Source organism: Staphylococcus sp. EZ-P03, assembly GCF_003344575.1.
Taxonomy (GTDB): domain Bacteria; phylum Bacillota; class Bacilli; order Staphylococcales; family Staphylococcaceae; genus Staphylococcus; species Staphylococcus simulans_B.
This window is the reverse complement of the sequence record NZ_QPMO01000009.1, coordinates 230685-288355: the sequence shown is the minus strand read 5'-3', so window position 1 is coordinate 288355 and position 57671 is coordinate 230685. Positions and strand designations below refer to the sequence as shown.

The window sequence follows — 57671 nt, the reverse complement described above, 5'->3', positions numbered from 1 at the left end:
AACACGTGATGATAACTATACAATCTTAACGGATATTCAAGGTATGGAAGATGCTTTAGGCGATATGGACTTCAAAGTTGCCGGTACTAAAGAAGGTATCACAGCAATCCAAATGGATATTAAAATCGATGGTTTAACAAGAGAAATTATCGAAGAAGCTTTAGAACAAGCACGTGTCGGCCGTTTAACAATCTTAGAACATATGCTTCAAACGATTGATCAGCCGCGTCCGGAATTAAGTGCTTATGCGCCTAAAGTTGAAACAATGACAATCAAACCTGAAAAAATCAGAGATGTCATTGGACCTGGCGGTAAGAAAATTAATGAAATCATTGATGAAACAGGCGTTAAATTGGATATTGAACAAGACGGTACAATCTTCATTGGTGCAGTAGACCAAGACATGATTAACCGTGCGCGTGAAATTATCGAAGAAATTACACGTGAAGCTGAAGTCGGCCAATTATACAATGCAAAAGTAAAACGTATTGAAAAATACGGTGCCTTTGTGGAATTATTCCCAGGTACAGATGCATTGCTGCACATCTCACAAATTGCGAACGAACGTATCAACAAAGTTGAAGATGTGTTGAACTTAGGCGACACAATCGAAGTTAAAGTAACTGAAATTGACGGTAAAGGCCGTGTTAATGCTTCTCACCGTGTCTTATTAAACAAAGAAAACAACTAATCAGAATTTCAAATGATTATGAAGAATGCTTGTGCGGCATGAATTTGCTGAGCGAGCATTCTTTTTTTACATAAGATCTAGAGACAATGCAGTCTCGCTACATGTTTAGTAGTGTACATTAAAAAGAATTTAACTTATAATATACAGTGAATACTTATATGGTCGGGGATTATAAATAGGAGGAGAAAAATTGAACTTAGTAAAGAAAAAGAATGAAAATATACGCATCATTCCGCTCGGCGGAGTGGGTGAAATTGCGAAAAATATGTATATCGTTGAAGTTGACGATGAAATGTTCATGTTGGATGCAGGCTTAATGTTCCCAGAAGATGAAATGCTGGGTGTAGACGTTGTTATTCCTGATATTCAATATGTTGTTGAAAATAAAGACAGATTGAAAGGGATTTTCTTATCGCACGGTCATGAACATGCGATCGGTGCAGTCAGCTATGTATTGGAACAAGTAGACGCTCCAGTGTATGGTTCAAAATTGACTTTAGCATTAGTTAAAGAATATATGAAAGAACGTAAAATCGATAAGAAAATCAGATATTATACAGTGAATAATGAATCAGTGATGCGTTTTAAAAATGTAAATGTATCATTCTTCAATACAACACACAGTATTCCTGACAGCTTAGGTGTAACAATTCATACTTCTTACGGTGCAATTGTTTACACTGGCGAATTCAAATTCGATCAAAGCTTGCAAGGCAACTATGCGCCTGATTTGAAGAAAATGACTGAAATCGGCGAAGAGGGTGTCTTTGCGTTGATCAGCGACTCGACTGAAGCTGAGAAACCAGGTTACAACACACCTGAAAATGTGATTGAATCACATATGCTGGATGCATTTACTAAAGTAAAAGGCCGTTTAATCGTGTCTTGCTACGCATCGAACTTTATCAGAATCCAGCAAGTGCTGAACATTGCTAAGAAGTTAAACCGCAAAGTTTCTTTCTTAGGACGTTCACTTGAATCTTCATTCAATATTGCACGTAAAATGGGATATTTCGATATTCCGAAAGACTTGCTGATTCCGATTAATGAAGTTAAAAATTATCCGAAGAACGAAGTCGTAATCATTGCGACAGGTATGCAAGGCGAACCTGTAGAAGCATTGAACCAAATGGCAAGACAAAAACATAAAATTATGAATATCGAAGAAGGCGACTCAGTCTTCTTAGCAATGACTGCTTCTGCAAATATGGAAGTAATTATCGGGGATACTTTAAATGAATTGGCACGTGCCGGTGCAGATATTATCCCTAACAGTAAAAAAATCCACGCTTCAAGTCATGGATGCATGGAAGAACTTAAAATGATGATCAACATCATGAAGCCGGAATACTTTATCCCTGTCCAAGGCGAGTTCAAAATGCAGATTGCACATGCGAAATTAGCAGCTGAAGCGGGTGTTGCGCCTGAACAGATTTTCTTAGCTGAAAAAGGCGATGTCTTAAACTTTGACGGCGAAACAATGATATTGAACGAGAAAGTAGAATCAGGCAACGTATTGATTGATGGTATCGGTGTCGGAGATGTAGGCAACATCGTACTGCGCGATCGTCATTTATTAGCTGAAGACGGTATCTTCATTGCGGTTGTTACACTTGATCCTAAGAATAGACAAATTGCGGCTGGACCGGAAATTCAATCTCGCGGATTTGTTTATGTCAGAGAAAGTGAAGCTTTATTGAAAGAAGCGGAAGAAAAAGTACGTGAAATTGTAGAACTTGGTCTGCAAGAACGTCGTATTGAATGGTCTGAAATCAAACAAAATATGCGTGATAAAATCAGCAAATTATTATTTGAAAACACTAAACGCCGTCCAATGATTATTCCGATTATTTCAGAAGTTTAAGGAACAGTATGCATGTTTAACATACAAGAATGCTATGGTGTGCTTTTATGCGTATCATAGCATTTCATCATATTATTTAAATTTTAACAATGTGATTTTGTTCCATGTTAAAATATAGAGATGGCAAGTTAGTCGGTAAGCCATGTTGAATCAAAACATCATTTGTTCAACATGCTTGCGATACATATTCACTTGAGCATATTTTATTGAAAAGAAGGTGTATGTTTTGGCACAAAGAAAGAAAAGAACAACCAATTCAAGAAGAAAAACTACAGCTAAAAAGAGAAACACAAAGAAAAAACAAAATGAAGCGCCATTGCGCTATATAGCAGCAATCATTACTGTAGTACTTGTTGTTCTAGGTGCCTTCCAATTAGGGATAATAGGAAGAGTGATTGATACATTTTTCAACTATTTATTCGGTTACAGCAGATATTTAACATATATTTTAGTCATTCTTGCTTCCGGCTTTTTAGCTTATAACGGCAGATTGCCTAAAACGAGAAGATTAACAGGATCGATTGTACTTCAATTTGCATTATTATTTGCGACACAATTGTATTTAGTGTTTTCAAAAGGTGCGGTTGGAGATAGAGAACCTGTGATTTCGTATGTATATCGTCAATATGATAAAACACATTTTCCTAACTTCGGCGGCGGTATTTTAGGCTATTACTTAGTACATTTTTCAATACCGCTCGTTTCTATTGTCGGAGTAGTTGTCTTTACAGTGATTCTGTTTATTTCAAGTTTTATTTTATTATCTAAACGCCGTCACAGAGATATGGCAAAAGTATTATTAGAGAAGTTGAAATCAGGCAGTGAACAAGCAGCAGTACATAGAAAAGAAAGAAAAGCACGCCAAGCTGAACGTAAAGAAGAAAAACGCCGCCAAAAAGAAGAACAAGCAGCAGAACGTGCAGCACAACAAGAAGAAGTTAAAGATGTCAGTGATTTCACAGAGGTGCCGATACCTGAAGAAGAAAAACAAGACAGTGCTATTCCGATCTTCGGAGATGAGCCGAAAGATAAGAAAACAAGCGCACCAAAAGCACAAAGCAATCATGAACCAGAACAAGCAGAGGCAGCACCAAGAAAACGACCTAAACGTCAATTGGTCGAACAAAGCAATGACAGTGCTGAATCAAAAGCATTATCTGATGCGATGGGTTCTATTTCAGATGCGGGCGAAGTTGAAAACTCAGATTATCAATTACCGCCGCTTTCTATTTTGAACACACCAACGAAACAAAAAACAACATCACGTGCTGAAGTTCAAAAGAAAGGCCGCTTGTTAGAAAATACATTGAAAAATTTCAATGTGAATGCGAAAGTCACACAAATTAAAATCGGTCCGGCTGTTACGCAATATGAAGTACAGCCTGCACAAGGTGTCAAAGTCAGCAAGATTGTCAATCTGCATAATGATATTGCGTTGGCTTTAGCAGCTAAAGATGTACGTATCGAAGCGCCGATTCCAGGCCGTTCGGCTGTAGGTATTGAAGTACCGAATGATAAAATCTCACTAGTATCGCTAAAAGAGGTTCTAGACGAGAAATTCCCTTCTAAGAATAAATTAGAAGTAGGTTTGGGTAGAGATATATCAGGCGAACCCATCAGTGTGGAATTAAACAAGATGCCGCACTTGCTTGTGGCAGGTTCTACAGGGAGTGGTAAATCCGTTTGTATCAACGGTATTATCACGAGTATTTTGCTGAATGCGAAGCCGCATGAAGTAAAACTCATGCTTATTGATCCAAAAATGGTAGAATTGAATGTATATAATGGTATTCCGCATTTATTAATACCTGTAGTTACTAACCCGCATAAGGCATCACAAGCATTAGAAAAAATTGTTTCAGAAATGGAACGCCGTTATGATTTATTCCAACACACAGGTACAAGAAACATCGAAGGTTACAATGACTATATGAAACGCCAAAATGAAGAACTGGATGAAAAGCAATCATTATTGCCGTATATTGTAGTGATTGTGGATGAGTTAGCAGACTTGATGATGGTTGCCGGAAAAGATGTGGAAAATGCAATACAGCGTATTACACAAATGGCACGTGCTGCCGGTATTCATTTAATCATCGCAACACAAAGACCTTCAGTCGATGTTATTACTGGTTTGATTAAAAACAACATTCCATCAAGAATTGCCTTTGCGGTCAGCTCGCAAACAGACTCGCGTACAATTATCGATAGAGGCGGCGCTGAGAAATTGCTTGGTAAAGGGGATATGTTGTACTTCGGCAACGGAGGTTCAATTCAAACACGTATTCAAGGTGCCTTCTTAAGCGACCAGGAAGTTCAAAATGTCGTTAACTTTGTCATTGATCAGCAAAAAGCTAATTACGTTAAGGAAATGGAACCTGGTACGACACCAGAAGGTACTGAGAAGAAAAGTGAAGACCCGCTTTATGATGAAGCGTATCTCTTTGTTGTGGAACAGCAAAAAGCGAGTACCTCTTTATTACAGCGTCAATTCAGAATCGGGTATAATAGAGCATCGCGTCTCATGGATGACTTAGAAAACAATCAAGTAATCGGACCGCAGCGCGGAAGCAAGCCGCGTCAAGTATTAGTAGATTTAGAAAATGGTGAGGTGTAATGATGACAAATACGAATTCAATATACAGAATTAAAGAATGGATTTTAAGTGAAATCGAGTCAGGCAGATTGAACCCGGGTGATCCTGTTCCAAGTACTTTATCTATCGCTAGAGAAGTGAATGCGAAAACAGATGATGTATATGATGCAGTGGATGAACTTATTACGGAGCAAGTCTTAACGCAGAGCTTTGAAGCACAAGCCAGCGTTAAGGAGCCTCAGCCGTTTTTCTATCCGTTGGACAAATTATTAAGCATCAGCAAAATGATTGAAAATGAAGGCTTTAAAGCGGGTACTATTTTTATGAACTTGGACCAGCAGCCTGCAACGCAACATGATCGCAAGGCACTCAGCTTAAATGAAGGCGAGTATGTGACGATCATCGAAAGAATCAGAACGGCTGACGGCAGTCCGGTGGTGTATTGTTTAGATAAAGTTGCGACAAGCTATTTAACTTGTGCAGCGTTTCAAGAGCATGATGAGTCCATCTTGACTGCCATTAAAGCTTTTGCTGATATAAAGATTGCGTATTCTGAGACAGAAATCGAGTCGGTCAGTTATGAACCTAAAGTTTCTGAAGCATTAGAATCAGCACCTAACGAAGCACTGATGTTATTAAGACAAGTGCATTACGATCATCTTAATCGACCGATTCTTTACTCGTTTAATTACTTCAAGAGTGAAGTGGTCAAATTCAAAGCAATACGCAAAACTGAAGAAGAATAAGGAAGGTGTGATAGTGTGAGCCAACAAAATAATAAAACAGAACCTCGTATCAAAGTAATGCCGACAGATAAATTCAAGACTACAATTATCACTTTTAAATTTATGGCACCCTTAGATGAAACTACGATGACAGCACGCTCATTATTGAGCAAACTGCTCGTAAGAGCAACAAAACAATGGCCGACAGATAAGGCGTTTAATCGCAAACTATCAGAATTGTACGGTGCATATGTTAATAGCTTTGTGACGAAATTCAAAGATAAGCATGTCATTACCATCACATTAGAACTTGTGAATGAGCGCTATCTGAAACATAAAGATCCGTTATTTGATGAAGGCTTAGATTTACTGCAAGAAATCTTGTATCACCCATTAGTAGAAAATAACGGTTTTAACGAAACATTTGTAACACAAGAAAAGACATTATTGAAAAAGAAATTAGAAGCTATCAATGATAATAAAGCACAACTTGCATTTTTAAAACTCATGAAAAATATGTTTGGAGATCAGCCATATAGTTATTTAGCATCAGGTTTAATTGAACATATTCCAGCTGTAACACCTGAATTGTTATATCATACATACCAATCCATGCTAGAAAATGACGATTGTGCAGTTTATGTAGTAGGTAATGTTGATACAGAAGAAGTAACAGAAAAAATCAAACAGTTATTCGATATTAAACCTTTAAAACAAGTTTCATCTGTTATTCAAGCACAACGTGCTGAAAGCGAATTACCGCAAACGATTATCGAACATGATGAAATCGATCAGGCTAAGTTGAATATCGGCTACCGTTTTAAAACGTATTATGGTCAACCAGGCTACTATACGTTTGTTGTATTAAATACTATGTTCGGCGGAGATCCTTCATCTGTGTTATTCAACGAAATCCGAGAAAAACAAAGTTTAGCCTATTCCGTGCATTCGCAAATTGATGGTAAAAACGGCTATATGTTCGTATTAAGCGGTGTAGCTGCAGATAAATACGAAGTTGCGAAAGATACGATTTTGGCTGAATTTGAAAAATTCCAACGCGGCGAATTCAGTGAAGAAAAATTAGAACTTGCGAAGAAGATTCTGATTTCTCAACGTAATGAATCTCAAGACAGACCAAAAAGTATGGTAGAAATTGCACATAACCAAATCTTGCTTCCTGAGGACTTAACGAACGGTAATTATGGTCAAAAAATCCAAGATGTAACTAAGGAACAGGTTATCGAACTTGCAAAAAGTGCCATCCTAGATACGATTTATGTGTTGACGAAGGAGGATGAAGCAGAATGAAGAAACAGTATTATGAATTAATAGATGAAACAGTATATGAGTCGCAAATGGATAACGGCTTGAAAGTATTTATAATTCCGAAGCCGGGTTTTCAGAAAACGTTTGTTACATATACAACACAATTCGGTTCATTAGATAGTAGATTCAAGCCTTTAGGCAGCGATGAATTTGTGACGGTTCCGGATGGAGTCGCACACTTTTTAGAACATAAGTTATTCGAAAAAGAAGAAGGCGACTTATTTACAGAGTTCGCAGAAGATAATGCACAAGTCAATGCGTTTACAAGCTTTGACCGTACGAGTTATCTTTTCAGCGCCACTTCTAATGTCGAACGCAATATTTTACGTTTAATGAAAATGGTAGAAACACCTTATTTCTCTGAAGCGACAGTAGAAAAAGAAAAAGGAATCATCGCAGAAGAAATCAAGATGTATCAAGAACAACCAGGTTATAAATTGATGTTCAATACATTACGTGCGATGTATGCTGATCATCCTGTCAAAGTGGATATTGCCGGCAGTGTTGAAAGTATTTATAAAATCACTAAAGATGATTTGTATTTATGTTATGAAACGTTCTACCATCCTTCGAATATGGTCATGTTCGTGGTCGGCAATGTAGATCCTGAAAGCATCAATACATTAATAACAGAACATGAAGCGAAACGAGAACTGACAGCACAACCTGAAATTGTAAGAGATAGTTTAGCTGAGCCGGAAGCTGTTCAGCAAAGCAAGGTTGTGGAAGAAATGAACATTCAAATACCAAGATTGATGCTTGGTTTTAAAAATGTTCCAAAAGAAGGCTCTCAAGAAGCGTATATGAAACGTGATTTGGAAATGACGTTCTTCTTTGAAATGGTGTTAGGTGAAGAAACTGACTTCTATCAAAACTTGCTGAATGACGGCTTGATTGATGATACATTCGGTTACCAATTTGTCTTGGAACCATCTTATAGTTTCTCGCTCATCACAAGTTCAACACCAGACCCAAGTCAGCTGAAACGTTTATTGCTGGATGAACTGAAAACAAAAGCAGGTCATTTAACAGATGAAGAAGCTTTTGAGTTATTGAAAAAACAATTTATCGGAGAGTTCATTTCTAGTTTGAATTCACCTGAATATATTGCCAATCAATATACTAAATTATATTTTGAAGGTGTCAGCCTATTTAATATGTTAGATATCGTTGACAGCATTACATTAGATAGTATTAACGAAGCATCCGTAGCCAGCTTGAATTTCAATCAGATTGCGGACAGCAGATTGGAGATTAAGAAGTAAATGAAAGCATTGGTTTTAGGCGGTTCTGGTTCCATCGGTTCAGCGATTGTCCGTCAATTGCTGGATGATGGGCATGAAGTCATTGTGCATTATAACAAGACATCTTTAAAGGAACTTAAGCAGCAATATCAAAATGAAAATGTCTCTTTTGTGCAAGCAGATTTAGCTGCTGAGATAGACATCGAAGCGCATTTCTCTTTCATCCACAATTTAGATATTTTGATTTATGCGGCAGGACAAAGTTTATATGGTATGTTTCAAGATATGTCATCTGACCAGATAGATACTTGTTATCGCTTGAATGTTAAGAATATGATGCTTGCAACACGTTATTTTCTTGACCAGCTCAGAGCGAGCGAGAGCGGTCGTATCCTGTTGATTTCATCGATTTGGGGAGAAACGGGTGCAAGCATGGAAACGGTGTATTCAGCAATGAAAGCGGCACAAATCGGCTTTGTCAAAGCATTGAGCCAAGAGCTTGCGATGACATCTATTACGGTCAATGCTGTCACGCCCGGTATGGTCAGCGGCAATATGGCTGATGCATTCGAACCGTCTGAATTAGCAGCAATTATTGATGAACTGCCGCAGCATAGAATGGTGTCGCCTGAAGAAGTGGCTTATACGTGTGCTTATTTATATAATCAGAAGGCACAAAGTGTGACAGGTACTGTTCAAAAAGTAAATGGCGGCTGGTATATTTAGTGATTGTTATGCGTATTCATATCCCTATAGATAATGTATAATGTAATTACTTTCATTCATATTGTAGAACGGATGTTACATCCTTGTTTCTGATGAATACTATATGTTGTTGAACTAAGGGGCGTGTAAAACATGATAGCACCAGAAAGAAAAATTGAATGGTATTTAGAGTATGAAATTACATTTAACAGAGCAGGACTCTTAGGGGATGTTTCGAGTCTCCTAGGTATGATGGGGATTAGTATTGTGACGATTAATGGTGTCGACCAAAATCGCCGCGGTTTATTAATTCGTGCAGACAGTTTAGATAAAATGCGTCGTTTTGAAGATATTGTTAATCAAATTGATGAAATATCAATTACAAAAATGCGCAAACCAGAATTGCGCGATCGCTTAGCTGTCAGACATGGCCGCTATATCAAGCAAGATGCTGATGATAAAAAAACATTCCGATTCGAGCGTGAAGACTTAGGTCTGCTGGTTGATTTTATGGCAGAAATCTTTAAAGAAGATGGACATAAATTAATCGGTATCCGCGGTATGCCGCGTGTCGGCAAAACCGAATCGATTGTAGCAGGCAGTGTTTGTGCGCATAAGCGCTGGTTGTTTATCAGTTCTACATTGATTAAACAAACTGTACGTAATTCGTTACTAAAAGGCGAATACGGACCGGAACATGTATATATTATCGATGGTGCAGTAACTGCACGAGAAAATGATCCGAAACACCGAGAATTAGTAGATGAAGTGATGGCTTTGCCTGCAATCAAGGTGGTAGAACATCCGGATTTATTTGTGGAATCTTGCGACTATCAGCTCGATGATTTTGATTACATTATCGAATTAAGAGAAACAGAAGATCAAGAGATTAAATATGAACATATGAAACAACAGACAGTTAAGAGCAAGAATAACTTGAATTTAGGAAATGACTTTGGTGATTTCGGCGGGGGATTCGGATTTTTTGAATAATGTTTCAAGGAGTGTAAACATATGAGCAGTACAATCGGACAGACGTTAAAAGGAAAAAGAGAACGCTTAGGTATGACATTAAATGAGCTGGAATCGAAAACAAAGGTCAAAAGAGAAACTTTGACGCTTATTGAAAATAATGATTTTGATGCACTTACCAATCCTAATTATGCAGAAGGGATTATCTCTAAATATGCCAAAGCAGTGAATACTGATGCGTCTATCCTGATTAAGAACCATCAAGAAGAATTGCCGAACTCGACTGACAGCTTATATGATGACACGATTGAACAATTCAGCAGTTCTAATCCGCCGGACTATAAAACGCAAAGCAGCGATTCTAAACAGCTGGTGATTTGGCTGTCTGGGTTTATTGTTGCGACTTTGGCAATATGGGTAGCAGCAGTATTCTTAATATAATATAGCAAGAAAAGAGGAAATGTTTATGAATCTGCCCAATCAGATAACAATCTTCAGGGTAATTTTAATTCCGTTATTGATTCTTTTCGCTTTAGTCGATTTCGGCTTCGGGAAAATGTCATTTATCGGAGGACACTCCATTCGCATCGAATTCTTTATCAGCGGCATTATTTTTATTGTGGCTTCATTAAGCGACTTTGCGGATGGCTACTTAGCAAGAAAATGGAACTTAGTAACCAATATGGGGAAATTCTTAGACCCGCTTGCTGACAAACTTTTAGTTGCCAGTGCATTAATTGTTTTAGTGCAATTAGATTTAACCAACTCAGTTGTAGCAATTATTATTATTGCACGTGAGTTTGCGGTAACAGGTTTACGTTTGCTTCAAATTGAGCAAGGGTTTGTCAGTGCAGCAGGACAGCTGGGTAAAATCAAAACAGCCGTTACAATGGTTGCGTTAGTTTGGATTTTATTAGGCGAACCATTAGTAAATTGGATTGGTTTCCCGATCGGACAAGTTTTATTATACATCGGTGTATTCTTTACTGTACTTTCAGGTATTGAATACTTCTATAAAGGCCGAGATGTCTTTAAAAAACAAGCATAAGATTGATGATATAGGGTGGTGCAATACAGTTGAACTTTCAGTGCATATGAGTTCACAAATAACTGTGTTTGTGCCACCCTTATATTTGTATATAACAAATGAAAACATGACGTGATATAAACGGAGGAAGTTTTATGAAAATTTCTATAGTAGCAGTAGGATCAGAACTCTTATTAGGTCAAATACTCAATACCAATGCCAAATTCTTATCACAGTTATTCAACGGTGTAGGTTTGAATGTAATGGAACAAGCAGTAATCGGTGATAATGAAGCACGTTTAGAACGCTTATTGCGCCAAACATTAGATGAGAATGATACTGTCGTGATGACAGGCGGTTTAGGGCCAACAAAAGATGACTTGACCAAACATACGGTTGCGAAAGTTTTAGGGAAATCACTTGTGACTGATGCGACAGCATTAGAGTATATTGAAGAATATTTTAAAGAACAAAAGCAAGAAATGAGTGAAAATAATAAACAGCAAGCACTGGTAATTGAAGGTGCAACGGTTTTACCGAACAAAGTCGGCATGGCACCAGGGATGTTAGTTGAACAAGACGGCAAACGTATTGTTTTAATGCCTGGACCGCCTAAAGAAATGGAACCGATGGCAGAAGAAGAGTTACTGCCGCTGTTAATGGAAGAGAAAGGTACGATATTTTCAGAACAGCTTAAGTTTGCGGGTATCGGCGAGTCCAGGGTTGAGACAGAATTGCTGGATTTAATCGATAACCAATCGAATCCGACGATTGCGCCTTTAGCAGGACCGCATGAGGTTAAAATACGTGTCACTGCAAGCGGCGACAGCGAAGCAGAGTGCAAAGCATTAATTGCGCCGGTCAGAGAAGCTATATTAAATCGTATCGGCAATTATTATTTCGGTTCTGATGATATAACAATAGAACAAGCAGCTTTAGAAAAAGTCCCTGGTACATTTGCGATTTATGATGGTGTGACTTCAGGCGAAGTATACTCTAATTTAAAAGAAGATGACGAAACGGATAAATTAAAAGGCATGCTGATTGATGATCCGGTATTTGTGGATGCTGATCAAGCTTTTGAAACGCGATTGAAATCAGGTGCACAGCAAGTCAAAGAACTTTATCAAACAGATATCGGTATTGCACTCTTGCACCATGAAGATGAAGTTTATCTTGGTGTATTGACACAAGACGACTTTAAAGTAGAAGAATTTACTATGACCCAAAAAAGAAAATTAATTAAGCATAGAACGCCGAATTATGTCTACATTCGATTAATAAATATGTTTTCTTAAGGGTAATAGAGTAATAAATGTAATTATATAGGTACGGGTGTTCGGTCTAATGTGAGGTTATTGTTAAAATAAGCGAACAAATATTCGTTTATTCCTTGTAATTTAAATCGGAACACTGTATAGTATTAATTAAGATAATTTGGAGATTACATCTCGAATAGGAGGCCAGACATTGGATAATGAACGTCAAAAAGCGCTAGATACTGTCATTAAAAATATGGAGAAATCGTTTGGTAAAGGTGCCGTAATGAAATTGGGCGATAACAAAGCTCGCCGTGTTTCAAGTGTATCAAGCGGTTCAGTTACACTAGATAATGCATTAGGAGTAGGCGGCTACCCTAAAGGAAGAATTGTAGAAATTTACGGACCAGAAAGTTCTGGTAAAACAACAGTTGCTTTGCATGCAATTGCGGAAGTACAAAAACAAGGCGGCGTAGCGGCATTTATTGATGCTGAGCACGCATTAGACCCTGTATACGCTGAAGCATTAGGTGTAGATATCGATAACCTTTATTTATCTCAACCTGACCACGGGGAACAAGGTTTAGAGATTGCGGAAGCATTCGTACGAAGCGGTGCAGTAGACATTATTGTTGTCGACTCAGTTGCTGCGTTAACACCTAAAGCTGAAATCGAAGGTGAAATGGGAGATACACACGTTGGTTTGCAAGCGCGTTTAATGTCTCAAGCATTGCGTAAACTTTCAGGTGCCATTTCAAAATCAAACTGTACAGCAATCTTCATCAACCAAATCCGTGAAAAAGTCGGCGTTATGTTCGGTAATCCAGAAACAACTCCTGGTGGTCGCGCATTGAAATTCTATAGTTCAGTACGTTTAGAAGTTCGTCGTGCAGAACAATTGAAGCAAGGCCAAGAAATCGTGGGTAACCGTACTAAAATCAAAGTCGTTAAAAACAAAGTTGCACCGCCATTCAGAGTGGCTGAAGTTGACATCATGTACGGCCAAGGTATCTCTAAAGAAGGCGAACTAATCGACTTAGGTGTAGAACATGATATTGTCGATAAATCAGGTGCTTGGTACTCTTACAACGGCGACCGTATGGGCCAAGGTAAAGAAAATGTTAAGAACTACTTGAAAGAACATCCGGAAGTCAAAGAAGATATCGATCACAAGTTAAGACAAAAATTAGGTATCTTTGATGGAGATGTTGAAGAGAAAGAAGAAAAAGAAGCGGATAAAGACGCAAATACAACTTTATTCGATGAAGAATAGATGATTTTTAAACCTGGAAAACAGCTTCCAGGTTTTTCTTTTTGCTTTGTGTAATTATGGTGGTTATGTAAACTATTAGCCTTGACACTGCTCCTGTTTAAAAAGTACAATTGGTATGTATGATTCTTATATTTCTTCATATAATCATATTGAAATCGATATACAAATAAACAAAATCCTAGAAAAAGGAGGTGTTTGTGTGAATTTATTAACCCTCCTACTCATTTTGCTGGGTTGTATTCTAGGAGTTGTTGTAGGGTATATAGCAGCCCAAAAAGTTTTGCACGAGAAACAAGTGCAAGCCAAACAAACTGCAGATGATATAATCAATCAGGCGAACAAAGAAGCAGAGAATCTCAAAAAAGAGAGATTACTAGAGGCTAAAGAAGAAAATCAACGTTTAAAAGAACAAACAGAAAACGAACTTCGAGAAATACGTGGAAATCTTCAAAAACAAGAGGCCCGACTTCTTCAAAAAGAAGATAACTTAGAGCGTAAGTCTGATCTATTAGACAAAAAAGATGAGATTTTAGAGCAAAAAGAATCGAAAATTGAAGAAAAACAACAACAAGTAGATGCAAAAGAGAGTAGTGTTCAATCAATAATAATGAAGCACGAACAAGAATTAGAACGCATCTCCGGTCTCACACGCGATGAAGCGATTAAAGAACAGTTTCAACGTGTTGAAGAAGAACTGTCACAAGATATTGCAGTACTTGTTAAAGAAAAGGAAATTGAAGCAAAAGAAAAAGTCGATAAAACCGCAAAAGAATTATTGGCAACTACAGTTCAGCGTTTAGCAGCTGAACATACTTCAGAGTCAACAGTATCAGTGGTTAACTTGCCTAACGATGAAATGAAAGGACGTATTATTGGTCGTGAGGGCCGTAATATTAGAACTTTAGAAACATTGACGGGTATCGACTTAATTATAGATGACACACCTGAAGCAGTAATCTTATCGGGCTTTGATCCTATTCGACGAGAAATTGCACGCACAGCTTTAGTCAACCTTGTTTCAGACGGTCGGATTCATCCGGGTCGTATTGAAGACATGGTAGAGAAAGCACGTAAAGAAGTAGATGATATTATCCGAGATGCTGGTGAACAAGCTACATTTGAAATCAACGTTCACAACATGCATCCTGACTTAGTTAAAATATTAGGTCGATTGAAATTCAGAACAAGCTATGGCCAAAATGTATTAAAACACTCTATTGAAGTTGCACATCTATCTGGTATGCTGGCAGCTGAATTAGGAGAAGATGTTACATTGGCTAAACGCGCCGGTTTACTGCATGACGTAGGTAAAGCCATTGACCACGAAGTTGAAGGCAGCCATGTAGAAATTGGTGTAGAACTTGCGAAGAAATATCATGAGAATGAAACAGTTATTAATGCGATTCATTCCCATCACGGCGATGTAGAACCAACATCCATTATCTCTATTCTAGTCGCTGCGGCAGATGCTTTATCAGCAGCACGTCCAGGTGCACGTAAAGAGACATTAGAAAATTATATCCGCAGATTAGAACGCTTAGAAGCTTTATCTGAAGGTTATGAAGGTGTTGAAAAAGCATTTGCGATTCAAGCCGGAAGAGAAATCCGTGTGATTGTATCACCGGATGATATCGATGACTTGAAAGCACATCGCTTAGCAAGAGATATCAAAAAACAAATTGAAGATGAATTACAGTATCCAGGACATATCAAAGTGACAGTTGTTCGTGAGACGAGAGCAATTGAATATGCAAAATAATTTTTGAAATGACAAGATCTTGAACTTATTACGGTTCAAGGTCTTTTTATATTATTATAATGTATAGTCTATACACCTTGTGGTAATCAAATAGTAAGAAAACATCAGTCAAATAACCAGAGGTGATCATGATGACAGATTTATTGCTCACAGTCATTGAATTTGTACAACATCAATGGGAGACATTAAGAAGAAAAAGACAAAGCAGAAAGTTAAAACACAGTGCAAATTGAAATAAGAGAGATGAAATGGGTTAGAATTTCTAACCCATTTTTTTATATGTGGAGCAGAGATAATGTGATAAAAACAAGTAATGAAAGCAATAGAGAGGCAATCACAATTGCGATAAGCGGTTTGCCTGCACGGTCTTTAATATCTTTGAGTGCGACATTTAAACCTAAGCCAACCATTGCCATAATAATAAGTAATGTAGAAATAAAGTTTAAGCATGACATCCATACTTCTGGTAACGGCAGATACGTATTAATTAAAGAGGCAATAACGAATCCGATTAAGAAGTAAGGAATTTCTATAGCAGCTTTTTCGTTTGAATTTTGTGATTTGAATTTCATGATAAAAAGCAAAATCAAACTGACTGGTATTAATAAGAAGACTCTGCCTAATTTAGCGAGTAATCCGATTTTTAATGATGCTTCACCCGCAAATCCAGCAGCTAATACAACATGAGCAATTTCATGCAAACTGCTGCCTGACCAAGCACCATAAAGTTCAGGTGAGATATGAAAAATAGAACTGATGACGGTATACACTAATGAAAACAGTGTTCCGATCAAGGCAATAATTCCGACACTTAAAGCAGTGTCTTTTTCTTTTGATTTTAAAATAGATGATGTCGCCGCAATCGCAGCCGCACCGCAAATACCTGTGCCGATACCTAGTAAGAGACCGATTTGTTTATCGCCTTTCATCCATTTGTTTAATAAAACGATAAATCCGATGCTGAATATCACGACACCGATATCCACTAATAACAAGGTACGTCCTTGTGTAATGATTTCATTGATATTGAGTTTGAGCCCGTAGAGTACAATCGCAACTTTTAATAGGCGTTTCGCTGAAAACTCAATACCCGATCTTACAGTTTCCGGATAGCCCTTAAAATGACGGTACACAATCGCAAATAAGATAGCGATAGTCAGTGCACCTAAATTTTCTAACAGAGGCAATTGGGCTAATAACATACTGATTAGCGCTATGATCAGTGTGAAGATTATTCCAAATGCAAAAGATTTTTGTCTGATGACTTTCATAGTAACGCCTCCTCATACATTTAATTTAGCACGGGCTTCTTATAACGTTAAATAAATAATTGGTATGTAGACTATAACGGATTTGTTATAATTGAGGAGAATAAACAAAAAGGTGTGTTGTGGATGGATCCTTTTAAAGTATTAATTGAAGTTGTGAAAACGAAAAGTTATACCAAAGCTGCACAGAATTTATATACATCACAACCTTCCATCAGCAGAGATATCAAGCGATTGGAAAATGAATATGACGTAAAAGTATTTGAGTTCAAGCATTCTAATATGCGTTTGACGAGAGACGGCGAAAAGCTGTTTCATTATGCACTTCAAAAACGGCGTTTAGAAGAACGCTTAATCAAAGATTTAAAACAGGCACCGCATACTATTTCGGGTGAACTGACAATCGGAAGCAGTTATACGTATGGAGAATACCGTTTGGCTGAGCATTTAGCAGATTTGGCTTTAAAATATCCTCAGCTTCATATTCATGTAAGATTAGACAATTCTGAACATGTGATTGAACATTTGAAAAATAATGTGATTGATTTAGGAATTGTAGAAAAGGAAATTCAAGATAATGCGTTAAATAAAATGAAAATTGAACATGATGAATTGGTCTTAATTCGTAAAAAAGGTCAACCGTTTGAATCAGCTGATACTTTCTTTATTAGAGAAAAGGGTTCAGGTACCAGAGCCTACCAAGAAAAAGGAATTGAAAAATTAGGATTGAATGATGTTTTTCTAGTTGAGATGAATAATACAACATTGATAAAGAATATGGTGAGAAGAGGAATGGGGATTTCTATTATTTCATCTACGACACTCACACCATATGATCATCAGAAATTGATGGTGGTTCCTGTTGATATTCAACGCGACTTTTATCTGTTTGCGCATAAGAACAAATATATTGATGACAATTTAAGGATTGTGATTGATCACTTGAAGGAAGCGTAAGTGTACATTATAGGTATAAAGCATAAAAAAGAAGTTAAGCAGGTGCTTAACTTCTGATGGATGAACAGTCGGTATTGATGGACTGTTCATTGTTTTTTATTTAAGATTGTTGTTTTATTTAGTCAAAAGTAAATCTGTATTTTTCACTTCTGTAAGTACTTCGCATGTATCAAATGCATTTGAAGATAAGTGTGCATATCTTTCAGCTAAACGGTATGCATTGATATAAAGTTCTAATGCCTCTTTTGCAACATCTTCTGGATTGTCGCTTTTAGACGGGTTAGATTGAAGTACAAGTTCTGCAAACTTTTCGGGATCAATATTAATTGACATTTACTATTTACATCTCCTATAAATTTGATAGACAAATCATAACATACAACAAATTGATTAAAAAGAACAACTGCTTTGAAAATTTGACAGCTCTTTTACAATTATAGCGTTGTGATGTATGAGCGTCTTAATTCATCTTTACCCCCTCTACATAAAGTTAATTATTTTTTTGAAAAAACTTTACTGCATCTGCATGATATTAAATGGCTTAGGCACTTTTCAATTGATGGATTTTCCATTAAACTAACTAATATGAGAGGATGAAGGAACGTTGAGAATATTATTTATCGGCGACATCGTAGGCAAAGTAGGGCGCAATGCGATTACTACATATTTGCCTAAATTAAAGAAACATTACCGTCCGACCGCAACTATTGTCAATGCGGAAAATGCGGCACACGGTAAAGGTCTGACTGAAAAGATTTATAAACAGTTATTAAGAGAGGGCGTTGACTTTATGACGATGGGCAACCATACGTATGGACAACGTCAAATTTATGAATTTATCGATGATGCAAAACGTATGGTGCGACCTGCCAATTTCCCTGATGAAGCACCAGGTGTCGGTATGCGCTATATGCAGATCAATGATACGAAACTTGCGGTAATTAATCTGCAAGGCCGTGCGTTTATGCAAGATATTGATGACCCGTTTAAGAAAGCAGATGCATTAATTGAAGCAGCACAAAAAGAAACGCCTTATATCTTTGTGGACTTTCATGCGGAAACAACATCAGAGAAAAATGCTATGGGCTGGTATCTAGACGGCCGTGCAAGTGCTGTTGTGGGCACACATACACATATTCAAACTTCAGATAACCGTATTTTGCCGAATGGTACAGGCTACATCACAGATGTAGGAATGACTGGTTATTATGATGGAATATTAGGCATTAATCGTGATGAAGTCATCTATCGTTTTATTTCAAGTCTGCCTCAGCGTCATGTTGTACCAGACGAAGGCAGAGAAGTATTATCCGGAGTTATTATTGATTTAGATAAAAACGGCAAAACAAAAAATATTGAACGTATTTTAATTAACGAAGATAATCCTTTTGAAATGATTTAAAGGGTATCGTCCGTTAGTATGAATTTCACTTAAAACCACTGTTATCATAGTAATACAGTGGTTTATTTTGTTATGATTAGAATGAACTATATTACAGGAGGCAAAGCTAGGTATGAAATCACAAGTATCTTGGAAAGTTGGCGGACAACAAGGTGAAGGAATTGAATCGACTGGAGAAATCTTTGCCACAGCAATGAATCGTGAAGGATATTACCTCTACGGATACAGACATTTCTCAAGCCGAATTAAAGGCGGCCATACCAATAATAAAATCAGAGTATCCAATACACCTGTGCATGCAATCAGTGATGATTTAGATATTTTAGTAGCGTTTGATCAAGAAACGATTGAAGTCAATCATCATGAAATGCGTGACGACAGTGTGATTATTGCGGATGCTAAAGCAAAACCGTCTAAACCTGAAGATTGCAAATCCCAACTTATCGTACTGCCTTTTACTGATATCGCAAAAGAACTTGGTACAAAACTTATGAAAAACATGGTGGCTATCGGTGCAACGTGTGCCATTATGGATTTAGATATTAAGTCCTTTGAGTCATTAATTGACAACACATTCGGTAAAAAAGGCGAAAGTATTGTTGAAATGAATATTCAAGCCTTACATGCAGGCTATGAAGCAATGAAAGAACAAATGACAGACTTAGAAGGAGATTTCCATTTAGAAGCAAGCCAATCAGAACCTCATTTATATATGATCGGCAACGATGCAGTCGGCTTAGGTGCTATTTCAGCAGGATCTAAATTTATGGCAGCTTATCCAATTACACCTGCTTCAGAAATCATGGAATATATGATTGATAACTTGCCGAAAGTCGGCGGTACAGTGATTCAAACAGAAGATGAAATTGCGGCGGCTACAATGGCTATCGGCGCAAACTATGCAGGTGTGCGTGCGTTCACAGCTTCAGCTGGTCCCGGTCTTTCATTGATGATGGAATCTATCGGTCTTTCAGGTATGACTGAAACACCGTTAGTGATTGTCAATACACAACGCGGAGGTCCTTCAACAGGATTGCCTACAAAAGAGGAACAATCAGATTTAATGCAAATGATTTACGGTACACATGGTGATATTCCTAAGATTGTATTAGCACCAACAGATGCGGAAGATTCATTCTATTTAACAGTAGAAGCTTTCAACTTAGCTGAAGAATATCAATGCCCAGTTATCATTTTAAGCGACTTGCAGCTGGCATTAGGCAAACAAACAGTAGAACAGCTTGATTTCAATCGTGTAGAAATCAAACGCGGCGAATTACTGCAAGGCGATATCGAACGTGAAGAAGGTGACAAAGCTTACTTCAAACGTTATGCGCTTACAGCAAGCGGTGTATCACCGCGTCCTATTCCAGGTGTTAAAGGCGGTATTCACCATGTAACTGGTGTTGAACACAGCCAAGACGGCAAACCTAGTGAGTCTGCACAAAACCGTCAAGAACAAATGGATAAACGTATGCGTAAAACTGAAAACTTATTAATCAGCGAACCGGTTGTAGATGATCAAGCTTATGATGATGCAGATATTTTATATATCGGATTTATTTCTACAAAAGGCGCAATTCAAGAAGGGAAAGCAAGACTTGAACAAGAAGGGATTAAAGTCAACCACTTGCAAATCAAGCAACTGCATCCATTCCCGACAGAAATCGTACAAGAAGCGGTCGATAAAGCTAAAAAAGTCGTAGTTGTTGAACATAACTACCAAGGACAACTAGCAAATATCTTGAAAATGAATGTAAATGTCCATCAAAAACTTGTAAAACAAACAAAATACGATGGTACACCATTCTTACCGCATGAAATTGAAGATAAAGGTTTAGAAATTGCCAAAGAAACTGAAGGAGTGGTTACAGGTGGCAACATTTAAAGATTTTAGAAATAACGTGAAACCCAACTGGTGTCCAGGGTGCGGTGACTTCTCAGTACAAGCAGCGATTCAAAAAGCAGCTGCGAATGTCGGATTAGAACCTGAAGAAGTAGCGTTAATTACAGGTATCGGTTGTTCCGGCCGTTTATCAGGTTATATCAATTCATACGGTTTGCACGCAATTCATGGTCGTGCTTTGCCGATTGCACAAGGCGTTAAAATGGCGAACAAAGATTTAACAGTGATTTGTTCTGGCGGCGACGGTGATGGTTATGCCATCGGTATGGGTCATACGATTCATGCTTTACGCCGTAACATGAACATTACGTATATTGTTATGGATAACCAAATCTATGGATTGACTAAAGGTCAAACTTCACCTTCATCAGCACCAGGTTTTGTGACTAAAACAACGCCTAAAGGCAATATTGAACAAAACGTAGCACCTTTAGAACTTGCTTTATCATCTGGTGCAACATTTGTCGGACAAGGTTTCTCAAGTGATATTAAAGGGCTCACATCATTAATTGAAGAAGCAATCAACCATGACGGCTTCTCATTCGTCAATGTGTTCTCACCTTGTGTCACATACAATAAAGTCAATACGTATGATTGGTTTAAAGAAAATCTTGTGTCAGTAGATGACTTAGAAGATTTTGACCCTTCAGATAAAAATAAAGCAACACAAGCAGTCATTGAAAACGAATCATTACTGACTGGAATTGTTTATCAAGATAAAGAAACACCTTCATATGAATCTCAAGTAGAAGCTATGAGCGGCGAACCTTTAGCAAAACAAGATATCAGTATTGATCAAGCACAATTTGACGAATTAACTAAACAATTTATCTAAAAAATATGAAACAAGCCTTCTTAACCTCGAAATAACGGGTATACGTTATATGAGAGAATAGAAGGCTTGTTTTTTGTTTATTAAGTTATCTTTTGTTCACACCTAATTAGTTGTTAGTTATTAAAAATTAAAATAAAAGTTTGGTATACCGCTTTATAAGGGTATTGTTTAAATAAGTCGTAATTAAGAGGTGTACAAAATGACGAAAGAGAAAAAAGAAGTTGATAAAGCGACGACGCAAGAACAATTATTAAATAAAATTGCACATAATTATTTAGAAGGGCAGCAAGTGGATCCTTCCATTCACTATAATAATGAAGCTGAAACACAAAAAGGTTATGAAGCACGCATGTATTTGCTTAAAAATGAAGCGAACCGCAGCCATTTGGCACATTGTATCAGAGATTACATCAATGGACACTTGGTTAAAGTCCTCGTAAATGACCAGCTATTAATCGATTTTACTGAAACCGCAAATAATGACCATACCCACTTTAAAAGCTTAAATGGTCAATTGATTGCACACTTCAACAGAGCGATTCAACAAATTAAAGGCAAGATCCCTTTTGATGAAGATAATTATCCTGTTCCGTTATATGTAAAAAAAATCAGTGAAGGCGGCTTTAAAGTTTTGAAGCTGGATGAAATTCATCGACTCGTATATAAAGAAATCGGCCATCGTTTAATCATCATCAGTTGTTATTATCATACAGTTTAACGCAATGAAGCAGCATCAGTAGGCGAATGGGACAATTTTTGATACAGTGGAATTAATAACAAGGGAAAAGAGGGCTTTGACATGCAAGACACTTTAATGAGTATTCAAGTCATACCGAAAACACCAAATGGCGAAGACGTTATTCCATATGTTGATGAAGCAATTGCGATTATCGAACAATCAGGCTTAGAGTTTCGTGTTAATCCTTTAGAAACTACTGTACAAGGAACGATGAGCGAATGCTTGATATTAATTCAAAATATCAATGATAGAATGGTTGAATTAAAAGTTCCAAGTATCATCAGCCAAGTGAAATTCTACCATGTGCCTACAGGTATTACTATGGATGATTTAACAGCTAAATACGATTAAATTATAATTTATCAATTTTGAGCACTCCTAATATTCAGGAGTGCTTTTTTGCGTATCGCTACTAATTATGAAAAAATTATAGTTATTAAATGAAAACTTGAAAATTGCATTATAACTTCAATCTAAACCCTACAATCAACTGGTCTTTGACTGGCTTTTTTTCTGTTTCAGACAAGATTCATTTTGCACTTTTAACGTAAACCATATATAATGAAATAATGATTAATCGGGGATATAGAAAGGATTTTGCGAAGTGAATGAAGAACAAAGAAAAGCGGGTTCTTTGGACGTAATTGCACACCGAAACAAGAAAGAGAAAGATTATAGTCAATACTTCGAAACAGTTTACCAGCCTCCTAGTTTAAAAGAAGCTAAAAAACGCGGTAAAGAAGAAGTGCATTATAATCGTGATTTCCAAATAGATGAGAAATATAAAAACATGGGTAAAGGCCGTACGTTCTTTATTAAAACGTATGGTTGCCAAATGAATGCGCACGACACTGAAGTAATGGCAGGTATTTTTGAAGCTTTAGGTTATACATTAGCAGATGAAATGTTAAAAGCTGATGTAATCTTGTTAAATACTTGTGCGATTCGTGAAAATGCGGAAAACAAAGTATTTAGTGAAATCGGTAATTTAAAACACTTGAAACGCGATCGCCCAGATTGCCTAATCGGTGTTTGCGGTTGTATGTCGCAAGAAGAATCAGTCGTGAATAAAATATTGAAGTCATTCCAAAATGTGGATATGATTTTCGGTACGCACAATATTCATAAATTACCAGAGATTTTAGAAGAAGCATATTTATCTAAAGCAATGGTTATTGATGTTTGGTCTAAAGAAGGCGATGTTATTGAGAACCTTCCGAAAGTCCGCGACGACTATTTCAAAGCATGGGTTAATATTATGTATGGCTGCGATAAGTTCTGTACATATTGTATTGTGCCGTTTACACGCGGTAAAGAGCGCAGTCGCCGTCCGCAAGATATTATTGATGAAGTGCGTGATTTAGCTCGCAGAGGCTATAAAGAAATTACTTTATTAGGTCAAAACGTCAACTCATACGGTAAAGACTTAAAAGACATGGATTATGGTTTAGGCGATTTATTTGAAGCAATTTCAAAAATCGATATTCCGCGTGTCCGTTTTACTACCAGCCACCCATGGGACTTTACGGATCATATGATTGAAGTAATTGCTAAGGGCGGCAATATCGTACCGCACATTCATTTGCCTGTTCAATCTGGTAATGATGCTGTGTTGAAAATTATGGGACGCAAATATACACGTGAAAGTTATTTAGATTTAGTACATCGTATTAAAGCCGCAATTCCTGATGTTGCTTTAACAACTGATATTATTGTCGGCTATCCGAATGAAACAGAAGAACAATTCGAAGAAACATTATCATTATATGATGAAGTTGAATTCGAACATGCTTATACTTATCTTTATTCACAGCGTGATGGTACACCGGCTGCACGAATGAAAGATAACGTAGCAACAGACGTTAAAAAAGCACGCTTGCAGCGCTTAAATAAAAAAGTCGGTTACTATTCTGAACGTGCACTTAAAGCTTACGAAGGTCAAGTTGTGACTGTATTATGCGAAGGCAGCAGTAAGAAAGACGACACAGTATTAGCAGGTTACACTGATAAAAATAAATTAGTTAACTTTAAAGGACCTAAAGAAGTCATCGGCAAACTTGTTGATGTGAAAATCGACGAAGCGAAACAGTATTCATTGAACGGCACATTCTTGCATGTCCATGAAGGCAATGCGGTGAAAGCGTAATGTATGATAAAACGGCTATCATCGAAGAAGCTAAAAAGCTGAGTGCGCAAATTAAAGCTTTGGATACTGTTAAAGATTACCAGCGTGTTGAAACACAAATCCATCGCAACCATCATATTGATGATTGGATGGCAGATTTAAAACAAAGACAAAAGCAATCTGTGAATTTGCAGAACTATGGCAAGATAGAAGCGTATAAACGCAGTGAAGCAGAGATAGCTGAGCTTGAAAAGAAAATCAATGCGTTGCCTATCGTCACAGAATTTCGCGAATCGCAGGCTGATGCGAATGATTTACTGCAAATGATGATTAACACAATGGCTGATCGTTTGAACGCAGCGCACCACAAGCAGTAACTTTAAATCTAAGTGAAAGGGCGTTTGAGTTGTGAAGATAAGAAAACTTACTTTAACTGCTATGTTCATCGCCATTAATGTTGTCTTAAGCAGTCTGATTATTATACCGCTCGGACCTATTAAAGCGGCACCGATTCAACATATGATTAATGTGTTATGTGCTGTGTTTGTAGGACCGTGGTTCGGACTTGCTCAAGCATTTCTATCCTCAGTTATTCGCATGATGTTCGGTACAGGTTCAGCGTTTGCGTTTCCCGGCAGTATGATCGGTGTATTACTAGCGAGCTTGTTGTATCGTTACCGTAAACATTTGTTTATGGCCGCAATCGGTGAAGTTATCGGTACAGGTTTCATCGGCAGTTTTATGTGTATTCCTTTGGCTTTTGTCCTAGGATTGCAAGGGATTGCCATTAAACCTTTAATGGCCGCATTTATCGCATCAAGTGCTTTAGGTGCATCCATTAGTTATGTACTGCTTATGATTTTATTTAAAAAAGGCAAGCTGTCCAGATGGCTGCCGAAAGACTGATAAATACAACATCCCCATTCATTTCTTTAATTAAGAAGTGGATGGGGATGTTTCTTGTTATTCTATTTTATTTAAACTTAGTAAGCTGTTTTGTTTTGAGATTGGTCTCTAAGTTTTACATATTGATCGATGTAGTTAGAGAAGGCGCCGTCAACGTTGTTATTGATTAATTGCTGCATTTCAGGAACTGTATTGACAGTATAAGGGTGTACAAGTAAGTGATGGCGGTGCATTTTTTCTACATTTGCTGCTGTAGCATCATGATATTCAGGGCCGACACCTTTAGCATATGATGCAATATAATCTAAGTCTTGATCTGTGTACGTACCTAATTGTGCTTTATCTGTAAGTTGAATCAACGGTACATTCGGATTGAGACGTTTCATTTTCAACAAGCTTTCTTGTGAGAAAGATTGTACGACGACTTGTCCGTTTTGAAGTTTATTCGGTGTCAATAATCCATGCTTATTTAAAGTTTGAAGCAATTTTTCTTCCATTCCAGGATACACATCCGGTGATTTTGTTTCGATATAGTAGTTTGTGTTTTTGCCGTAACGGTCTAAGATTTCATCTAATGTAGGAATTTTAGCACCGCTGTATTTAGGGTCGGCAAATTGAGGATTCGCAACATTGAATGAAGTACCGACATCCATTTGTTTCAATTGAGCAGTGGTGTAGTTTTTGACAGGTCCATGGAATTTACCGCCTGTTGTACGATCAACAGTTTCATCATGCATTGCGATTAAATTGCCATCTTTTGTCATCTGCAAATCTAGCTCTATGTAGTCTGCATTGAGTTCGTTTTTAGCTTTATCGTAAGCGAAGAAAGTATGTTCAGGTGCATAACCGCTTGCGCCGCGGTGTGCGATTGCGACATTTTTGTTAAGAATGTTTTGAGGTTTGTGCGATGCAGCTTGGTTAACGTTGCTGTGGCCGTTTGAAGCAGGACCGATACCGCTGCCTCCGCTAGCGAGTACTGCTTGAGAACCGGTTAAAAAAGTGACTGATACTGCTAATGAAGTAATGACTGATTTTTTAAGTTTCATAGTGCGTAAATCTCTCCTTTTGTGAAATTAATTTCAATATATCAGAGAAAGGTGAATGACATTCTGATTTTTACGACAATTTAATAGTATTTAACTGATAATATATACTGAATTAATCTTTTTATTAGGAATTTAAAATTAACCTTACAAAAAGCAGACACTCGTTTAACCACTTATAATTTGTTAAAATAGATGAGTTAAGAAAAGTGAAATGGATATGAAATTCTTATACAATCACTTATAATGAATAAACCTAAAATTAGAAGGAATGATTCAAAATCATGACAAATGTAACGCCGATGATGCAGCAATATTTAAAAATAAAATCTCAATATCAAGACTGCTTATTGTTTTTCAGATTAGGCGATTTTTATGAAATGTTTTATGAAGATGCAAAAGTGGCTTCTAGAGTATTAGAGATTACGCTGACAAAAAGGGATGCGAAAAAAGAAAATCCTATTCCAATGTGCGGAGTGCCTTACCACTCTGCAGAAAGTTATATTGAAACATTAATAGAAAACGGATATAAAGTAGCCATTTGCGAACAAATGGAAGATCCGAAAGTTACAAAAGGTATGGTACGCCGAGAAGTAATACGAGTAGTTACACCAGGAACAATCATGAACCAAGGCGGCGTAGATGAAAAACAAAACAACTATATTTTGAGCTTCGTTCGAGAAGCAAACAACATTGCGTTAAGTTATTGTGATGTGTCGACGGGTGAATTAAAGGTGACACATTTCAATGATGAAAGTATGCTGCTGAATGAGATTACAACGATTAATCCTAATGAGATTGTTACTGCTGAAGCAGTAGAAGCATCGTTGAAGCAGCAAATGTCATTGGCTACAGAAACATTAACGGTTGTGGATGACATCAGCAATGAAAATTATGCTGTGAACCAAGTAGAAGATACATTAATGCATCATGCGGTTCAAGTACTGTTAGATTATATCCACCATACGCAAAAGCGTAATTTAGAACATATTGAAGACGCAAAAGTATATGAAGCTGTCGATTATATGAAAATGGATTATTACGCTAAACGCAACTTAGAATTGACTGAAAGCATTCGTTTGAAATCTAAAAAAGGAACATTGTTATGGTTGATGGATCAAACGAAGACCCCAATGGGTGCACGTCGTCTCAAACAATGGATTGACCGACCATTAATCTATAAACAAGCCATCAATGAACGCTTAGATGCTGTGTCGCAATTGATTGATCGTTTTATTGAACGCGATACACTGCGCAATTATTTAAACCAAGTGTATGATATTGAAAGATTAGTCGGACGTGTCAGTTACGGTAATGTGAATGCGCGTGATTTGATTCAGCTTAAACATTCAATTGCTGAGATACCGAACATTAAAGCATTATTAGATGCGTTTGATGACCAATTGCCAGAACAGTTCAGACAGTTGGAACCTTTAAATGATTTGCTAGAATTGCTGGAACACAGTCTTGTTGAGGAACCGCCGATTTCAGTGAAAGACGGAGGTTTATTCAAACAGGGCTTTAATGAACAATTAGATGAATACTTAGAAGCGTCAATCAACGGGAAACAATGGTTGGCACAGCTTCAAGCGAAAGAAAGAGAACGTACAGGTATTCGTTCGCTGAAAATCAGCTTTAACAAAGTATTCGGCTACTTTATAGAAATTACACGTGCAAACTTAAAAGGCTTTGAGCCTTCAGACTATGGTTATACACGTAAACAAACATTATCGAATGCAGAACGTTTTATTACGGATGAATTAAAAGAAAAAGAAGATTTGATTTTAGGGGCTGAAGATAAAGCAGTAGAACTTGAATATCAGCTTTTTGTGAAATTAAGAGAAGCGGTCAAAGCGTATACTGAGCGTCTTCAAAAACAAGCAAAATTAATTTCTGAAATTGATTGCCTGCAAAGCTTTGCGGAAATTGCTCAAAAATACAATTATGTCAGACCAAAATTCAGCGATGATAAAACACTGGTCTTAGTTGATTCCCGCCACCCTGTAGTAGAGCGTGTCATGGATTATAATGATTATGTTCCTAATGATTGCCGCTTAGATGATGAACAGTTCATTTATTTGATTACAGGGCCGAATATGTCAGGTAAATCTACTTATATGCGCCAAATCGCAATTATCAGTATTATGGCGCAAATGGGCGCATATGTACCATGCAGCGAAGCAGTACTGCCGATTTTTGATCAAATCTTTACACGTATCGGTGCTGCAGATGACTTAGTATCTGGTAAAAGTACCTTTATGGTTGAAATGCTGGAAGCACAAAAAGCTTTAACATATGCGACAGAAGACAGCTTGATTATTTTTGATGAGATCGGACGCGGTACATCAACTTTTGATGGACTGGCTCTTGCTCAAGCAATGATTGAATATGTCGCACAAACCTCTCATGCGAAGACGTTATTCTCGACACATTATCATGAGCTTACGACATTAGATCAGTCATTGTCATGTTTGAAAAACGTACATGTTGCCGCAAATGAATATAAAGGCGAACTTATCTTCTTGCATAAAGTAAAAGATGGCGCTGTAGATGACAGTTACGGTATCCAAGTCGCAAAACTTGCAGATTTGCCGGATCAAGTGATTGAACGTGCTCAGGTGATCTTAGATGCCTTTGAAGCGAACGATAAATCACAGCCGCAAATTCCTAGTTATGAAGCTGCAGAAAAGAATGAAGCAGCAGTTTCTGAGGCAAATCAATCTCAAGAAAATAAAAATGAACCAGAAGAACAGCCGCAACCCGGTTTCCAGCAAGGAACATTTGATTTGTTTGATACTGTACCTAAAGAAAGCGAAGTCGAATTGGAATTAAAACAATTAAACATATCTAATATGACACCGCTTCAAGCACTCAACAAACTCAGCGAACTCCAAAACCAATTAAAATAGAGGTGAACAATCATGGGCAAAATAAAAGAATTACAGACTTCCCTCGCCAATAAAATCGCGGCAGGGGAGGTAGTTGAACGTCCGGGATCAGTCGTTAAAGAATTGTTGGAAAATGCCCTTGATGCCAAAGCAAGCGAAATTAATATTGAAGTTAAACAATCCGGAATCGAATCGATTCGTGTCGTAGATAACGGTACAGGTATCGAAGAAGATGACTTGCATCTAGTCTTTCATCGCCATGCGACAAGCAAGCTGAATGAAGACAGTGATTTATTCCATATCCGTACATTAGGTTTCAGAGGAGAAGCATTAGCCAGTATTTCCTCTGTCGCAAAAGTCACATTGCGTACGTGCACAGATGGACAAAACGGCCATGAAATCTATGCGGAAGATGGTGCGATTATCAATCAAAAACCTGCAAAAGCCAAACAAGGCACCGATATCTTAGTTGAGTCGTTATTTTATAATACGCCGGCACGATTGAAATATGTTAAGAGTCTGTATACAGAACTCGGAAAAATTACAGATATTGTCAATCGTATGGCGATGAGTCATCCAGATGTCCGCTTTACATTGGTATCTGACGGCAAAACATTAATCAAAACCAATGGCTCAGGACGTACTAATGAAGTCATGGCAGAAATATACGGCATGAAAGTTGCGAAAGATTTAGTGCATATTACAGGCGATACCAGCGACTATCATCTGGAAGGTTTCGTGGCCAAGCCTGAACATTCCCGCAGCAACAGACACTATATTTCTATTTTTATCAACGGACGTTATATCAAAAATTTCATCTTGAATAAGGCAATTTTAGAAGGCTATCATACGTTGCTGACTATCGGACGCTATCCGATTTGCTATATCAATATTGAAATGGATCCGATACTTGTAGATGTCAATGTACACCCGACAAAATTAGAAGTCCGTTTATCAAAAGAAGAACAACTGTATCAATTGATTGTTGAAAAAATTCAAGATGCCTTTAAAGACAAAATTTTAATTCCGCATAATGATGAAAATAAACTGCATAAGAAAAATAAAGTATTGGAAACTTTTGAGCAGCAAAAACTAGACTTTGAAAAACGTCAAGCTGAGCAGCAGGCTGATGACAATACAGAACATAGTACAAATGAAAGCCAAAACGATAATGCAGCAACTGACCTTAATGCAGGACAAAATGATTCGCACGTTGCAGAAACCAATGACAGTACAGATTATCAAAATGCGCAAAAAGCAGTCTTATCAGATTTGGATGCTTATGAGACTAATGACTTTGATACTGAAGCTGAAGATGATAATGAAAATGAAGAGGCACAAGTACAAGATGTAAGAGAAACACAAAATGCACAACCGAAACACCGAGTGCCATATATGGAAGTGGTAGGTCAAGTGCATGGTACTTATATCATTGCGCAAAATGAAACAGGTATGTTTATGATTGATCAGCACGCAGCACAAGAACGTATTAAATACGAATACTTCAGAGATAAAATCGGTGAAGTTACGAATGAAGTGCAAAATCTGTTGCTGCCGATAACATTCCACTTTTCTAAAGATGAACAAATGATTATTAATGAATTTAAAGATGAATTGGATAAAGTCGGGGTGCATTTAGAACCTTTCGGCAGTCATGATTATATCGTCAACAGCTATCCTGTTTGGTTTCCTAAAGAAGAAGCACAAGAGATTATTCAAGATATGGTGGAATATGTTTTAGAACATAAGAAAGTAGATATTAAAAAAATCAGAGAAGCAGCAGCAATTATGATGAGTTGCAAAAAGTCGATTAAAGCCAACCATTATTTAAGAAATCAAGAAATGGCCGACTTGATTGACCAATTGCGGGAAATGGAAGACCCGTTCACATGTCCGCATGGTCGTCCGATTATCATCAGCTTTTCAAACTATGAAATGGAACGTTTATTCAAGCGTATCCAGTAAAGGAGACATGAGCGTGAAGCCACATATTTTACCGGCAATTCGTGAGATGAGAGATTTAGAAAAGTTGGTGAAGACTGACTATAAAAGATGTGTATTGTTAGATGCCCATATCGGTCATTTGAAAAGTATTATGGACTTGTTGAAACAACATAAAATGCAGACGTACATTCATGTGGATTTGACAAGAGGTGTCGCACATGATGAATTCGGATGCGAATATTTGATTCAAAACTTCAAACCTGAAGGAATAGTGTCAACGAAACCTAAAGTTATTAAAAAAGCGAAGACATTGAAGGTGACTACAATTTTACGTGTGTTTGTCATCGACAGCCATGCACTCAATCGCAGTATCGCTTTAATCAAGCAAGTACAGCCTGATTTTGTGGAAGTACTGCCAGGTGTTGCCAGCAAGGTGATTCAAAAGGTTTACGATGAAACAAAGACACCAGTTATTGCCGGCGGGTTGATTGATCAGCCAGAAGAAGTAGCAGCAGCGGTATCGAGCGGTGCGGAATATGTTACAACCAGCAATAAAACATTATGGTAAATTGTTGCAAAAGTATTTTTGTGAAAATATGAATATTCATTGACAACGCTTTCATAAAAAGATATTCTGTTAATAAGTTAATATAAATTACGATAGAGATAGGAGACTTCTACATTCACGCGATCAATGTAGGAGTCTTTTTGTCTTCTTTTAAGGAGGAAGTTATATGAGTCCATATTTTGCGGAATTTTTGGGCACTGCCATTTTGATTTTATTCGGGGGCGGTGTAGTTGCGAACCTTAACCTTGTTAAATCAAAAGGTTTCGGCAGCGACTGGATTAATATTTCGCTTGGATGGGGGCTTGCTGTGACATTAGGGGTGTATGCAGTAGGCACATTTTCAGGCGCGCATTTGAATCCGGCTGTAACGGTAGCTTTTGCTATGGATGGCGGTATAGAATGGTTTAAAGTACCAGGCTATATTATTTGCCAAACGTTAGGCGGTGTAGTCGGCGGTGCATTAGTTTGGCTGATGTATTTGCCGCATTGGAAAGCAACGGATGATCAAGGTGCTAAATTAGCAGTATTTTGTACAGCACCAGGTATTAAAAATTATTATGCCAACTTTTTAAGTGAAATCATCGGTACCGCTGCTTTGACATTAGGTTTGATGTTTATCGGTATCAATAAATTTACAGATGGTTTGAACCCGATTATTGTAGGGGGCTTGATTGTTGCTATCGGTATCAGTTTAGGGGGACCTACGGGTTATGCGATTAATCCGGCACGTGACTTAGGCCCGAGAATTGCACATGCGCTTTTACCGATTGCAGGCAAAGGTAATTCACAATGGTCCTATGCAATTGTACCGGTATTAGGTCCGATTGCAGGCGGAATGTTAGGGGCTTGTATTTACAGAGCCGCATACAAAGGTTCATTCGATATGCTTTCAGTCGCAGCCATTGTCCTGACAGCAATCACTTTAGTTTTAGGTCTTGTATTGAACAAGGTTGATAAGAAAGACGTCGAAACGATATATTAGAGATTAAGTCAATTCGAGATATATTTTTGGGGACAAAGCCATGTGCTTTGTAATTATCATGATTAAGGAGTTGTTCAAAATGGAACAATACATTTTATCAATAGACCAAGGTACAACAAGTACACGTGCCATTTTATTTAATAAAGAAGGGGAAATTGTTTCTACAGCGCAACGTGAATTCACACAGCATTTTCCAAATTTAGGTTGGGTAGAACATGATGCCAATGAGATTTGGACTTCTGTGTTATCAGTGATTGCGACGGTTTTAAATGATGATGATATTTATCCGAGACAAGTGGTAGGTATCGGGATTACCAACCAAAGGGAAACAACAGTAATTTGGGATAAAAATACAGGAAGACCGATTTATAATGCGATTGTGTGGCAATCCCGCCAAACGCAAGATATCGTTCAATCTTTACGCGACCAAGGTTATGAAGATACTTTCCGCGAAAAAACAGGATTAGTGCTTGACCCTTATTTCTCTGGCACAAAAATCAAATGGATTTTAGATCATGTAGAGGGTGCAAGAGAGAAAGCAGAAAAAGGCGATTTATTATTTGGTACAATCGATTCATGGATTGTCTGGAAATTATCCGGCGGTGCTGCTCATGTTACAGACTATACGAATGCCAGCCGTACGCTGATTTATAATATTCATGAATTGAAATGGGACGATGAATTGTTGGAAATTCTGGATATTCCGAAACAAATCCTGCCTGAAGTACATGAGTCCAGCGAAATTTATGCCAAAACAAAAGACTATCACTTCTTTGGTCAAGAGGTACCGATTGCAGGGATTGCCGGCGACCAGCAATCTGCATTATTCGGACAAGCTTGTTTCGATCGAGGCAATGTGAAGAATACGTATGGTACAGGCGGCTTTATGCTGATGAATACGGGGAAAGAAGCGGTTCAATCTGATAATGGTTTATTAACGACTATCGCTTATGGATTAGACGGCGAAGTGCATTATGCTTTAGAAGGTTCAATCTTCGTGTCAGGTTCAGCAATTCAATGGTTGAGAGACGGGTTGAGAATGATTAACTCTGCGCCAGAATCAGAAAATTATGCGAACCGTATCGAATCTACTGATGGTGTTTATGTAGTGCCTGCCTTTGTAGGTTTAGGTACACCTTATTGGGATTCAAATGCACGCGGTGCAGTCTTCGGTATTACACGCGGTACTGAAAAAGAACACTTTATCAGAGCAACTTTAGAATCTATCTGTTATCAAACACGTGATGTGGTTGAAGCGATGGTGCAAGACTCTGGTATTAACGTAGACAGTATCCGTGTAGACGGCGGTGCAGTGAAGAACAACTTCTTAATGCAATTCCAAGCAGATATTCAAAATATCACGGTAGAACGTCCTGAAATCAATGAAACCACAGCATTAGGTGCAGCTTATCTTGCAGGCTTGGCTGTTGGATTCTGGGACAGCAAAGAAGAAATCGCAAACCGTTGGAAATTAGAAAAAGCATTCGAACCGCAAATGGATGAAGACGAGCGTGAAAAATTATACAAAGGCTGGAAAAAAGCCGTTGAAGCAACACAAGTATTCAAGTTAGACGATTAATTGCAAGCTATGTTATACTATTTAATAAGTTAATATTTATGACTCGAGAATGAGAGAACTGTTCACACCATTATAAAATGTATGGGATAGGTCTCTCATTTTTTAATCTATTGGGTTGTAAAACTCACATTTCGGCTTGTCTCATGCATTCATATCAGAATTTATTAGGAGGCGTTATCAATGAGTTTATCAACATTGAACAGAGAAGCAATCAAACAAAGATTAAAGGATCAAGAATATGACGTAGTGATTATCGGAGGCGGTATTACAGGTGCAGGTGTCGCTTTAGATGCGGCAGACCGCGGTATGAAAGTCGCACTTGTAGAAATGCAAGACTTTGCACAAGGGACAAGTTCTCGTTCGACTAAATTAGTCCATGGCGGTTTGCGATATTTGAAACAGCTGCAAGTCGGGGTAGTAGCTGAAACAGGCCGCGAACGTGCGATTGTATATGAAAACGGTCCGCATGTTACAACACCTGAATGGATGCTGCTGCCGATGCATAAAGGCGGTACATTCGGCAAGTTCTCAACTTCTATCGGTTTAGCAATGTATGACCGATTAGCAGGAGTTAAAAAATCTGAACGCAAGAAAATGTTAAACAAACAGCAAACATTAGAAAAAGAACCTCTTGTAAAACGAAAAGGCCTTAAAGGCGGCGGTTATTATGTTGAATATCGTACAGATGATGCACGCTTAACAATCGAAGTGATGAAACGTGCAGCTGAAAAAGGCGCAGATATTGTCAACTACACAAAATCAGTCAACTTCACGTACGACAATAAAGAACAAGTCAATGGTATCCAAGTGACAGATATGCTGTCAGATGAAGCATATACGATTCATGCGAAAAAAGTAATCAATGCAAGCGGTCCTTGGGTAGACGAAGTCAGAAGTGCGGATTACTCTAGAAACAATAAACAATTACGCTTAACAAAAGGGGTCCACATTGTTATTGATCAATCTAAATTCCCTTTACAACAAGCAGTTTACTTTGATACTGAAAAAGACGGCAGAATGATTTTCGCAATTCCAAGAGAAGGCAAAGCATATATCGGAACAACAGATACGTTTTATAACAATGACAAAACATCACCGCTGCCAACACAAGAAGATCGCGACTACTTGATTGATGCAGTTAATTACATGTTCCCAGGACTTGATATTACAGATAAAGATATCGAATCATCATGGGCAGGTGTAAGACCGTTAATTTTAGAAGAAGGCAAAGATTCATCTGAAATTTCTCGTAAAGATGAAATTTGGGAAGGCAAATCAGGTCTGTTAACGATTGCCGGCGGTAAACTAACAGGCTACAGACACATGGCAAAAGGCATTGTTGATTTGCTTTCTAAACGCTTGCAGCAAGACTTCGGTTTGAAATTCGGTCCATGCAAAACGAAACACCTTACAATTTCAGGCGGCGATGTCGGCGGCAGCGCTAACTTCGAAAACTTTGTCGAACAAAAAACAGCCGAAGGTGCGAAGTATCAATTAGATGCTGAAACAGCTGAAGCAATCGCAAGACGTTACGGTTCAAATGCTGATGAACTGTACAAAATTGCACACACTGCACAATATCAAAATTCAGGTTTACCGTTAGCAATTTATGCAGAATTGATTTACGGAATTCAAAATGAAATGGTATATAAACCGACGGATTTCTTAATCCGCAGAACAGGTATGTTATACTTTGATATTGAAGACGTATTAAAATATAAAGATGCAGTAGTAGAGGTACTGGCACAATTATTGAATTACGATACAGTACAACGTGCTTTATTTACAGAAGAATTGAATGAAGCAATTGATGAAGCAAGAACAGGAAATGATCAACCAGCTGAAAAATAATAGATAAAAATTAGAAATGGGTTGAAATTCCATCGAATTTCAGCCTGTTTTTTTAATAAAAAGCATAATGAAAACGTTTTATTGCATTAAATTGACATTTTAAGTCAACCAAATGTTATTGCCTTTTCTAAAAAGGGCTTGGTATGATTATATATGTAATACATCACGAAACAACAACTTAGAACATGAATGAATTAAAATGCTTGGCGGAGGTGTAATAAATGTGTCCAAACACATTTAAAGTTACAGTCGAAGATGGAACAAATATCGAAGTGAAATTAGATAAAGCGAATAAAACGCGTATCGGTATTGTACATATCTTTCATGGGATGGCAGAACATATGGGGCGTTATGATGTATTTGTCGAATCGCTTAACCAGCAAGGTTATGATGTGATTCGCCATAATCATCGCGGACACGGAAAGGATATCAATGAGAAAACAAGAGGACATTTTGACAGCGTCGCACAAGTCGCTTCAGATGCATATGAAATTGCTCAGACTTTATATCCAGAACGCCGAAATATGCCTTATATCGTGTTGGGCCATTCTATGGGATCGATTATTGCACGCAAGTATGTCGAAATGTTTCCAGACATCGCACAAGGTCTGATTTTAACAGGCACAGGGCAATTCCCCAAAATCAAAGCGAAACTCGCGGCTGCCGCGTTGAAATTAATCACGATTGTACTTGGAAAACGTACACGTCTTAAATGGTTAAACCGTCTTGCATTTAAGCCTTTCAATCGTCGTATCAAAGAAATACGCACAGAAAATGATTGGTTATCAACAAAGAGAGAGGAAGTTGATAAGTATTGCGCCGATCCGTACAGCGGATTTTCAGTTTCCAACCAAGTAATCTACAGCACATTGCATGAAATGCTTGTGACTAGTTCTCCAAAGGAAATTAAAAAGATGAATGCAGATTTACCGGTTCTATTGATATCTGGTAAAGAGGATGCTTTCGGAGATTACGGAAAAGGTATCCGAAGATTAGGTGTAATGTTAAAGAAAAACGGCGTTAAGCACATTACAGTGCAGCTGTACCGCAATAAACGACATGAAATTCTTTTCGAAGATGATTATGTCCATACATGGAATAACATGTATGACTGGATTAAGAAAAATATCCTAAATAAATACAAATAGGGGGATTTATATGAGTAGTACAAAGCCATTGTTAGTGGTTATTGTTGGACCTACTGCTGTAGGAAAAACAGAATTAAGTATTGAGTTAGCTAAAGCAATAGACGGTGAAATCATCAGCGGGGATTCTATGCAAGTTTATAAAGGTATGGATATCGGAACAGCAAAAGCTACAGCTGATGAAATGCAGAATATCCCTCATTATTTAATTGACATCTTAAATCCAGACCAGTCATTTTCTGCATACGACTTTAAAGTACGTGCAGAAGCACAGATTAAAAAAATTATAAGTAAAGGCAAAATACCCATTATCGCTGGCGGCACAGGACTTTATATTCAATCATTGATTTATGATTATCCTTTTGACAAAGAAGAAATTACACCAGAGAAAGCAGAAGAAGTGCGTCAAAAAATGTCAGAACTCGAAACGCTTTCCAATGAACAGCTTCATAACTATTTAGCAAGTTTTGATGCGGCATCTTCAGAAACAATTCAGCCTAATAATCGTAAAAGAGTATTGAGAGCGGTAGAATATTACTTGAAAACGAAAAAAAAATTAAGTAATCGTAAAAAAGTTCAACAATATACAGAAAATTATGATACATTATTAATAGGGGTAGAAACATCGCGCAAAACAATGTATCAACGCATAAATAATCGTGTTGATGTCATGATGAATGCAGGTTTATTAGAAGAAGTTCAGCAACTATTGGAACAAGGATATTCAAATTGCCAAAGCATGCAAGCAATAGGATATAAAGAATTGATTCCGGCTATCAATCAAGACATTACGATCGACCAAGCCGTTGATAAACTCAAACAACATTCTAGGAATTACGCAAAACGTCAAATGACTTGGTTCAAGAACAAAATGAATGTGCAATGGTTTGATAGAGAGAAAGAGCCGCTTCCAGTAATATTAGAAAGTATCTCTGCCCAAATACAGAAAAGGAGCAATCAACAATGAGTAACACAACAACAATTCAAACAAACTTCTTAGAGGGCTTTAAAACAAGCAAAGAAGAATTAACGGTCTTTTTATTAAACGGTTTCCAAATGAAAGGAACAATCGTTGATTATGATGACAGCGTCGTTAATCTATATTCTCAAGGAAAAAACCACTTGATTTACAAACATGCAATCAGCACATTCACTCAAGAACCATCAGTTGTTGAATAATAAGAAAGCAGTTTGTAGTTAGAATAGACATCAGGAAACAACTTCACGTCATTGATCATTCTTACAGATGTGCATGCTTGTTGATAACTATCTAATAATCTATGATAAAAGGCAGCACCTAATGTTAAGCATTTCAACTTAACGTTAGGTAGTTGCTTTTTTAAATTATTAAGTAAAATGATAGAACGTATTTATTAGTATTTGTTAAATCACTAATAAATACGTTCTTATTCTTTGTTTTTTACAATAATGCTTCAATATCAGATTCAATCTGGCTTGGGTTTTTCTGCGGTGAGAATCGGTTAACAACATTGCCATCTCTATCAATTAAGAATTTGGTGAAATTCCATTTGATTTTACTGTTGAAAAAGCCGTCTTGCTGATCTGTTAAATATTGGTAGAGGGGATGTTGTTCCTCTCCGTTCACTTTAATTTTTTCATGCATCGGGAAGGTTACCCCGTAATTGATTTTACAGTTTTGCATGGCTTCATGTCCGCTGCCCGGTTCTTGTTTGCCGAATTGGTTGCAAGGGAAGCCTAAAACGACAAATCCCTGTGATTGATAAGCTTCATAAAGCTTTTGAAGGCCTTCGAATTGCGGCGTGAAACCGCATTGGCTGGCAGTGTTGACAATTAACATGACTTTACCTTTGTATTCATCAAGTTGATAAGGTTTTCCATCAACATCTTTCACTTCTATATCATAAATACTCATAATTTATTCACCTCACTAAATCCAAATTATCACATTCCGCCTAGATAGTCTTTAATTATGCACTATGATAAAATGAGGAAGATAACTCATATATTGAATGATTATTCAAATTAACAGTGAAACAATTAAAAGGAGGATATTCTATTTGCCTCAAGATAAAATATTTGATACAGAAGAAGTAATCGAAAAAGCCTTGCTTATCGGTGTCGATGCATACGATGAGAAAGAATTCGACTTCAGAGCAACAATGGATGAACTTAAAGCATTGGCAGAAACATGCCGCTTAGAAGTGCTGGGCGAAATTACACAACAAAAAGATCGTATTGAAGATAAATCCTATGTCGGCAAAGGCAAGCTGCAAGAAATTAAAGACTACGTCGAAATGTATGATGTCGATGTAGTAGTAGCCAACGATGAGTTGACGACTGCACAGTCTAAAAGCTTAAATGACAATTTGGGAGTTAAAATCATTGATAGAACGCAATTGATATTAGAAATCTTTGCGATGCGCGCGAGCAGTAAAGAAGGTAAGCTTCAAGTAGAATTAGCGCAGCTTGATTACTTGATGCCGCGTTTAATGGGTCATGGTAAAAGCTTATCTCGTCTCGGCGGGGGAATCGGTACTAGAGGTCCGGGTGAAACGAAACTTGAGACAGACCGTCGTCATATTCGCCGTCGTATGAATGAAATCAAGCACCAATTGAAAACGGTAGTTGAACATCGTGAGCGCTACCGCAGTAAACGCAGACAAAATCATGTCTTCCAAGTCGCATTGGTAGGTTATACCAACGCAGGCAAATCAACATGGTTCAATATTCTTGCGGATGAATCCACATATGAAAAGGACTTATTGTTCGCAACCTTAGATCCGAAAACACGCCAAATCCAAATTAATGACGGTTATAATTTAATTATTTCAGATACCGTCGGCTTCATTCAGAAATTGCCGACAACACTGATTGCGGCCTTCAAATCTACACTCGAAGAAGCAAGAGATGCGGATTTACTGCTGCATGTTGTCGATGCAAGCAATGAAGATTACAGAACGCAGTATGATACGGTTAATCGTATTATCGGCGATTTAGACATGGATAAAATTCCGCAAGCAGTTATTTTCAATAAGAAAGATTTAAGCGAAGGTCCAGCACCTGCGTCTCAACTGCCGAACGTTTTTGTGTCAGCACGTAATGAAGAAGATGAAGCAGCAGTGCGCCGCTTATTGATTCAGCAAGTTGAAAAGCAGATGGAACCTTATCAAGAAACAGTACCTGCAGATGATGCAGATCGCTTGTACTTCTTAAAACGTCATACATTGATTCATTCATTAGAATTTAATGAATCAACAGAAAGTTATGATGTAGAGGGTTACAGAAGAAAAGCAGAAGAAAACGGAGAGAAGTAAGCATAAATGAACTTAGAACAAATCATTTCAGAAACAGAAGCAGAATTACAACCTTATTTTAAAGAAATAGAAGCGTGCGCTTATCGCAATCAAGCTAAAGTATTAGATGCTTTCCATGCGGTCAAAGCCTCTGAATCAGATTTACAGGGGACGACAGGATACGGCTATGATGATATCGGACGCGACCATTTAGAAGCAATCTATGCGCATACTTTTAAAACCGAAGATGCATTAGTGCGACCTCAGATTATATCTGGCACACATGCGATTACACTTGCGCTGCAAGCCAATTTAAAATATGGAGATGAACTTCTTTATATTACAGGCAGTCCTTATGATACGCTGCTTGAGGTGATTGGTGTAAATGGCAACGGCATCGGCAGTTTGAAAGAAAATGGTGTTATCTACAATGAAGTAGATCTGACAGAGGAAGGACAGATTGATACGGATGCAGTGATAAATGCGATGAGCGATAAAACTAAAATCGTCGCAATTCAACGTTCAAAAGGGTATGATCAGCGTCCGTCTATTTCGGTAAGTGCTATCGGACAAGCGATTGCAGCTATTAAAGCACAGTATCCGGATGTTATTGTGTTTGTGGATAATTGTTACGGCGAGTTTGTGGAAGATCAAGAACCAAGTGAAGTTGGGGCAGATTTAACAGCAGGTTCGCTGATTAAAAACCCAGGCGGCGGATTAGCACGTATCGGCGGTTATATTGTCGGCAGAACAGATGCTATCGAACGCTGCGGTTATCGTTTAACAGCACCAGGTATCGGTAAAGAAGCGGGCGCATCGCTTAACGAATTGCCGAGTATGTATCAAGGCTTCTTCTTAGCACCGCATGTCGTAAGCCAAAGTTTGAAAGGTGCTTTATTTACAAGCTTATTCTTAACTAAGCTGAATATGAATACAGTACCTGCTTTTGATACACCGAGAACAGATTTAATTCAAACAGTACAATTCGATACTGCAGAACAGATGATTCGTTTTTGCCAATGTATTCAAGCCGCATCGCCAATCAATGCACACTTCAGTCCAGAACCAAGCTATATGCCTGGCTATGAAGATGATGTTATTATGGCTGCCGGCACATTTGTACAAGGATCATCGATTGAACTTTCTGCAGATGGTCCTATCAGACCGCCTTACGAAGCATATGTACAAGGCGGATTAACTTATGAGCATGTGAAATTAGCGGTCACAAGAGCTGTGAAACAAATGAGTGAAGAAGGACTTATTTAACTTAATCAATTTTAACTGACGTTATTTAAAAGCGTCAGTTTTTTTATGTTTACGGACTGAAAGACTGGATTTCATATTATAATAGAGATAAAGAAGCGGTAAAGAAGCATCAATAACAACAAGAGTATGGAGTGAAGAAGAATGCTTAAATATAAAACGTATTTGTTTATAATCTGTTTAGCCATGTTAGCGATTATCTCTAAAAGAACAGCACTGAATCCAGTATTGTTTTACAGTGCCTTAGCACTTTATGTAGTATTAATCGGCTGTTTATTCTATAAAATCGGCAAGCTTAAAAAGAACAAGAAATTAAGATAATAGAGAAATGTATGATAAGAGAGAGAAATGCTGTTTGAAATAGATAGGTGAGATTGTAAAAGAATAGAATTAAAAAAAGAGGCCGCATGGCCTCTTTTTAATATCCCAATGTTTAGCACCTTAGGCGCTTAGATTAATACAATTTCATGTATTGTTCGCGTTCCCATTCAGAAACTTGTGTTCTATAGTAATCCCATTCAATTGATTTAGAATGGATGAATTGGCTATAGATGTGTGGTCCTAATGCGTCTTTAACAATTTTGTTTTCGCGCATTGCTTTTAAAGCAGTGTAAAGTGTTGAAGGAAGATCTTCAATACCGATTGCTTCACGTTGGTCACGGTTCATTTCATAGATGTTTTGGTTAACAGGTTCTGTAACTTTAAGTTTGTTTTTGATACCGTCTAAACCAGCTTCTAAGATTGCGGCTAAAGCCATGTAAGGGTTAGCAGCAGGGTCAACTGAACGTACTTCAACACGAGTTGATAAACCGCGTGAAGTAGGGACACGTACTAATGGTGAACGGTTTTTACCGCTCCAAGCAATGTAGCAAGGTGCTTCGTATCCAGGTACTAAACGTTTGTATGAGTTAACAAGCGGGTTACAGACAGCTGTGAAACCGCGAGCGTTTTTAAGGATACCTGCGATGAATTGGTAAGCTTCTTCAGTCATTTGATCTTGACCATTAGGATCGAAGAATGCATTTTCTTTACCTTTGAATAAAGAAACGTTGAAGTGCATACCGCTTCCGTTTACACCGAATAATGGTTTCGGCATAAATGTCGCATGCAAGTTATGTTTACGAGCGATTGTTTTAACTACTAATTTAAATGTTTGGATGTTATCACAAGCAGTGATTGCATCAGCGTATTTGAAGTCGATTTCATGTTGGCCAGGTGCTACTTCGTGGTGGCTGGCTTCAATGTCAAAGCCCATGTCTTCTAATTCTAATACGATATCGCGACGGCAATTTTCACCTAAGTCAGTTGGTGCTAAGTCGAAGTAACCGCCGTGGTCATTTAATTCTAGTGTTGGTTCGCCTTTTTCATCTAATTTGAATAAGAAGAATTCTGGTTCAGGTCCTAGGTTGAAATCAGTGAAACCTAATTCTTCCATTTCTTTTAATACACGTTTTAAGTTAGTACGAGGGTCGCCAGCGAATGGTTTGCCGTCAGTACCGTAAACGTCACAGATTAAACGAGCAACTTTACCTTGACCAGCAGTCCAAGGGAAGATAACCCAAGTATCTAAGTCAGGGTGTAAATACATATCTGATTCTTCAATACGTACGAAACCTTCGATTGAAGATCCGTCGAACATCATTTCATTATCTAATACTTTTTCTAATTGACTTACAGGTACTTCAACATTTTTGATTGTTCCTAAAATGTCAGTGAATTGCAAGCGTAAATATCTTACGTTTTCTTCTGTAGCAAATCTGCGGATGTCTTCTTTTGTAAATGTACGTTTTGCCATGTTTATAAATCCTCCAGTGAATTATTTGATAAAGCGAGATAAGTCGCCTCGATTTATCGGGATAGCTTCTTGTTGCGGTTTCTGTGTTGCTTCGACGATAACATGTTTTCTAAGCGCTTTTTCATCCGTAGATAAATGCTGCTCATCTTGATGAATGATTTGTTTGATTGCTTTAAGGTTAAACCCTTTCTCTAAAAGGTGTTTGATTTCTAACAGGCGATCTAAATCATTCATTGAAAACATTCTTTTGTTACCGGGTGTTCTCTCTGGTTTAACGAGTCCATGTGATTCGTAATACCGTACCTGTCTTGGTGTTAGCTCAGTCAATTGATTTACGACACTCATAGAGAAGACGGCCATGTTTCTGCGTATTGCATCATTAGACATTCACCCATCACCTCTATTTTTGAACTTGTAATTAATTTAGCATAAATAAGACGAAATTACAAAAATATGTCAGGTTTTCTGACATTAGTCGTTAAGCCTAGTACTAGTAAGGGTTTGAAGCATGTTTTGAAATGTTTTTGATAGAGTTAAACACGAACATTTCAAAAAAAGTTCAAATTTTCGTTCCGATTTGAATCATTAAAGGAGCGGCGAAAGTCATAACCTTCGCCGCTTCGGTTAATCTTGCTTCATTATAGTTGATTGATTTTTGCGACGACATCTTCATATTTAGAAAGGTATTTTTCATATTCCTCTGCTAAATGAGAAGTGTCTTCACTTTCTCCGCTTGCCAACTTCGCAAGCTCATCATAAAATTTGCGTGTTTCGCGTGCATAAGATTTAAATTCTAAAGTTTCGACATCATCATGTGTAGATACAAAACTATCTACAGATTCTAAGGTCGCAAAAATTTCGTTTAATAAAATGATTTGTGGTTTTGAAATATCTTTATGATTCGGGTTGATTGTGTTCTGGTACACATCATCAAAAGTTTCATTGATAAATTCTACTTTTTCATTCAAATAGCTTTTAACTTTTTGTTTGTTTGGCATTTATCACCACTCCTTAATAAAAGTAATACCTATATTGAGTGAGACATAAACATTTAATTTCAGGTATTTTGAAAAATGGACAGTAGTAGTTTTAGTGCAGCTAAGTACTTGTATCAGAAGGCGATATATCAGTTTCTGTTAATAGTTTGTTGAAGAAGGTGTGAATTTTTCATTGTTCATGGTACATTCATTAATGCTAAAATAGTTTAATATTAAAAGTTTATGTGATAATGATTCGAGCCTATATGTTAACGTTGGTTATCATGTTAGAATCAGGCATAGTGTTAGGAGTTGAGAAAATGATTGCCTTTTATATACCTGGATTATTAGGTGATATTTTGATTGGTATCTTTATCTTATTTACAATTTTAAATTTGATAGTTGCCTTCAATATCATCTTTATTAAAGATAGGTCTACAAGTTCTACTTGGGCATGGTTATTTATTTTGTTTATCGCACCGGTTTTAGGCTTCTGCTTATATATTTTCTTTGGAAGAGGTGTTTCAAAACGCAAGCTGTATAAACATTATCGAAAAGATATTGAACAATTTGACGACATTATTAATGAACAACGCTATCAAGTCCAAGAAGGTAAAATACAAAGCGAGAATCCAGTGGTGAATCAGCATCATGATTTAGTTAATATGCTTTTAACAAGACAACCAGCATTTTTAACGGATGGCAATGATGCAGATATCTTCGTAGATGGTCATGAGCTATATGACAAGATGATTGAAGATATTCGACAAGCTAAACACCATATTCATTTAGAATACTATGTATTTGAACTGGATGGATTAGGACACCGTATTATTGAAGCATTAGAAGAAAGACTTGAAGCAGGCGTGGAAGTGCTGCTGCTGTATGATGATATCGGTTCGAAAAAACTGACTATGAGACAATTTAAGCGTTTCAGATCATTAGGCGGACAAGTTGAAGCTTTCTTTGCGAATAAACTGCCGTTGGTCAACTTCAGAATTAATAACCGCAATCACAGAAAAATTGTGGTCATTGATGGTCAAATCGGTTATGTCGGCGGCTTTAATGTCGGAGATGACTATCTCGGTTTGAATAAGAAGTTCGGCTACTGGAGAGATACGCATGTCAGAGTTGAAGGGAAAGCCGTAGATGCACTGCAGCTTCGTTTTATGCTGGATTGGAATTCTCAATCTAAAAGGGAGCGTCTTGAATATTTACCAGAGTACTTCCCGGTTAAAGAAGAAAACGGAGACGTTGCAATGCAGATTGCTTCTAGCGGTCCAGATGATAATTGGCATGAAATTGAATTCGGTTATACGAAAATGATCAATTCTGCTGAAAAATCGATTTACATGCAAAGTCCTTATTTTATACCGGATAATTCTTACATTAATGCATTGAAAATGGCCGCAAACTCGGGTGTTGATGTGCATTTAATGATTCCGGATATGCCGGACCATCCGTTTGTTTATTGGGCCACTTTTTATCATGCGGCTGAATTGATTGATTCAGGTGTTAAAATTTATATGTATAACAATGGATTCATTCATTCGAAAATGATGGTCGTTGATGATCAAGTTGCGAGTGTAGGATCAGCGAATATGGACTTTAGAAGTTTTGAATTGAATTTTGAAATTAATGCATTTATGTATAATGAAGACATAGCGGTTCAATTGCGTGAAGCTTTCGAACATGATGTGACCTTGTCGACACAATTGACGGCAGCACGTTATGAAGAACGTTCATTTTGGATTAAGATGAAAGAAGGCTTCTCTAAATTAATCACACCGATTTTATAACGAAGAACAATACCCTCGGAAGCGACGTACTTTTTCCGAGGGTATTTTATATTACTTTTTCTTATTATGTTTTCCTCGATTCTGCTGAATAATAAATAAAATAAAACCGACGAATATACCCATGAATACACCGATAACAGCGGTCACTAATAATGGAAATTCGTATACATATTGCAAAATCAAGCCTACGATAATTGCAACGGCAACTGCGATGATTGTTACAATATTTTCTTTAATGGCTTGCATAGCGTGCCTCCTCAATTTATTCCTTATCTTCATCATATCAAATTTTTTGAATCTAGAGAATTGACGCCATTCATAAAAGATAGGTATGATAATCCGGTGAACAATTTTTTGAAGCAGGTGAAATTTTTGAAACGAAAATCGATGTCGACAATCATTGTAGTCGCAATAATTGCATTAGTAGTAATAGGGTTCCAATACTTTAATCATTCGGGACCATTCAAACAAAGCGGTAGTCAAAGTGCCTCCACGTCAATGGGTGATAAAGAAGCAGTTCAAGTGAAAAGAGTCATTGACGGCGACACTTTTATCGCAACAGATAAAGACAATAAAGAAATTAAAGTGCGTATGATAGGGATGGATACACCTGAAACTGTCAAACCGAATACGCCTGTTCAGCCATATGGCAAAGAAGCTTCTCAATATACAAAGCAAACATTGAATAACCAAAAAGTCTATTTAGAGTTCGATAAAGAACCAAAAGATCAATATGGCCGTTATTTAGCATATGTTTGGTTAGATAAAGACCGCATGTTTAATGAAGAATTGGTTAAAAAAGGATTAGCGCGAGAAAAATACTTTGCGCCGAACGGTAAATATAGAGATGTCTTTAAAAAGGCTGAACAACAAGCAAAACAGCAGCATTTGAATATTTGGAGTTAAAAAATACCCGGCATGTATATTACACATGCCGGGTATTTAACATTAGTTTTGATTTATATAATTTAAAATGATTTCGCAATCTTTCTCTGTAATTTCATGCTTAGATTGTGCGATGATGCCTTCAATTGCATCTTTAAGGTGATGCTTAGAAGTAGCAGTTGCGACATATTTTTGTCTTTCAGTCGGGCCGTCAATGATATTGACAGAACCGTCATTGAAGTAAACAAGACCTACACTAGAGATTTTTTTATTGAAGTTTTGTTCGTAGGCATCTTTTAATTCTTTAGAGTTTGTCGCTGCTGTTAAATAAGGATCGTAATCATAGAAATCGAATGTCACACTATTACTTTTGACTTTTTCAGTAAATGTGTAGATATCTTCACGTGTAGATTGGAACTGGCTTTGATATTGATCTGCAATATAATGTCCGACAATCTGATTGATATCTTCTACATTTGTATCTATTTCTTTTTCAGGTTCTGCACTGAAATGATAAAATGTTTTTTCTTTCCAATTTTTGACGTCGATATTTAACAACCCTTTGTTTGTAATCACAACATAGTCAAATGTGCGCAAGAAGTTGAATAAAGGATGTTTCACCGCAACATTGCCTGTTGAAACAATGTGGAAGAATTCAATCTTTCCTTCATCTTTAAAGCTTTGCATGACATTTTTTAATGCTTGCTTAGCTTTTCTTACACCATAGTGATGTTGTTGGGAACCATCATTAATGATTTGGTTTCTTAATGATGTGATCTCAGAACGCAAGCTGTTGACTTTGCTTACCAGCTGGTTCTTAGAATAAATCTCTGTGTCTAGTCGATGCTGCATCAATCCTCTTGATATAATCAAAGCTATAACCAAGATGATGATAATCGCAACGAGCAGTAACGTTAAATACATATCAATCATTCCTTACTAAATAATGAGTCGTTAAAGTTATTCATACCCTAATAATCTAACTCTTATTGCTAAAAATCAATCATAAAGTCTTAAGACAGTATTAAGAAGGGATTATGACCATATTAAAAAAGATTCAGACAAACATGAAGGGAATGTGTCTGAATCTTTAAGACGTAAATTTAACATAGGTTGTGTTTTGTTTAAAGAGTGCTTGGGAAAATAGTTAAATAACTAATTGAAAGCTACTCTACTGAGCCTTGCAAAACTGACATTTGTAATTCATTGAAGGATTCGAGCAGTTTTTCGGCTTGTTGTTCTTGCGCTTTAGTAATTGTTACAAATACTTGTCGTTCATCATCGGTACAGCGCTGTTTACCGAGAATGTTCATTTCTGTTAAAGTGCTGAAGGATTTATGAATTTCCATCAAACTAAAATTCATTCCTTTTTTGACTTCAAGAAGGGGAATTGAACTTCTTTTATAGCTTAAGATATGCTGTAAAAACAGTAAATCATTAAAGCGTAAGTTAAATTCGTTCTTGAGTTCTTTGATTAGTTGTTTACGATGCAATTCATAATAGAAAATGGATTCTACGGTCTGTCTTTGTATTGATTGCATTTTCTCACCTCTACGTTGTGTAATAAGTTCTTTCGCATACATTATTATAATAAAAAAGTTATACGATTGAAAGGGATTTTCTTTCTTTTAAGGTAAAATTTATGTTTTTAATTTTAATTATACCATTTACGCAATAAAAATAAATGATACAATTCCAATAGGATTAGTTGGTGTTATAAAAGGAGTTTGAACAAATTGTCGCCTAATTTTAAAGATAATAACCATTTAATGGAATTTTACAGCAGAATGCAATCTAATGCGGTGATTGCATTAGATAATCATCCAATTTCATACTATTTAATGGAATTTCTTGAACAGCAAGATCAACATGTTTCTATCGTTACTTATTCTACTGATATTATGAAATTTGTGTGTCGAAACACACATTTCAATATTATCTTTGCGCCGGGCAAAGTCGATCAAGCGCAGCATATCATGACTGGCAATGCCCTGATAGAACAATTCAAGACGCTTCATATTCATTATTATTTTTGCCAAGCGAGTTACATAGATGAAGCGGATAAGCTGTACCAAAGCCATCCGGATGTTGCGGAAATACAAAAGGTATTAGTACAGCAAGCGGATGAAACATTCTTGATCAACTTTCCGGATTTAACGCAAACGCCGCATTTATATTGGCAAATCGGCAATCTCAAATAATTATAGACAAGAGAGAAGAGTCAAGCTAAAATGTATATGAATAGAGAGAAATACGTTATACTAAATATTGTAAGCGCTTACTAGTAGGAGGTGTCAGAATGCAAAAATCTAATAATAAGGATTTAAATTTCTTGGTTGATAGATTAGTAGAAAATGCTAATAATGAGGTTAAGTTTTTTGGTGAAACAGCAAAACAATTATTTCTAAAGAACGAATTTATTATTCATGATACTGTTGATATTTGTGTTAAACGCAAAGATCTAACGAAAGTATTAAAATATATTCCGAATGATTATAGTATCCGGTATATAGATACATATGGGAATATCAAAGATAAATTAAGAGATACAAAATTTTCTCAACTTACACACCTAGAAGTAGAAATTCATCATCAAAAGATTATGACGATTTATATCTATGATGTGCAAAACGAAGAATGGATGTTCAGATTTAATCATAATATCCGCTTGCCTGAAAAACACATTTATTTCCACTCATTACAGTGGGGTGTAGATTACATTAAACCAGAAATCGTTCTGATGTATGAATTATTAAGACCTTCAGTACACGGTACAGATATTAATAATAAAACTGTGATAGATGCATTAAGCTATTATCAATTTGTAATGCTGCGTGTGGTAGTAGGCGAAGATAAACTGCATAATGCGATTCAAACGTCTTGAAAGAATCATTAAAATAAGCGTGTTGCCTAAAATGACAACACGCTTATTTTTATAATTAATAATCTTTACTAAAAATTGTTAGTATTCAGATTATTTAATTTGTAGTTTTTCTTTTAAATGCTGGCAGCTGCCTTCATAAACAGCGCGTACTGCTTCGTCTGCATCATCAACACTGATACCGAACATCATTGAAATTTCAGATGCACCTTGGTTGATCATTTTCAAGTTGATTTCAGCCTTTGCAAGAGATGATGTAATCATATTAGCTGTACCGATCACTTGATTCATGCCTAAGCCTACAACCATTAAGACAGCTAAATCATTATCGATACCTAATTCATCTACATCGCATTGTTTGCGGATTTCATTCAGCACTTTCGATTCTTTGCCTCTGATCTGGTGTGTTCGCATAATGATGCTGACGTTATCAATACCTGAAGGCATGTGGTCGAATGAAATATTGTTGTCTTCTAATACGGATAATACTTTGCGTGTAAAGCCGACTTGGCGGTTCATTAAATATTTGCGGATATTGATAACTGTGAAGCCTTTATCGCAGCTGATACCGCAAATCAGGTGGTCTGGCTGGATTTCGCGATCGTGTCTGATATATGTACCTGGATCTTCTGGGCGGTTAGTATTCTTAATGACAACTGGAATACGTTCTTGCTGAACTGGAAGCAACGCTTCGTCATGGAATACACTGAATCCTGCATATGAAAGTTCACGCATTTCGCGATAAGTTACTTCAGGCATAATTTCAGCATTTTTAATCAAGTTCGGGTTAGCACGGTAAATACCGGAAACATCTGTAAAGTTTTCATAAATAGAGGCGCGTACACCGCGTGCTAAGATGGCACCTGTGATATCAGAACCGCCGCGCGGGAATGTCACGACATTGCCTTGTTTTGAGTAACCGAAGAAACCAGGAACGATGATTTTACCTTCGATTTTTCTCAAATTGTAAATTTTATCATAAGATTCTTCTAAGATTTGGGCAAATTGAGGTGTGTTTGTCACAGTAATCCCTGCATCTAACGGAGAAACATACGTTGTTTTGATTCCTTGACTGTTATTATATTGTGCGATTAATCGAACGTTAAAATCTTCGCCGCAAGAGAGCAGTGCATCTTTTAATCGAGGCGGATTGCTTTTATTGTCAGCAATACGTTGTTCAAGGATGGCATCGAATGTATCAAGAATTGCAGCATCCATGTTTAAGTCATGTACGATATCTGCATAACGTTCGATGATTTCTTGCTTTTTATTTTGATAATCTAAATTTGCTACGCTTTTTTCATATAGCCTAAGCAACAAGTCTGTTGTCTTAATATCTTCAGAATGTCTTTTACCAGGAGCGGAAACAACGACTATTTTTCTCTCGTCATCGCTATTGATGATGTTTAATACTTTCTGAATTTGGCTTGCTGAAGCGACGGAACTGCCGCCGAATTTAGCTACTTTCATATTTAATCAACCTTTCTTTAAATCTTAATAGATTACTGCTTTGTTTTTTTGGTAAAAAATGCTAAAATTTCAACATATTCCAAATTTTTTGAACTTTACAATTTTGATGAATGAATTTATACTAAACCATAATCAAGTATTTTTCAATAGTACAGGTGTTTTTTTAGAACGAACAAACGGAGGAATGTATTTATGAAGAAGTTAAACATCGCTTTGCTCGGTCTGGGAACAGTGGGCTCAGGAGTAGTTAAAATTATCGAAGAGAATCATCAACAGATAAAGGATACGATTCACAAAGATTTGCAAATCAAACATATTCTTGTCAGAGACAAAACGAAAAAACGTCCTTTAAATATCAGCAAGTATCATCTTACTGAAGATGTTGATGAAATACTTAATGACGATGAAGTAGATATCGTGATTGAAGTTATGGGCGGAATCGAGCCGACTGTCGAATGGTTGAAACAATCATTGCAGCAGGGCAAGCATGTCATTACTGCAAATAAGGACTTATTAGCAGTGCATCTGCGTGAATTAGAAGATTTAGCAGAAGAAAACAAAGTAGCATTAAAATTCGAAGCCAGTGTTGCAGGCGGTATTCCTATCGTCAATGCCATCAACAACGGATTGAATGCTAACAATATCAGCAAATTCATGGGTATCTTGAATGGTACATCCAACTTTATTTTGACAAAGATGACACAAGAAGGCGCAAGCTTTGAAGAAGCATTAGACGAAGCACAGCGTTTAGGTTTTGCAGAAGCAGATCCGACGGACGATGTGGAAGGCGTAGATGCTGCACGTAAAGTTGTCATCGTTACTTACTTATCATTTAACAGAGTCATCAACTTAAAAGATGTGAAATTGACAGGTATTTCAGAAGTATCTGTAGATGACATTAATGCTGCTAAAGCATTAGGCTATAAAATCAAATTAATCGGTAAAGGTACTTTCGAAAACGGAGTTATCGAAACATCTGTTGCACCGACTTTAATTGATGAAGCCCATCAATTGGCTTCTGTAGAAAATGAATACAATGCAATTTACGTCATTGGGGATTCAGTAGGAGAAACAATGTTCTATGGTAAAGGTGCAGGCAGCCTAGCTACCGGCAGTGCTGTAGTCAGCGACTTATTGAACGTTTCACTACAATTTGAATCTAATCTGCATACATTACCGCCGCATTTTGAATTAAAAACAGAACATGCGAAAGAAATGATTGATGCTGATGAACCGACAAAATTAAAAGAAAAAAGCAATTACTATATCGTATTAAAAACAAACGGCGCACCGGTTAAACGCGTTGAAGAAGAAGTGAAAGCACAGCTTCCGCTTCACAAATCGCTCAATGTTATTGAAAGAAACGGCGACACAGCCGCTGTAGTCGTAAAAGGTACAGATGTGCCTGTTGAACAAATACTAGCACAAGGTAAATATCCAGTAGAAAAAGTTTATCCAGTAGAAGGGGTTTAATTAAATATGAAAAGATGGCAAGGTTTAGTACAAGAGTATAAAGAATATCTCCCAGTCAATGAAAATACACCGAATGTAACTTTAAATGAAGGCCATACGCCGTTGATTCATTGCGACACATTATCGGAAATGTTAGGTATTAATTTATTTGTTAAATTCGAAGGTGCCAATCCTACAGGTTCATTCAAAGACCGCGGTATGGTAATGGCAGTAACTAAAGCTAAAGAAGAGGGCAAAAAAGTAGTGATTTGCGCTTCTACAGGAAACACTTCAGCTGCAGCTGCAGCCTATGCGGCACGTTCTGGTTTAAAAGCAATCGTCGTAATTCCTGAAGGTAAAATTGCTTTAGGCAAATTGTCTCAAGCAGTAATGTACGGTGCGGAAATTGTTTCTATTGAAGGCAACTTCGATGAAGCACTTGAAATTGTAAAAGAAGTTGCCAGAGAAGGTGGCGATATCGAGTTAGTCAACTCAATCAATCCATATCGTATTGAAGGTCAAAAAACAGGTGCATTCGAAGTAGTCGATCAATTAGGCGGTAAAGCACCGGACGTATTAGCTATTCCAGTCGGAAATGCCGGCAACATTACTGCTTATTGGAAAGGGTTTAAAGAATTCAACGACAAACGTCAAACAGGCTTGCCTAAATTATTCGGTTTCCAAGCTGAAGGGGCATCACCGATTGTTCAAAATAAAGTCATCAAAAACCCTGAAACCGTTGCGACTGCAATTCGTATCGGAAACCCTGCAAGCTGGGATAAAGCTGTGACTGCATTAAAAGAATCAGACGGTTTAATCGATAGTGTGACAGATGAAGAAATTTTAGAAGCTTACCAATTATTAGCTTCTAAAGAAGGAGTATTCGCTGAACCTGCAAGTAATGCTTCAATTGCCGGTTTAATCAAACTGCACAGAGCAGGAAAATTACCGCAAGGCATTACAGTTACTGCTGTCTTAACAGGTAATGGATTAAAAGACCCTGATACAGCAATTTCATTATTAGATAATCCAATTCAATCATTACCAAATGATAAAGAAAGCATTATTAAATACATCAAAGGAGCAATGCATTAATGGGAGAAAGTTTAAAACTTAAAGTTCCCGCTTCTACTGCCAACTTAGGCGTAGGTTTTGATTCGATTGGTCTGGCATTAAATAAATTTTTGTACGTAGATGCTAAGCTGAGCGATGATAATGAATGGCATTTTCATCATAAAGGCGATAATTTAAATGGTTTGCCTACAGATCGCAACCACTTAATCTATCAGGTCGTTCAGTTTTTAGAAAAAAAGTTTGATGTGCACGTTCCGCCGTTAAGCGTAACAATGCGCAGTGAAATACCATTAGCTCGAGGACTAGGGTCCTCGGCTTCTGCTTTAGTAGCAGGAATTTATTTAGCAGATTTCTTTGGACATCTGCAGCTGTCAGAGTTTGAGATGGTTGAAGCGGCAACAGAAATAGAAGGACATCCAGATAACGTAGCGCCGGTAATCTATGGAGGTATGATTGCAGGTTTTTATAACCATGACACGAAACAAACATTTATTTCGTCGATTGAGCCTCCTTATGTCAATTTAGTTATTACGATTCCAAAATATGAATTGAAAACACATGATTCAAGACAAGTGCTGCCGAAAACATTTGAGCATTCTCAAGCGGTGCAATACAGCGCCATCAGCAACACGATGCTGAGTGCTTTGATGCAGCATGATTATCAATTAGCCGGTATGCTGATGGAAATGGACGGGTTCCATGAACCTTATCGTCAAGAATTAATTCCGGAATTCAAACATGTGAAAGCAGTCGGCAGAGAATATCATTCTTATGCGACAGTTATCAGTGGGGCAGGTCCGACAATTTTAACACTGATTGATCCGTCAAAAAGCGGTAAATTAGTAAGACGTTTAAATAAAGAACTGCCAGATTGCGAATCAGAATTAATTTCAGTGAATAAAAGCGGGATTATAGTTGAAAAAGTCTATGAATAATGACAAAGTAATGTATAATTTGATGGGAATAGCTTGAAAGGAGCATGAAACATCAAATGCGTAAATATGAAATGATTGTAATGGATATGGATGATACTTTACTCAATTCTGAGAATGAAGTCAGTCCGATCACAGCAGACTATTTAATTCAGTTGCAAGAACAAGGCTACCGTGTAGTATTGGCCTCAGGACGTCCTACAGAAGGTATGCTTCCGATTGCAAGAGACTTAAAGCTGAATGAACATGAAAGCTATGTTATCAGTTTTAACGGCAGCCGTACGACACGTGTGCAAGACGGAGAACTGGAAGATGAAACTAGTGTATCTAAAGCAGATTTTGATAAAATTATTGATTTTTGCAGAGCACAAAACATCTTTGCTTTAACTTACCATGATGGCCATATTGTTTATGACGGCACGCATGAATACATGAATATCGAATCCGAGTTGACAGGATTGCCGATGCACAAAGTAGAGGATTTGAAAGACTTTATTCAAAACCCTGTAGCTAAAGTGCTCGGTGTAGATTATGTACCGCATGTAAATGAAATTATGAGTGAGTTAGGCGATTCATTCAGTTCGAAAATCGATGTAACAACAAGTAAGCCGTTCTTTATCGAATTCATTCCGCATGGTGTTTCTAAAGGTAATGCATTGCATGCGTTATGCGAAAAAGAAGGAATTCCAATTTCGAAAACGATTGCGTTCGGAGACAGTATGAATGATTATTCTATGCTGAAAGAAGCGGGTTGTGCTGTTGCGATGGGTAATGCAAGAGATGAATTAAAAGAAATTGCTGATTTTGTGACGTTAGACAATAATTCAGACGGTATTGTCCATGCGCTAAAAGAATTACTATAAATGCAATAAAGGATACTATCGGGCAGATAGTATCCTTTATTTGCGTGCGTTTATTTTGCTGTGTGTGTCCATTCATGCATGCCGTGGTTGCGTTTAACCAATGCATAAATATTGTCTGCAGAGTAGTCTAGGTTAGTATAGACTGTGATGATAAAGGCAGATTGCCCAGTTTCAAATGGCTCGCTCAGATAGACATCTTTTAAGTGTTCAAACAGAGGTACCATTTGATCATGCTCTAAGCTTGGATATTCTCTTAAAGTACGTTTAACGAGTCTCCCATGTTTTTCTTCAAGAGATTGAACTACGATGACAAAGCGTTCATCTTCTTTTAATACATCGTCAAATAAATTTGTTTGTCCTACCAAGTTGCAACACCTCAATTTCTGATCTTCTTATTACTCTTATTATACTACATATCTATAGTCGGTAAAATCTTTAAAGAGAGAAGAATGAATAAAAAAACAGATTGGCAAAAGCCAATCTGTCAGTGTGAAAGTATTATTTTACTTTATTAAATTCTTCGAAACTTCTTACATCCATTTCTTTTAATTTAACAGGTTTTGTTTTCTTAACGATTTTATGCACAATGAAAATAATGAAGAGTACGACAATCGGTGCGAAGTCTTTAATTAATCCTCCGACTTTCAAATGAACGATGTTGTCGAATGATCCGCCGACTAATAAGAAAACAAGTATTGATAAAACTAAAATAGGTCCAAACGGATACAACGGTGATTTATAAGGCAACCGTCCATTGACATCTATGCCTTGTGCTTTTAAACCGCTGCGCAATCGAATTTGAGAAAAGATTGCGGCTGCCCATACGAAAATAACAAGTTGTCCGATAATACCAAGCAATGCAAAGATAGCATTAGGATGGAAGTTCGCTAAAATAATTACTGCGACTACGATAATAAAGTTCGTCAAAATCGCAGCAATAGGCAATTTTGTTTTACCGTGCAAATAGCTTAAGAACTTCGGTGCTTGTCTGTCTGTGCTGAGTGAGAACAGCATACGGCTTGTTGAATAGATACCAGAGTTTGCGGCTGATAATAATGACGTTAAAATAACCGCATTGATTACAGATGCCGCAAAAGCGATGCCGACTCTGTCAAACACTATCGTAAATGGACTTTGTGTAACGGATTCGCTTTTGTTAAGTAATAACGGTTCATTATAAGGTAAAATTGCTGAAATGACCGCGATTGATAGTACGTAGAATAATAAAATTCTCCAGAATACAGATTTAATTGCACTTGGCATTGATTTTTTAGGGTCATCTGATTCACCAGCTGTGACTGCGACGATTTCCGTTCCACCGACGGAGAATCCGGCTATCAACAGAACGCTTAAGAATCCAGCAATACCGCCTACAAATGGTGCTTCACCGATTGTGAAGTTTTTGAAACCATACGTATGGCCGCCA

The 57671-nt window shown here is 37.3% G+C and carries 54 protein-coding genes and 1 pseudogene (2 of these 55 cut by a window edge); 42 read left to right on the top strand and 13 right to left on the bottom strand.

What is annotated here, in order from left to right; all coding sequences use genetic code 11:
- The 13 genes from pnp to rny all read left to right on the top strand — a co-directional run.
- Positions 1-691 carry the 3' end of a polyribonucleotide nucleotidyltransferase gene (gene pnp, locus DVJ99_RS05550; protein WP_114603467.1) on the top strand. Its footprint begins 1418 nt before the window's first position, so only the last 691 of its 2109 coding nucleotides appear in the window; its start codon lies beyond the left edge, outside the window; its stop codon occupies positions 689-691.
- 190 nt (positions 692-881) lie between these two features.
- Positions 882-2555, top strand: coding sequence for a ribonuclease J2 (gene rnjB / locus DVJ99_RS05545; RefSeq protein ID WP_114603466.1), 1674 nt, complete (start codon positions 882-884; stop codon positions 2553-2555).
- A gap of 226 nt (positions 2556-2781) precedes the next feature.
- On the top strand, positions 2782-5172 hold the full coding sequence (locus DVJ99_RS05540; RefSeq protein WP_114603465.1) for a DNA translocase FtsK: 2391 nt from the start codon (positions 2782-2784) through the stop codon (positions 5170-5172).
- Positions 5173-5174: 2 nt separating this feature from the next.
- The gene (locus DVJ99_RS05535; protein ID WP_114603498.1) at positions 5175-5897 is read left to right on the top strand and encodes a GntR family transcriptional regulator; all 723 of its coding nucleotides are present in this window, start codon (positions 5175-5177) and stop codon (positions 5895-5897) included.
- A 57-nt stretch (positions 5898-5954) separates the two neighbouring features.
- Complete coding sequence (gene yfmF / locus DVJ99_RS05530; RefSeq protein WP_114603497.1) at positions 5955-7184, top strand: EF-P 5-aminopentanol modification-associated protein YfmF; 1230 nt, start codon at positions 5955-5957, stop codon at positions 7182-7184.
- Positions 7181-8467 (top strand): EF-P 5-aminopentanol modification-associated protein YfmH, encoded by a 1287-nt coding sequence (gene yfmH, locus DVJ99_RS05525; protein ID WP_114603464.1) that lies wholly within the window; start codon positions 7181-7183, stop codon positions 8465-8467. Before yfmF ends, yfmH begins: the two co-directional genes overlap by 4 nt.
- A complete protein-coding gene (ymfI, locus tag DVJ99_RS05520; RefSeq protein WP_114603463.1) occupies positions 8468-9172 on the top strand; it encodes an elongation factor P 5-aminopentanone reductase in 705 nt (234 codons plus the stop codon).
- A gap of 132 nt (positions 9173-9304) precedes the next feature.
- On the top strand, positions 9305-10144 hold the full coding sequence (locus DVJ99_RS05515; protein ID WP_114603462.1) for a DUF3388 domain-containing protein: 840 nt from the start codon (positions 9305-9307) through the stop codon (positions 10142-10144).
- 21 nt (positions 10145-10165) lie between these two features.
- Entirely contained in the window at positions 10166-10564 is a 399-nt protein-coding gene (locus DVJ99_RS05510; RefSeq protein WP_114603461.1) for a helix-turn-helix domain-containing protein, read from the top strand.
- Positions 10565-10589: 25 nt separating this feature from the next.
- The gene (gene pgsA / locus DVJ99_RS05505; RefSeq protein WP_105992935.1) at positions 10590-11171 is read left to right on the top strand and encodes a CDP-diacylglycerol--glycerol-3-phosphate 3-phosphatidyltransferase; all 582 of its coding nucleotides are present in this window, start codon (positions 10590-10592) and stop codon (positions 11169-11171) included.
- A gap of 134 nt (positions 11172-11305) precedes the next feature.
- Positions 11306-12448, top strand: coding sequence for a CinA family nicotinamide mononucleotide deamidase-related protein (locus tag DVJ99_RS05500; RefSeq protein ID WP_114603460.1), 1143 nt, complete (start codon positions 11306-11308; stop codon positions 12446-12448).
- A 172-nt stretch (positions 12449-12620) separates the two neighbouring features.
- Positions 12621-13682, top strand: coding sequence for a recombinase RecA (gene recA, locus DVJ99_RS05495; RefSeq protein WP_105992933.1), 1062 nt, complete (start codon positions 12621-12623; stop codon positions 13680-13682).
- Positions 13683-13881: 199 nt separating this feature from the next.
- Positions 13882-15441: a ribonuclease Y gene (rny, locus tag DVJ99_RS05490; RefSeq protein WP_105992932.1), complete on the top strand. Its 1560-nt coding sequence runs from the start codon at positions 13882-13884 to the stop codon at positions 15439-15441.
- Between the two features lie 275 nt (positions 15442-15716).
- Here rny and DVJ99_RS05485 read toward each other — a convergent pair whose 3' ends face one another.
- On the bottom strand, positions 15717-16712 hold the full coding sequence (locus DVJ99_RS05485; protein WP_114603459.1) for a YeiH family protein: 996 nt from the start codon (positions 16710-16712) through the stop codon (positions 15717-15719).
- 123 nt (positions 16713-16835) lie between these two features.
- Here DVJ99_RS05485 and DVJ99_RS05480 point away from each other — a divergent pair, with 123 nt between their 5' ends.
- On the top strand, positions 16836-17666 hold the full coding sequence (locus tag DVJ99_RS05480; protein WP_114603458.1) for a LysR family transcriptional regulator: 831 nt from the start codon (positions 16836-16838) through the stop codon (positions 17664-17666).
- 114 nt (positions 17667-17780) lie between these two features.
- Here DVJ99_RS05480 and DVJ99_RS05475 read toward each other — a convergent pair whose 3' ends face one another.
- On the bottom strand, positions 17781-17999 hold the full coding sequence (locus DVJ99_RS05475; protein ID WP_114603457.1) for a hypothetical protein: 219 nt from the start codon (positions 17997-17999) through the stop codon (positions 17781-17783).
- A 271-nt stretch (positions 18000-18270) separates the two neighbouring features.
- Here DVJ99_RS05475 and DVJ99_RS05470 point away from each other — a divergent pair, with 271 nt between their 5' ends.
- From DVJ99_RS05470 to thiW, 8 genes are all read left to right on the top strand, one after another.
- Complete coding sequence (locus DVJ99_RS05470; protein WP_105992928.1) at positions 18271-19068, top strand: TIGR00282 family metallophosphoesterase; 798 nt, start codon at positions 18271-18273, stop codon at positions 19066-19068.
- Positions 19069-19180: 112 nt separating this feature from the next.
- Positions 19181-20956, top strand: a complete 1776-nt coding sequence (locus DVJ99_RS05465) for a 2-oxoacid:acceptor oxidoreductase subunit alpha (protein WP_114603456.1) — start codon at positions 19181-19183, stop codon at positions 20954-20956.
- Positions 20943-21809: a 2-oxoacid:ferredoxin oxidoreductase subunit beta gene (locus DVJ99_RS05460; RefSeq protein ID WP_105992926.1), complete on the top strand. Its 867-nt coding sequence runs from the start codon at positions 20943-20945 to the stop codon at positions 21807-21809. The genes DVJ99_RS05465 and DVJ99_RS05460 overlap by 14 nt, the downstream gene beginning before the upstream one ends.
- A gap of 199 nt (positions 21810-22008) precedes the next feature.
- Positions 22009-22527 carry a type II toxin-antitoxin system YoeB family toxin gene (locus DVJ99_RS05455; protein ID WP_114603455.1) on the top strand — a complete coding sequence of 173 codons (519 nt, stop codon included), beginning with the start codon at positions 22009-22011 and terminating at the stop codon, positions 22525-22527.
- An 81-nt stretch (positions 22528-22608) separates the two neighbouring features.
- Positions 22609-22899, top strand: a complete 291-nt coding sequence (locus DVJ99_RS05450) for a thiamine-binding protein (RefSeq protein ID WP_114603454.1) — start codon at positions 22609-22611, stop codon at positions 22897-22899.
- 253 nt (positions 22900-23152) lie between these two features.
- Complete coding sequence (miaB, locus tag DVJ99_RS05445) at positions 23153-24694, top strand: tRNA (N6-isopentenyl adenosine(37)-C2)-methylthiotransferase MiaB (protein ID WP_114603453.1); 1542 nt, start codon at positions 23153-23155, stop codon at positions 24692-24694.
- Complete coding sequence (locus DVJ99_RS05440) at positions 24694-25050, top strand: YlbF/YmcA family competence regulator (protein WP_105992917.1); 357 nt, start codon at positions 24694-24696, stop codon at positions 25048-25050. Before miaB ends, DVJ99_RS05440 begins: the two co-directional genes overlap by 1 nt.
- 31 nt (positions 25051-25081) lie before the next feature.
- Positions 25082-25579, top strand: coding sequence for an energy coupling factor transporter S component ThiW (gene thiW / locus DVJ99_RS05435; protein WP_105992916.1), 498 nt, complete (start codon positions 25082-25084; stop codon positions 25577-25579).
- 77 nt (positions 25580-25656) lie between these two features.
- Here the strand turns inward: thiW and DVJ99_RS05430 are convergent, their stop codons facing one another.
- On the bottom strand, positions 25657-26625 hold the full coding sequence (locus DVJ99_RS05430; protein WP_114603452.1) for a glycerophosphodiester phosphodiesterase: 969 nt from the start codon (positions 26623-26625) through the stop codon (positions 25657-25659).
- Between the two features lie 281 nt (positions 26626-26906).
- On the opposite strand from DVJ99_RS05430, the gene mutS reads away from it, so the two are divergent.
- The 9 genes from mutS to hfq all read left to right on the top strand — a co-directional run bounded on the left by mutS (position 26907) and on the right by hfq (position 38758).
- Complete coding sequence (gene mutS / locus DVJ99_RS05425; protein WP_114603451.1) at positions 26907-29531, top strand: DNA mismatch repair protein MutS; 2625 nt, start codon at positions 26907-26909, stop codon at positions 29529-29531.
- 12 nt (positions 29532-29543) lie between these two features.
- Positions 29544-31475, top strand: a complete 1932-nt coding sequence (gene mutL, locus DVJ99_RS05420) for a DNA mismatch repair endonuclease MutL (RefSeq protein WP_114603450.1) — start codon at positions 29544-29546, stop codon at positions 31473-31475.
- 13 nt (positions 31476-31488) lie between these two features.
- On the top strand, positions 31489-32022 hold the full coding sequence (locus DVJ99_RS05415; RefSeq protein WP_114603449.1) for a glycerol-3-phosphate responsive antiterminator: 534 nt from the start codon (positions 31489-31491) through the stop codon (positions 32020-32022).
- A gap of 166 nt (positions 32023-32188) precedes the next feature.
- Positions 32189-33004 (top strand): MIP/aquaporin family protein, encoded by an 816-nt coding sequence (locus DVJ99_RS05410; protein WP_114603448.1) that lies wholly within the window; start codon positions 32189-32191, stop codon positions 33002-33004.
- A gap of 79 nt (positions 33005-33083) precedes the next feature.
- The gene (gene glpK, locus DVJ99_RS05405) at positions 33084-34583 is read left to right on the top strand and encodes a glycerol kinase GlpK (RefSeq protein WP_114603447.1); all 1500 of its coding nucleotides are present in this window, start codon (positions 33084-33086) and stop codon (positions 34581-34583) included.
- A 180-nt stretch (positions 34584-34763) separates the two neighbouring features.
- Positions 34764-36434, top strand: coding sequence for a glycerol-3-phosphate dehydrogenase/oxidase (locus tag DVJ99_RS05400; protein WP_114603446.1), 1671 nt, complete (start codon positions 34764-34766; stop codon positions 36432-36434).
- A 221-nt stretch (positions 36435-36655) separates the two neighbouring features.
- Complete coding sequence (locus DVJ99_RS05395; RefSeq protein WP_114603445.1) at positions 36656-37582, top strand: alpha/beta fold hydrolase; 927 nt, start codon at positions 36656-36658, stop codon at positions 37580-37582.
- 10 nt (positions 37583-37592) lie between these two features.
- Positions 37593-38546, top strand: coding sequence for a tRNA (adenosine(37)-N6)-dimethylallyltransferase MiaA (gene miaA / locus DVJ99_RS05390; RefSeq protein WP_114603444.1), 954 nt, complete (start codon positions 37593-37595; stop codon positions 38544-38546).
- Positions 38543-38758: an RNA chaperone Hfq gene (gene hfq / locus DVJ99_RS05385; RefSeq protein ID WP_105992906.1), complete on the top strand. Its 216-nt coding sequence runs from the start codon at positions 38543-38545 to the stop codon at positions 38756-38758. The genes miaA and hfq overlap by 4 nt, the downstream gene beginning before the upstream one ends.
- A 241-nt stretch (positions 38759-38999) precedes the next feature.
- Here hfq and DVJ99_RS05380 read toward each other — a convergent pair whose 3' ends face one another.
- Positions 39000-39473 (bottom strand): glutathione peroxidase, encoded by a 474-nt coding sequence (locus DVJ99_RS05380; RefSeq protein WP_114603443.1) that lies wholly within the window; start codon positions 39471-39473, stop codon positions 39000-39002.
- A gap of 145 nt (positions 39474-39618) precedes the next feature.
- Between DVJ99_RS05380 and hflX the strand changes: the two genes are divergently transcribed.
- The 3 genes from hflX to DVJ99_RS13105 all read left to right on the top strand — a co-directional run bounded on the left by hflX (position 39619) and on the right by DVJ99_RS13105 (position 42438).
- Positions 39619-40875: a GTPase HflX gene (hflX, locus tag DVJ99_RS05375; RefSeq protein ID WP_105992904.1), complete on the top strand. Its 1257-nt coding sequence runs from the start codon at positions 39619-39621 to the stop codon at positions 40873-40875.
- A gap of 6 nt (positions 40876-40881) precedes the next feature.
- Entirely contained in the window at positions 40882-42120 is a 1239-nt protein-coding gene (locus tag DVJ99_RS05370) for a methionine gamma-lyase family protein (RefSeq protein WP_114603442.1), read from the top strand.
- A gap of 141 nt (positions 42121-42261) precedes the next feature.
- Positions 42262-42438: a hypothetical protein gene (locus DVJ99_RS13105; protein ID WP_162912140.1), complete on the top strand. Its 177-nt coding sequence runs from the start codon at positions 42262-42264 to the stop codon at positions 42436-42438.
- A 133-nt stretch (positions 42439-42571) separates the two neighbouring features.
- Here the strand turns inward: DVJ99_RS13105 and DVJ99_RS05365 are convergent, their stop codons facing one another.
- From DVJ99_RS05365 to DVJ99_RS05355, 3 genes are all read right to left on the bottom strand, one after another.
- Positions 42572-43912 carry a glutamine synthetase family protein gene (locus DVJ99_RS05365; protein WP_105992902.1) on the bottom strand — a complete coding sequence of 447 codons (1341 nt, stop codon included), beginning with the start codon at positions 43910-43912 and terminating at the stop codon, positions 42572-42574.
- Positions 43913-43933: 21 nt separating this feature from the next.
- Complete coding sequence (locus DVJ99_RS05360) at positions 43934-44299, bottom strand: MerR family transcriptional regulator (RefSeq protein ID WP_105992901.1); 366 nt, start codon at positions 44297-44299, stop codon at positions 43934-43936.
- A 251-nt stretch (positions 44300-44550) separates the two neighbouring features.
- Positions 44551-44910, bottom strand: a complete 360-nt coding sequence (locus DVJ99_RS05355) for a hypothetical protein (RefSeq protein WP_114603441.1) — start codon at positions 44908-44910, stop codon at positions 44551-44553.
- A 299-nt stretch (positions 44911-45209) separates the two neighbouring features.
- On the opposite strand from DVJ99_RS05355, the gene cls reads away from it, so the two are divergent.
- On the top strand, positions 45210-46688 hold the full coding sequence (cls, locus tag DVJ99_RS05350; RefSeq protein WP_114603440.1) for a cardiolipin synthase: 1479 nt from the start codon (positions 45210-45212) through the stop codon (positions 46686-46688).
- 51 nt (positions 46689-46739) lie between these two features.
- Here cls and DVJ99_RS05345 read toward each other — a convergent pair whose 3' ends face one another.
- Positions 46740-46934, bottom strand: a complete 195-nt coding sequence (locus tag DVJ99_RS05345; protein WP_162912139.1) for a hypothetical protein — start codon at positions 46932-46934, stop codon at positions 46740-46742.
- A gap of 126 nt (positions 46935-47060) precedes the next feature.
- Between DVJ99_RS05345 and nucI the strand changes: the two genes are divergently transcribed.
- Positions 47061-47594 carry a thermonuclease NucI gene (gene nucI / locus DVJ99_RS05340; RefSeq protein ID WP_398577340.1) on the top strand — a complete coding sequence of 178 codons (534 nt, stop codon included), beginning with the start codon at positions 47061-47063 and terminating at the stop codon, positions 47592-47594.
- A 42-nt stretch (positions 47595-47636) separates the two neighbouring features.
- On the opposite strand, the gene DVJ99_RS05335 is transcribed toward nucI, so the two are convergent.
- Positions 47637-48497 (bottom strand): hypothetical protein, encoded by an 861-nt coding sequence (locus tag DVJ99_RS05335; protein ID WP_114603437.1) that lies wholly within the window; start codon positions 48495-48497, stop codon positions 47637-47639.
- 242 nt (positions 48498-48739) lie between these two features.
- Entirely contained in the window at positions 48740-49156 is a 417-nt protein-coding gene (locus DVJ99_RS05330) for a transcriptional regulator, SarA/Rot family (protein WP_240430812.1), read from the bottom strand.
- A 153-nt stretch (positions 49157-49309) separates the two neighbouring features.
- Between DVJ99_RS05330 and DVJ99_RS05325 the strand changes: the two genes are divergently transcribed.
- Together DVJ99_RS05325 and DVJ99_RS05320 are read left to right on the top strand one after the other, a co-directional pair.
- The gene (locus DVJ99_RS05325) at positions 49310-49774 is read left to right on the top strand and encodes a sugar phosphate isomerase family (RefSeq protein ID WP_240430811.1); all 465 of its coding nucleotides are present in this window, start codon (positions 49310-49312) and stop codon (positions 49772-49774) included.
- Between the two features lie 98 nt (positions 49775-49872).
- A complete protein-coding gene (locus DVJ99_RS05320; RefSeq protein WP_114603435.1) occupies positions 49873-50457 on the top strand; it encodes a hypothetical protein in 585 nt (194 codons plus the stop codon).
- Between the two features lie 90 nt (positions 50458-50547).
- Here DVJ99_RS05320 and DVJ99_RS05315 read toward each other — a convergent pair whose 3' ends face one another.
- Entirely contained in the window at positions 50548-51924 is a 1377-nt protein-coding gene (locus tag DVJ99_RS05315) for an aspartate kinase (RefSeq protein WP_114603434.1), read from the bottom strand.
- Positions 51925-52116: 192 nt separating this feature from the next.
- Here DVJ99_RS05315 and DVJ99_RS05310 point away from each other — a divergent pair, with 192 nt between their 5' ends.
- Genes DVJ99_RS05310 through DVJ99_RS05295 form a run of 4 tightly spaced genes read left to right on the top strand, consistent with a single transcriptional unit; the run spans position 52117 to position 56245 of the window.
- Complete coding sequence (locus DVJ99_RS05310) at positions 52117-53397, top strand: homoserine dehydrogenase (RefSeq protein WP_105992892.1); 1281 nt, start codon at positions 52117-52119, stop codon at positions 53395-53397.
- A 6-nt stretch (positions 53398-53403) separates the two neighbouring features.
- Entirely contained in the window at positions 53404-54471 is a 1068-nt protein-coding gene (gene thrC / locus DVJ99_RS05305; protein WP_105992891.1) for a threonine synthase, read from the top strand.
- On the top strand, positions 54471-55385 hold the full coding sequence (gene thrB, locus DVJ99_RS05300) for a homoserine kinase (RefSeq protein ID WP_114603433.1): 915 nt from the start codon (positions 54471-54473) through the stop codon (positions 55383-55385). Before thrC ends, thrB begins: the two co-directional genes overlap by 1 nt.
- 56 nt (positions 55386-55441) lie before the next feature.
- Positions 55442-56245 (top strand): Cof-type HAD-IIB family hydrolase, encoded by an 804-nt coding sequence (locus tag DVJ99_RS05295; RefSeq protein WP_114603432.1) that lies wholly within the window; start codon positions 55442-55444, stop codon positions 56243-56245.
- A 50-nt stretch (positions 56246-56295) separates the two neighbouring features.
- On the opposite strand, the gene DVJ99_RS05290 is transcribed toward DVJ99_RS05295, so the two are convergent.
- Positions 56296-56610, bottom strand: a complete 315-nt coding sequence (locus DVJ99_RS05290; protein WP_105992888.1) for a hypothetical protein — start codon at positions 56608-56610, stop codon at positions 56296-56298.
- 133 nt (positions 56611-56743) lie between these two features.
- Positions 56744-57671 (bottom strand): annotated as a pseudogene (locus DVJ99_RS05285) (amino acid permease) (it continues 531 nt past the right edge of the window).

What these genes read in the sequence shown, in the direction of transcription:
- DVJ99_RS05345 (WP_162912139.1), bottom strand. Translation starts at nt 46,934, where the DNA reads ATGCAAGCCATTAAAGAAAATATTGTAACAATCATCGCAGTTGCCGTT.
- DVJ99_RS05450 (WP_114603454.1), top strand. Translation starts at nt 22,609, where the DNA reads ATGCAAGACACTTTAATGAGTATTCAAGTCATACCGAAAACACCAAAT.
- ymfI (WP_114603463.1), top strand. Translation starts at nt 8,468, where the DNA reads ATGAAAGCATTGGTTTTAGGCGGTTCTGGTTCCATCGGTTCAGCGATT.
- thrC (WP_105992891.1), top strand. Translation starts at nt 53,404, where the DNA reads ATGAAAAGATGGCAAGGTTTAGTACAAGAGTATAAAGAATATCTCCCA.
- DVJ99_RS05410 (WP_114603448.1), top strand. Translation starts at nt 32,189, where the DNA reads ATGAGTCCATATTTTGCGGAATTTTTGGGCACTGCCATTTTGATTTTA.
- DVJ99_RS05430 (WP_114603452.1), bottom strand. Translation starts at nt 26,625, where the DNA reads ATGAAACTTAAAAAATCAGTCATTACTTCATTAGCAGTATCAGTCACT.
- DVJ99_RS05380 (WP_114603443.1), bottom strand. Translation starts at nt 39,473, where the DNA reads ATGAGTATTTATGATATAGAAGTGAAAGATGTTGATGGAAAACCTTAT.
- DVJ99_RS05395 (WP_114603445.1), top strand. Translation starts at nt 36,656, where the DNA reads ATGTGTCCAAACACATTTAAAGTTACAGTCGAAGATGGAACAAATATC.
- mutS (WP_114603451.1), top strand. Translation starts at nt 26,907, where the DNA reads ATGACAAATGTAACGCCGATGATGCAGCAATATTTAAAAATAAAATCT.
- glpK (WP_114603447.1), top strand. Translation starts at nt 33,084, where the DNA reads ATGGAACAATACATTTTATCAATAGACCAAGGTACAACAAGTACACGT.
- DVJ99_RS05535 (WP_114603498.1), top strand. Translation starts at nt 5,175, where the DNA reads ATGACAAATACGAATTCAATATACAGAATTAAAGAATGGATTTTAAGT.
- DVJ99_RS13105 (WP_162912140.1), top strand. Translation starts at nt 42,262, where the DNA reads ATGCTTAAATATAAAACGTATTTGTTTATAATCTGTTTAGCCATGTTA.
- DVJ99_RS05355 (WP_114603441.1), bottom strand. Translation starts at nt 44,910, where the DNA reads ATGCCAAACAAACAAAAAGTTAAAAGCTATTTGAATGAAAAAGTAGAA.
- DVJ99_RS05440 (WP_105992917.1), top strand. Translation starts at nt 24,694, where the DNA reads ATGTATGATAAAACGGCTATCATCGAAGAAGCTAAAAAGCTGAGTGCG.
- DVJ99_RS05310 (WP_105992892.1), top strand. Translation starts at nt 52,117, where the DNA reads ATGAAGAAGTTAAACATCGCTTTGCTCGGTCTGGGAACAGTGGGCTCA.
- DVJ99_RS05360 (WP_105992901.1), bottom strand. Translation starts at nt 44,299, where the DNA reads ATGTCTAATGATGCAATACGCAGAAACATGGCCGTCTTCTCTATGAGT.
- pgsA (WP_105992935.1), top strand. Translation starts at nt 10,590, where the DNA reads ATGAATCTGCCCAATCAGATAACAATCTTCAGGGTAATTTTAATTCCG.
- DVJ99_RS05475 (WP_114603457.1), bottom strand. Translation starts at nt 17,999, where the DNA reads ATGTCAATTAATATTGATCCCGAAAAGTTTGCAGAACTTGTACTTCAA.
- DVJ99_RS05400 (WP_114603446.1), top strand. Translation starts at nt 34,764, where the DNA reads ATGAGTTTATCAACATTGAACAGAGAAGCAATCAAACAAAGATTAAAG.
- DVJ99_RS05320 (WP_114603435.1), top strand. Translation starts at nt 49,873, where the DNA reads ATGCAAAAATCTAATAATAAGGATTTAAATTTCTTGGTTGATAGATTA.
- yfmF (WP_114603497.1), top strand. Translation starts at nt 5,955, where the DNA reads ATGCCGACAGATAAATTCAAGACTACAATTATCACTTTTAAATTTATG.
- DVJ99_RS05370 (WP_114603442.1), top strand. Translation starts at nt 40,882, where the DNA reads ATGAACTTAGAACAAATCATTTCAGAAACAGAAGCAGAATTACAACCT.
- DVJ99_RS05465 (WP_114603456.1), top strand. Translation starts at nt 19,181, where the DNA reads ATGAAATCACAAGTATCTTGGAAAGTTGGCGGACAACAAGGTGAAGGA.
- DVJ99_RS05330 (WP_240430812.1), bottom strand. Translation starts at nt 49,156, where the DNA reads ATGTATGCGAAAGAACTTATTACACAACGTAGAGGTGAGAAAATGCAA.
- DVJ99_RS05480 (WP_114603458.1), top strand. Translation starts at nt 16,836, where the DNA reads ATGGATCCTTTTAAAGTATTAATTGAAGTTGTGAAAACGAAAAGTTAT.
- yfmH (WP_114603464.1), top strand. Translation starts at nt 7,181, where the DNA reads ATGAAGAAACAGTATTATGAATTAATAGATGAAACAGTATATGAGTCG.
- DVJ99_RS05295 (WP_114603432.1), top strand. Translation starts at nt 55,442, where the DNA reads ATGCGTAAATATGAAATGATTGTAATGGATATGGATGATACTTTACTC.
- DVJ99_RS05515 (WP_114603462.1), top strand. Translation starts at nt 9,305, where the DNA reads ATGATAGCACCAGAAAGAAAAATTGAATGGTATTTAGAGTATGAAATT.
- miaA (WP_114603444.1), top strand. Translation starts at nt 37,593, where the DNA reads ATGAGTAGTACAAAGCCATTGTTAGTGGTTATTGTTGGACCTACTGCT.
- DVJ99_RS05485 (WP_114603459.1), bottom strand. Translation starts at nt 16,712, where the DNA reads ATGAAAGTCATCAGACAAAAATCTTTTGCATTTGGAATAATCTTCACA.
- DVJ99_RS05365 (WP_105992902.1), bottom strand. Translation starts at nt 43,912, where the DNA reads ATGGCAAAACGTACATTTACAAAAGAAGACATCCGCAGATTTGCTACA.
- DVJ99_RS05315 (WP_114603434.1), bottom strand. Translation starts at nt 51,924, where the DNA reads ATGAAAGTAGCTAAATTCGGCGGCAGTTCCGTCGCTTCAGCAAGCCAA.
- DVJ99_RS05500 (WP_114603460.1), top strand. Translation starts at nt 11,306, where the DNA reads ATGAAAATTTCTATAGTAGCAGTAGGATCAGAACTCTTATTAGGTCAA.
- DVJ99_RS05510 (WP_114603461.1), top strand. Translation starts at nt 10,166, where the DNA reads ATGAGCAGTACAATCGGACAGACGTTAAAAGGAAAAAGAGAACGCTTA.
- thrB (WP_114603433.1), top strand. Translation starts at nt 54,471, where the DNA reads ATGGGAGAAAGTTTAAAACTTAAAGTTCCCGCTTCTACTGCCAACTTA.
- DVJ99_RS05455 (WP_114603455.1), top strand. Translation starts at nt 22,009, where the DNA reads ATGACGAAAGAGAAAAAAGAAGTTGATAAAGCGACGACGCAAGAACAA.
- DVJ99_RS05335 (WP_114603437.1), bottom strand. Translation starts at nt 48,497, where the DNA reads ATGTATTTAACGTTACTGCTCGTTGCGATTATCATCATCTTGGTTATA.
- mutL (WP_114603450.1), top strand. Translation starts at nt 29,544, where the DNA reads ATGGGCAAAATAAAAGAATTACAGACTTCCCTCGCCAATAAAATCGCG.
- hfq (WP_105992906.1), top strand. Translation starts at nt 38,543, where the DNA reads ATGAGTAACACAACAACAATTCAAACAAACTTCTTAGAGGGCTTTAAA.
- cls (WP_114603440.1), top strand. Translation starts at nt 45,210, where the DNA reads ATGATTGCCTTTTATATACCTGGATTATTAGGTGATATTTTGATTGGT.